We start from the raw sequence: 55,235 nt of genomic DNA on the forward strand, positions 1-55,235 counted from the left end.
GCCAGCTATTTGGGGAGCGCACGCGCCATGGCGCTTGGTGCCCCACCACTGGCCTGGTTTTGCGCCGCCAAGTGGCCGGTTTTGTCTCCGCCGTTGACAGGTCTGAACTTCTCGCCGTTCTATGATTCCTATGACTGGTCGCGCCTCACCGAAGGCATGGTCGTTTCGGTCAAACTGATCGCGGCCATCGTCACGGTGTCGCTGGTGATCGGCGTGATCGGCGCCGGCGCGCAGACCTCGCGCCTGCGGCCCGTGCGCTGGTTCGTGGCCGCCTATATCGAGATTTTCAGGAACACGCCGCCGATCGTGCAGCTCTTGTTCTTCTATTTCGGCCTTGGCGCGATCACGCCGCAGGTCGATATGGGGGGCTGGTATGAACCCATGATCGGGTCGTTCGGCTGGGCGGTGATCGCCATCGGCATCTTCGGCGGAAGCTACAATGTCGAGATCTTCCGCTCCGGCGTGGAAGCGGTGCCGACCGCAACCACCGAGGCCGCGGAATCGCTCGGCTTCTCCAATTTCAAGATATTCGTCTATATCACCCTGCCGCTCGCCTTCCGCTTCTGTCTTCCGGCGTTGACGAACAACATCGTCAGCCTGGCCAAGACATCGTCGCTGGCCTATGTGATTGCGGTCCCTGAAATCACCTACTCCCTCAGCGGCATCTGGTCGGACAATGTGAACGTGCCCGAGATGATGCTTTTGCTGTTCACCTATTACATTGTGCTTGTCGCGATCATCGCCAAGGCGATGTCGCTGCTCGAGCGCAAGCTTGCATTGCCGGGGTACGGGCAATGAGCGCATATAACGTGACACGGATGACATGGCGCGCCCCGGTGCTGGCGCTCGGTCTCTGCGTGGCCGGAACGGTCGCCGCAATGGCTCAGCAGGGCGGCGATGCCCGCCCCGGCGCACTTGCGACGCTGGTGACATGGATGCCTTTCATCCTCGAGGGGTTCGTGCTCAACCTTGTCATGAGCATCCTTGCGATGGCGATCGCGACCGTCACCGGCGTGATCCTGGGGTTCATGCAGATCAGCCCGATCCAGGTCATTCGCCTGCCCGCCAAGCTGGTGACCCACCTCTTCCGCAATTCGCCCTGGCTGGTGATCCTCTTCGCGATCATGTTCCTGATCCCGTTTCAGGTCCCCATGCCGGGCGGGGGCACGGTGATGATCCCGGACTGGGTCAAGGCGACGATCGGTTTCGCGCTGCCCGTGATGGCGAATATTTCCGAGATTCTGCGCGGCGCGGTGGCGTCGATCCCGTCGGGCCAGTGGGAAAGCGCCGAAAGCCTCGCATTCACCCGATTCCAGACCCTTCGCTACATTATTTTGCCGCAATGCATCCGCCGGATGATGCCGCCCTGGATGAACTGGTACGCGCTGTTGACGCTGATGACCCCGATGGCCGCGATCCTTGGCGTGAACGAGGCACTGGGCAATACGCAGGCGGCGATGGAAGCCGCCGGCGCGCGCCCCGAACTGCTGGTGCCGTTCTACCTGTTCCTGATGACGATTTTCTTCGTCTTCATCTATCCGATTTCAATTTACACCCGCCGGCTCGAACGCCGTTTCGCCGCCGGGTCCTGACGCAGGAGCGATTTACCAATGACAGTTTCGCAAGGCTGGACACCCGATCAGCCCATCGTCGCGCTCAAGAATGTTCACAAAAGCTTCGGGAATTTCGAAGTCCTCAAGGGGATCGACCTTACGGTGATGAAGGGCGAGGTGGTCTGCATCATCGGGGCCTCCGGCTCTGGCAAATCGACCCTGATCCGCACGATCAACGGGCTAACCCCCGTGAACGAAGGCTCCGTTCAGGTCGAGGGGCAGGAGGTCCACGACGGCAATCTCGACAAGCTGGCGCTGCGCCGCAAGGTCGGGATCGTCTTTCAGCAATACAACCTGTTTCCGCACCGTACCGTCCTGCAGAACATCATGATGGCGCCCCTCCTTGTGCTGCGCGAGAACAAGGCCGAGGTCGAGGCCCGTGCCCGCGCGCTTCTGGCCAAGGTCCAGCTCCACGAAAAGGAGAACGCCTATCCGGCCGAGCTGTCGGGCGGGCAGCAGCAGCGCGTCGCCATCGCGCGCAGTCTCTGCATGCGTCCCGATGTCATGCTGTTCGACGAGGTGACGGCCGCGCTGGATCCCGAAACCGTGGGCGAGGTGCTGTTGACCATCAAGCAACTCGCTGCGGACGGGATGACCTGCATTCTGGTCACGCATGAGATGGGCTTCGCCCGCGAGATCTCCGACCGGGTCTATTTCACCGATGCGGGCAGGATCTGCGAAACCGGCCCGCCGAATGTCCTGTTCGACAATCCGCAGGACCCGCGAACCAAGGAGTTCCTGTCGAAAGTTCTCTGAGGTCTGATGTCCGACAGGTTCCAAACCACCGGGCGGGGATGAGACCCTTTGCCCGACACGAGAGGTGCGCCATGACGCAAGAACCGACCCCACGCGCAAGCGATCCGCTGCTGGCGCCGCTGACCATCAAGAAACTCGTGCTGCGCAACCGGCTCCTGAGCACATCGCATGCATGCGGGCTGGAAAAGGACGGGTTTCCGCAAGACGCCTACCAAGCCTATCACGAGGAAAAGGCGAAAGGCGGGCTGGCGCTGACCATGTTCGGGGGCTCGTCCAATGTGGATATCGACAGCCCCAGCATCTTTCAGCAGCTCAATGTGGGCACCGACAAGATCATCCCGCATTTTCAGCGCTTCTCGGAACGGATTCACGCCCGTGGCGCCGCGCTGATGTGCCAGATCACACATCTCGGGCGCCGTGGCGATCCCTATGCGCAGGACTGGCTGCCGCCGATCGGTCCGTCTCCCATCCGCGAGACATTGCATCGCGGGATTCCGCGCGAAATGGACGAAGACGACATCGCGCGCGTCGTGCGGGCCTACGGACAGGCCGCGCGCCGTTGCGAGGCCGGCGGCCTTGACGGGATCGAGACCCTGGCATCGGGGCATCTGATCGGGCAGTTCCTTTCGCCCAAGACCAACGAACGGACAGACCGCTTCGGCGGCTCCCTGGAAAACCGTGTCCGTTTCGCCCTGATGGTGCATGAGGAGATCCGCCGCAATGTCAGCGACGATTTCATTGTCGGCATGCGCTATGTCGTGGACGAGGGGATAGACGGGGAACTCACTCCCGACGACTGTATCGAAGCGGCGCGGATCCTTCAGCGGGAGGGATCCGTCGATTTCTTCAATGCGCTTTATGGCTCGATGGATACATCCCGCTCGCTGTCCGAAGAGGTGTTTCCGGGCATGGGCGTTGCGGCCGCGCCCTGGGTGACTGCGGTCGGGCGCTTCAAGCGCGAAGTCGACCTGCCGGTCTTTCACGCCGCCAAGCTCTCGGACATGGCATCCGCCCGTTTCGCGGTGGCCGAAGGGCATGTGGACATGGCCGGACTCACCCGCCCGCAGATCGCCGACCCGCACATGGTCTCCAAGCTGATCGCGGGCGAGGAACACCGGATCCGCCCCTGCGTCGGCGCGGGGCATTGCCAGTCGCAGCATCGTCCCAAATGCCTGCATAACGCGGCAACCGGGCGGGAGCTCAGCATCGGGCACAGTATCGAAAAAGCCGCCACGCGCCGCCATGCGGTCGTCGTCGGGGCTGGGCCGGGCGGCCTCGAGGCCGCGCGCATCCTGGCCGAACGCGGCCATGACGTGTCTCTCTTCGAGGCAGCGCCCCAACCGGGCGGCCAGCTCCTGCTGGCGGCAAGTGGCTGGCGCAAGGATCTTGTCGGGATCATCGACTGGCGCCTTGGTGAACTCGAACGGCTGAGCGTGCCTGTTCTGTGCAATCGCTTCATGGAACCCGAGGACATTACCGCGCTTGATCCCGACCTCGTGATCCTGGCGACGGGTGGCATCCCGCAGACGGATTTCGGCGATGGCGCGGATCTCGTGCTTTCAGCGTGGGACGTGGTCGGGCGACAGGTCAAACCGCAGGGCGATGTCCTGGTCTGGGACGGGACGGGCCGTCACCCGGCGATGCTGGCGGCGTTCTGCGCGATGGATCAGGGCGCGGATGTTCAGCTTGCCACGATCGACGCGAGCGTGGCCGAGGATCTGGTCTATCCCGAAGCAACGCGCTGGCAAAAGGAAATGGCGAAATCCGGGCTCCGATCCGACGGCCATCTGCGTCTCGTCAAGGTCAGTCGCGAGGGCAATCGCCTTGCGGCCACCCTGTTGAACGAACTGACGCATGAACACCGGACACGCGTCGTCGATCAGGTCGTGGTGGAGATGGGGACGCTCCCGATGGACGACCTTTTCGATGGGTTGAGGGGCGGCGCGTCGAATGGCGGCAAGACCGACATCCACGCGCTCAAGGACTTGCGCCCGCAGCCGCGCCCGCATCCCGGCTTCGAGTTGCACCGCATCGGCGACGCGCTTTCGTCACGAAACGTTCATGCGGCCATCTATGACGCCCTGCGGCTCTGCGCCGTGTCATGATTGAAAACAAGGCCTGCCGCGCCCCCGGCTTCATTTGGCTAAAAACACCTCGGGGGAGTCGCAGCTCGCTGCGACGGGGGCAGCGCCCCCATCTTGCGGCGGGCCGTTTTGTCTTGAAACACAGGGTTGAGTTCTGAAGCGATCCGACCCCCGATTAAAGCGGCGCCCCCGCGAGCAGCAATCGTGAGACGGTTTCGACAACGTATCGATTTCAACCTTGCCGCGCCTCGGAAGAGGGCAGACCGGGGTGTCTCCAGCGCGTGGTTCCGACACTTTTCTGCCACTGTCCAGGCGCATGCATTCCGCATTTACCTGCTTCTCTGCGGGATGGCTTGTGGCTGTTTGATCGCACAACCGCGATCTCGGATCGAACATGGCAGTCACTCAAAATGATGACAACGGATTCTCAAGGAGATATCATGCCTCGTCCATTTAAAATTCTGGCGCTGACTGCGGGTTTGGCCTCAATGATGGTGCTTCCGGTTGCGACAGTTGCAGCTGTCTTTATTGCCGACGTCGCCATCGCAAAGGGTGCTGGCGGCGGCGGCGCTGGTGGTGGCGGCGGCGCTGGTGGTGGCGGCGGCGCTGGTGGCGGCGGCGGCGGCGCTGGTGGCGGCGGCGGCGGCGCTGGTGGTGGCGGCGGTGCTGGTGGTGCTGGTGGTGCTGGTGGCGGAGCCGGTGGCGGTAGCGCTGGTGGCCACGGAGATGCTGGTCAGGGAAGTGGGCCCGGGTCGTCGACAGGAAATCCGGGCAACGATCGTGACGTTGGTCGCGCGGGCGAGACCCCAGATGGTGATGAAGATGGATGGGGCGGCGGCAGCGTTGGAAAATCGGACGCCGAGACGCAGAGTGCCGATGGCGATGAAGGGTCGGAGAGTGATACTTCTGAGTCGACCGGTGCCAGCGATACGGGATCGGGCGTCACCGAGGACGAGACACGCGGCTGACACGCTTTCAGGCGAGCGGTCATCACACAGCAGTCGAACGCGGCGCTTGGAGAGCCGAAAGCCGCATTTTCCGGCGAGTATTATGAACCCTGTGTATCTGGCCCGGCCTACGCGGTTTCAGATACTCCAGCGTCGAAACGCTCGCCGGATATCATGGCGAATTGGTTGCGGGCTGCAAACCATTCCCGGACATCGCGGCCGTTTTAGTCGAACCTTCGAATGGCCAGACAGATCAGCTTGGTCACGGCCTCATCCGTCGGGAAGGAGCCTCGCGTCTTGATCGATTTCCGGATCACGCTGGATTGCCCATACAGATATTAAGCCGAGCCGGGATGCGACAGGCGCGCGTTCACATGTGTTGTCTTGTATCAATGGGCGTTTCGCTGTCTGTGCAGGCGGCGGATGAATCGGCGTGGCGCGATCCAAGGTCGTTGGACGGTTTGATCAAGCACCTGGAGGTGTGGCTTCACGTGAAGACAGACCTGACCTGCCGCGTGGCGAACCCGGCAGGCGTGGTTGGCTGAACTGGGGTTGGAACTGAGCGTGAACTGGTCCGCGATCGTTCTGGGAACCGGATGCATGCGGCGTGACATCCATCCGGACTGAGCAGGGCATCTGACGCGTCGGCAGGACCGGCAACCGCGCGCTTCAGGGCGCGGGTGACGTGGCCGCGCGCTCGTGCGCATGGCGGTTGCGCAGTATGAGGGCCGTGATCACTGGCAAGGCGGCTGCGGCGATAAACATCGCGTCGGGACTAAATGTATCCGATATGATACCGGCCGCCGCCGGCCCCAGGATGCTGCCGGCCGCAGTCGCAAGCAGTGCGGCCGTGAAGCTGAACGACGGCAACTGGGGGAAAAGCCTTTCCGACCAGAAGGCCAGAACGGCACTTGTCATCATCACGTGAATGCCTTGCAGCCCCGCCGATACGATCAGTGCAGGCCAACTTGCGGGTATGACGGCAACCAGAACAAGCGATACCGCGCTTGTCAGCATGAGCAGACGCAAGATACAAGGCAGGCCAATCGCTTGTTTCACGTGTCCGGCAAGAAGCCCGGTCAGACCAAAGACCCCGTAGCACAGGAAGACAAAAGCGGGCGTCGCGGCGGTGGGGGTGCCCGGCACGCCGCCATGTGCCCAGAACGCGTCGGGCGCGAACGAGATATAGATTGCCGAGGTCGCGCCGTAGACGAAGGCGATGGCGAAAAGCGGAATCGCCATGACATGACGCAGCGCGCGCCACGGCATCGTCGTTTCGCGTGCGGGTGGCCTGTCGATCTGACGCAGGACCGACCAGTTCAGGATGAGCACCGCGAAGCCGGCCAATGCGAAGAAGGTCCAGCAATAGCGCCAAGACAGGTCCGCGAAGACAAGGGCCAGGGCGGCGAAACCCGCTGCGATCACGCCGACACCGGTGCCTGTGCTGATCAACGAGAGCGCGGTCGGGCGGTCCCAGTCACGAATCTTGCGATGCACCGGATCGTTGAACGGCGTCCATGCGAAACCCGCGCTTGAAGCCGCAAGAATGACGCCGAGCGCCAGCATGGCGGCATTCTGCGCAAGCGCGATGATGCTCATGCCGACCATGGCCGCGAAGAGCCCGGTCAGGACAGGCATCTTGGGGCCCATACGGTTGAGCAAGCTTTGTGCCACCAGCAAGCCGATGAAAAATCCGCAGAAACCGAGACTGGCGATGAAGCCGACTGTGGAGCTTGAGAGAGCGAAGGTCGATTTGAACTCGGGAACGAAAAGGCCGAACCCCATGCGGCCGGGGCCGTAGCTGATCGCGGTTGCGGTAAAACCGGCGGCTGAAAGGCTTTGGAAATAGGTTATGGGCGCCTCCTTTCCCTTGGCAAATTCCTTGCAAAGAAATGAGTTCCAGCACCGGATAACTTATTTCGGTAACGGACGCGATCCGTTCCGTTCGGGTGCCTCTGACATGGCGGCGCGCGTCAGAGGCAGCGCCCCATCAGGCGATAGACGATCTGGGCCGCGGTGAAATCCCAGGCCGCATTGCCGTCGGGTGCGAGTTCCACCAGGTCAAAACCCACGCAGCGCCGCCCTTTGAGCGCATGTTCCACAAGGTGAAGCGCCTGGTAGTAATCCAGCCCGCCGGGCACAGGCGTGCCAGTGGCGGGCATCTGCGACGGGTCGAGCCCGTCCACGTCGAAAGAGACATAGACCAGCTCGGGGAAATCCGTGGGCAGATCCACCTGATGAATGCGGTTGGTGACGAGCTCCTCTGCATCGCGCCAGAACACCTTGTTCGCCGCGCGGCTGTCGGCCTCTTGCTGGCAGATCGCGCGCACGCCGAACTGGGCGAGGGGAATCCCTTCTTGCGCCAGGAGGTGCATGACCGAGGCATGCGAGTGTTTCTCGCCCTCATAGGCGACGCGCAAATCGGCATGAGCGTCGATCTGCACGACCCCCACAGGCTGCCCGAGCGCATGGGCGACACCCATTACCGCGCCGTAGCTGAGCGAATGTTCACCCCCCAGCGTCACCGGAATGCGGCCAGCCCGCGCCGCCGCTTCTGTGCGAGCGGCCAGACGCGCCATGACCTCGGAGAGGGGGCCGTCGCAATCGACGGGCGCTTCGGTCAGGATGCCCGCGCGGCAGGGTTCCTGCCCGAGGCAAAGCCGCTCGAGCTCGTTTGAGGCTGCGATGATCGCTGCCGGTCCGCGTGCGGTGCCCGCCCCGTAAGACACCGTGCGTTCGAGCGGCATCGGGATTACCCGGAAGCGGGCGGATTCGCTTTTCTCGTCGGCACTGAGTTCACTGGCGAGAAAGCTGCTCATGATAGGCGTTCCTTGAAGTCGAGATAGCCGAACTCGCGCAGGATCCGCAGATCGTCGGTGCGGCTGTTCCAGATGGCGATGGCGGGCAGGGGCACGCCGTTGAAGGTGTTGGTCTTGACCATCGAGTAATGCGCCTGATCGAGAAAGGCGAAACGTTGTCCGATATCAAGCGGGGCGGCCCAAGTATAATCGCCGATGATGTCCCCCGCCAGGCAGGACGGCCCGCCCAGCCGGTAGGTATGGCCGGTCTTGGCCTCGTCGAGCAGTGCAGGACGATAGGGGGCCTCGATCACGTCGGGCATGTGGCAGGTTGCCGATATATCGGTGATCGCTATGGGCATCGTGTTCTCGAACGTGTCGAGGATTTCACCCACCAGGATACCGGCATCGAGCGCCACCGCCTCGCCTGGTTCCAGGTACAGCTCGACGCCGTGGCGTGCGCGGATATCCTTGATGAAGTCGATCAGTCCGGCGCGATCATAATCGTCGCGGGTGATATGGTGCCCGCCGCCCAGGTTGATCCATTGAAGGCGCGCCATATGGGGCGCCAGCAGCGGCTCCACGGCCTCCCAGGTGCGCCGGAGCGGGGCGAAACCCTGTTCGCAAAGCGTGTGCATATGCAGCCCCGCGACCCCGTCGAGCGCGGATGCGTTCAGTTGCGAGACCGGCACGCCAAGGCGCGAGCAGGGCTGGCAAGGGTCGTATTTCTCCACTTCGCCTTCGGAATGCTGCGGGTTGATGCGCAGCCCGACGGACACGCCCGCCGCCTGCGCGCGCGCGCCAAAACGGTCCTTCTGCCCGAGACTGTTGAAAATCAGGTGGTCGCTCAGGCCGAGAATCTCGTCGATCTCGGACTCCTTGTAACCGGTCGAGAAGGTCGTGACCTCGCCGCCATATTCCTCGCGCCCGAGGCGCGCTTCGTGCAATCCGCTGGCGCAGGTGCCCGCGAGATACGAGCGCACCAGCGGCGCCAGCGAGAACATGGAAAATGCCTTGAGCGCGCAGAGCATCCGCGCGCCCGAGGCCGTTCCGACATATGCCAGCACCTCAAGATTGGCCTCAAGCGCGACCTCGTCCACCACAAAACAGGGCGAGGGCACGCGTCCAAGGTCGAAGTGCCGAAAGGCGCCGGCATCCCCGGCCTGGGTCTGCATGGGCTGGGTCATGGCGTGGATGTCCCGGTTCGGTTCAGAACGAGACCGGCCCGTCCAACTCATGCACCTGCCAGGGCAGGCCATGCTTGTTCAGCATGTCCATGAAATCATCCGGATCGAGCTGTTCCATGTTCCACACGCCCGGCGCCGTCCAATTGCCCTTGAGCACCTGCGCCGCGCCAATCATCGCCGGGACGCCGGTCGTATAGGACACCGCCTGGCTGCCGACCTCGGCAAAGCATTCTTCGTGGTCGCAGATATTGTAGATGTAATAGGTCTTTTCGCCCGACCCGTCCTTGGCCTCGCCTGTGGCGATATCGCCGATACACGCCTTGCCCTTGGTCTGCTCGCCGAGGTCGCCGGGATCGGGCAGCAGAGTCTTGAGAAACTGGATCGGGATGATCTCGACCCCGTTATGCATGACCGGGTCGATCCGGGTCATGCCGACATTCTGCAAGACCTTGGCATGGGTGATATAGGCATCCCCGAAGGTCATCCAGAACCGCGCGCGCTCGATCTCGGGGAAATGGGTGCTCAGGCTTTCGAGTTCCTCGTGATACATGAGATACATGTTCTTGGGGCCGATGCCGGGGAAATCGAACTCGACCTTGTGGGTCATGGCCGGGGTCACCTGCCAATCGCCACCCTCCCAGTGCTTGGCATCCTGCAACACTTCGCGCAGGTTGATCTCGGGGTTGAAATTTGTGGCGAAGGCCTGATCGTTGCTGCCGCCATTGGCATCGAGAACGTCGATTTCGCGTATGCTGTCGAGCTTGTGCTTTTTCAGCCAGGTGGCGAACACGCTGGTCACACCGGGGTCGAACCCTGACCCGAGGATCGCCGTCAGCCCGGCCTTGCGAAACTTGTCCTGATAGGCCCATTGCCATCTGTATTCGAACTTGGCCTCGTCCTCGGGTTCGTAATTCGCCGTGTCGAGGTAATGGCAGCCCGCCTCGAGACAGGCATCCATCAGTTTGAGATCCTGGTAGGGCAGCGCCAGGTTGACGAGGATCTCGGCCCCGGTCTTGCGGATCAGGGCGACCGTCGCTGCCACGTCCATCGCGTCGAGCGCGGCGGTGTCGATGTCGACACCGACCCGTTCCTTGACCGATCTGGCAATCGCGTCGCACTTGGACTTCGTGCGGCTGGCCAGGGTGATATGCGTGAAGATATCGGCATTCATCGCCATCTTGTGGACGGCGGCATGGCTGACGCCGCCGGCGCCGATTACGAGTGTGTTTCCCATGACCTCTGTCTCCCGGGTTTGTTCGCTTATTCGTAGTAGGTGTAACCGTTGATGCTGTCGCGATAGGCCGCCATCAGCGGGCGCCGTTCCTCGACGCTGATGACACCTCTGGAAATCGCACCATCCACCAGCTTGCGGAAGGCGTCCACACAATCACTGGGGTCGTATTCGACGTAAGAGAGAACTTCGGCGATGGTGTCTCCTTCCTGTTCGTGAAGCAGATCAAATCCCGCATCCTCGCGCAAGTCTATCGTAACCACATTGGTGTCGCCGAACAGGTTGTGCAGGTCGCCCAGCGTTTCCTGGTAGGCACCGACAAAGAACACGCCCATGTGATAGGGCCGGTCCTGGGGCAGATCATGTACCGGCAAGGACGGCGACGTGCCATCGGCGACGATGAAATGATCGACCTTGCCGTCGCTGTCGCAGGTGATGTCCGATAACACCGCGCGGCGGGTGGGGGCCTGATCCAGCATCTGAAGGGGCATCAGCGGATGCAGCTGGTCGATCGCCCAGACATCAGGCAGCGACTGGAACAGCGAGAAATTGCAGTGATAGATATCGGCGAGCTTGTGCAGCTCGTCCTCGATATCCGCGCCACGCTCGTCAGTGGCGGCCACTGCCTTGATGCGGGCCATCAGGTGGCGGTAGATCGTTTCGGTACGGGCCATCTGGCGCAGCCCGACATGGCCGCGCCGAAAGAGGGCGCGCATCTCGTTGCGATAGAAGCTGGCGTCGTTCAGGCATTCGCGCAGCCGGTCCCCCGACAGATAATCGCCGACGGCCGTCAGGTCGCTGACGTAGTGGTGATCGTCGGGTTCGGCGGCGGGTGCGTCTGGGGCGTCGAACAAGGTTGCCTCAAGCACGTTAAAGATCAGCATCGAGGAGGTCGCGACCGAGGCACGCCCGCTTTCGGTGACCAGGGTGGGATGCTCCACGCCAGCTTCGTTCATCGCATAGGCGACCGTTTCGACGATATTGGCGCAGTATTCCTCGACGCTGTAATTCACCGAATTGGCTGTGGCCTTCTGCTCGCCGGTATAGTCGAAGCCAAGCCCGCCACCGAGGTCGAGATGCGTGAGCGGCGCCCCTTCGGCCGTCATCTCGCAGAAATAGCGGCAGGCGTCGCCAACGGCGCGGCGGACATCGTTCACGTCGGGCACCTGGCTGCCCAGATGCGAGTGCTGAAGCGTGAGGCAATGCAGCAGGCCCGCGTCACGAAGCTTGTCGATCACCTCGACCAGTTGGGCGGTGTTCATCCCGAAGGTCGAGCGATCCCCGGAACTGGCGGCCCAGTTTCCGCTGATCTGGTTGGTCAGCTTGACGCGCACACCCAGCATCGGTTCGACCCCGAGCGCGCGGCTGGTTTCGATGACGGTATCCACCTCCATCGTGCTTTCCAGGACGATGACCGTGTTGAAGCCAAGTTTGCGCGACTGGATCGCGAGGCCGACGAATTCCGTATCCTTGACGCCATTGCAGACGATCAGAGCGTCGTCGGGGAGCTTGTGGGCGAGGGCTATGACCAGCTCGGGCTTCGATCCCGCCTCGAGCCCGAAATCGTATTTGCGCCCGAATTCCACAATCCGGTCCACGACCTGAGCCTGCTGATTGACCTTGATGGGAAACACCCCGCGATAGGTGCCTTGATAGCCGGTGCGCACGATCGCGTCGCGGAAGCTCTCGTTGATCTGGCGGATGGCATCTTCGAGATAGGAACTGACGCGAAGGATCATCGGCGTGTGGATGCCACGCTTTTCGAGGTCGCGGATGATCTCGGGAAGGCTGACCGGGGGGGCGTCGGGCGATAGCGGGTTCTTAAGCGCGACATCGCCGTTTTCGAGAACCTCGAAGAACCCGCGCCCCCAGCGCTTCAGCCCGTAGATGTCTTCATGGGTGTCGCTTGTCGTCATGGCGTTCGCTCCCGTGGGAAGGGTGATGGGGTCCGCGCCCCGGAGTGTCAGCCGGGAGCGCGTTTCAAACAGAACAAAGAGCTCTTCGCGCCGTAGTCGCCGGCGCAAGATTCGTCCAGTGCTATTGCGCGGCGAAGGGTCTCGCGTTCAGGTGCGCGCCGACGTGGTGGTTCAGGGCGCCGTGTTTGCAGACCTACGGCGTCGGCGAATTTGGAGGAAGGCAACCGGCGACCACAGGGCCAGCCCGATCGCCATCGTCGTGAGGCCGGGTGCAATGAACAACAACGATGTCAGCGCCACCGCCCAGCGTTCCAGCCGCGTCAGCGGGGCGATCAGAAAGCCCGAGAAGGCAACCCCCAGACCGCCGATACCCAGCATGGCACCTGCCAGCGTGATCGTGAACGACGCCCAGGTAAAGCCCTCGGTTATCAGCAAAAGTGCGGGAGAGTAGACGAAGACGAAGGGCACGAGCGCCTTGGCGATCCCGAGCCGGAAAGCGGTGTTGCCGGTCTTGAAGGGGTTCGATCCCGCGATCCCGGCTGCTGCATAGGCCGCGAGCGCAACAGGCGGAGTGATATCCGCCAGCACTCCGTAATAGAACACGAAGAAATGCGCGACGAGCGGTTCGACGTTCAAGACCGCCAGAGCGGGGGCCGCGACCGCCACGAGAATGATGTAAGTCGCCGTGGTGGGAATGCCCGCGCCCATGATGATGCAGGCGATGGCGATCAGGATCAACGAGACGAACAGCGCCCATTGTTCGATGGCGAAATAGCTGAGCGGCCAGAGGGCGCTCAGAAAGCCGCCCATGTCGGTTGCGGTCTGAACCACGACATAGCCGAGGCGAAAGCCGACGCCGGTCAGGGTGACGACGCCAACGACGACGCCAACGGTCGCAGCGGCGGCGCCGACTGCCAGCGTGTTGCGCGCACCGTCAGCCAGAGCCCGCCAGAGGTCCTTCAGTGTCAGCCGGTTAACGGGGTTGAGGAAGCCCACGACGATGCAGGCAATAATGCCGTATACCGCCGCATAATCCGGTGTCTTGCCGCTCAGGATCAGGTAGACGAGGATGAAAAGCGGGATCACGGACAGCCAGTGTTGGCGCAGCACAAGTCCCGCCTTGGGAAGCTCGGACGCAGCAAGGCCGCGCAGTCCTAGCTTGCGGGCCTCGAGATGGACCATGATGAAAATCCCGAAATAGTGCAGCAGGGCAGGGAACAGGGCTGCCGCCAGGATATCGCGCAGGGGAATTTCCAGATACTCGACCATGATGAAGGCCGCGGCCCCCAGGATCGGCGGCGTGATCTGCCCGCCGGTAGAAGAGGTGGCCTCGACCGCGCCCGAGAAATGCGCCGGATAGCCGACGCGCTTCATCGCCGGAATGGTCAGCGCACCGGTCGTTACTGTGTTGGCGATGGACGAGCCCGAGATCGTCCCCATGAAGGCCGATGAGAAGATCGCGACCTTCGCAGGGCCGCCCGCAAAGCGCCCAGCGATCACCATGGCAAGGTCGATGAACAACTGCCCCAGCCCGATCCGCGTTGCCAGAACGCCGAAGAGGATGAACAGGAACACATATTGCGCCATCACGCCGATGGCGATGCCGTAGATCCCCTGATTGGTCATGTAGAGATGGTTAATCAGCCCTTGCCAGCTGGCGCCGCCATGTTTGAGAGCCCCCGGCGCCCATGGGCCGAAGACCGCGAAGGCCACGAAGATCAGCGCGATGACCGGCAATGTCGGGCCGACCGCGCGCCGCGTCGCCTCGAGGGTCAGCAGCAAAAGCGCCGTGCCCATGAGAACGTCCATGTCAGAAGGGTTGCCGACCCGGATCGAGACCACCTGCGGCGGCAGAAGCGGAAGGTAAAGTGCTGCGCCCACTGCCAGCATGGCAAAGACGATATCGAGCAGTGGAACGCCGTCGGGGCGATACCACGCCGGGGCGGGTTGCAGATCAGTCGCGCGACGCCGCCACGAGAACAGCAGAAATACGAGTCCGAGGACGAAAGAGAGGTGGATCCCGCGATGCAGCAGCTCACGGACAAGCCCAAAGCCCGAGGCATAGAAATGATAGGCCGACATCGCGACCAGCGTGACCGAAACAATAAGGGCGATCCGGCGGCCGGTGGTCCGAAAGGCCAGTTCGGGATCGTATTTGCGTTCAATCTCGTGCAGCTCTTCGGCTGTGAGTTCGCGGTCTTTCGTCGGTTCTTCGGCCATCGTCTGCACCCGGCAAGTTCAATCAGGACAAAAGAAGCCCGACCGCCGAAGTGGCAGCCGGGCCGGATACGGCAGGGCGCGTGATCACTTGATCAGCCCGGCCTCCTCGTAAAAGCGCTTGGCGCCTTCATGCAGCGGCACGCCAATACCTTTGAGTGCGGTTTCCGCCGTGATCGTCTTGCCCTTTGCATGGCCGACATCCAGCAGCTTGCGCGATTTGTCGTTCCAGAGCGCCTTGGTGATCTCGTAGATCAGCTCGGGATCCTCTTCGGCCGAAGTGAACCACTGTGCGCCCACGGCGACCGTTTCGGTGGCGGCGACGCCTTCATAGGTGCCTTCGGGAATCTCGCTTTGCGCAAAGAAGCCGAATTCGCTGGTCAGCTTGTCGGCACCTTCGCCCGAGATCGGCACCAGTTTGATGTCTTCGGCCGAGGCCAATTCCACCAGCGAGCCGGTGGGATAGCCGGCGACCACGAAGAAGGCGTCGATCTTGCCGTTGCGCAGCGCCTCGGAGGCGGCGTTGCCCTTGAGCGCCTCGGCCGTCACGTCATCGACCGACAGGCCATTGGCTTCGAGGATCAGACCGGCATCGACATAGGTGCCCGAGCCCGGCTCGTCGAGCGAGACGCGCTTGCCCGCCAGCTCCGCGACGGAATCGATGCCGCTATCTGCGAGCGCGACAAGGTGAATGTGCTCTTCGAACAGGGCGGCGATGGTGCGCAGGTTCTCGGCGGGCGGTTGGCCGTCCATCGTGCCGGTACCCGTATAAGCCCAATAGGCGACATCCGACTGTGCAAAGCCGGAATTGCGCAGGCCAGAGACAATTGCGTTGACGTTGTCCACGGAACCGCGCGAAGAGACAGCCGAAGCGATCAGCCCGTCGACGCCGCAGCTTCCGCCTTCTTCGCAGGGGCGCGATCCGGGCGGTTTGGAAATGGCGTTCGCGATCACGCCGCCGACCGGGTAATAGGTATAGGCCGTGCCACCCGTGCCGATCGTGAAGAACTTGAGGTCCTGCGCGGTCGCGGATGCCGCCAGTCCGGTAACGAGCACGGCCCCGACGATGAGGTTGCGTGCGCTGCGAATGAATTGCATGAGTGTCTCCCTGTGCATATGTTTGCTCACCTTGCTCCTGGTGGCGATTGACCTGCCTGGCAACGGGCGAGCATGAGCGACGTTATGACAAGCGCAGGGGCGCCGCAACCGCAAGTAAGAGCCGACGCCGCGCGCCATCCGCGGGGGTAGTGCCTGCTCTAGCTTCACCCTGGAGCGAGCACGGTACAAAACGGTCATGTGTGCTCCGGGATGAAGTCGGGATAGATGCCGGAGACGGTGCATGCCCTTGCGCAATCCATCCACTTGAGCATGCCGTATCCCAGAACCCGCGCGGTTCTGAACCCAAGCTCCGGCGCCCCCGGAACATCGCTCTGCAACGTGTCGCCGGCCATCGGAACCCGCGTGCCGGATCGGGCGGCGAGACGAGGCGCGATAGTGCAATGTCGACTATCTCGGGGAAGGGTTTACAGAAGACTCGTGGCGCGTAACCGGTGGTGTCGGCCAGGCGGTGCGCGAGATGACCGGATTCCAGCGATCACCCGGCCTCTCGAGGTGCCACCAGGTCTGGATTGCCGACCAGCACTGATCGGAGATCGTGCAGCAGTGCAGCCTCTAGCAGAGCCTGACGCATGGAATTCCAACCCGCCGAGCCGATCATCAGAAACCCGTCCACTGCAGCATAATCGGTGGGATCGTCGCCAAGGAAGCGCAGGGTCAGCCCTCCAATATCCTCGACGCCATGATCTGGCGAAAGCATCGCGCCCCAGTGATATGTATCGCCTGACAGATGGGCAAGCAGGGCTTCGCGGCTCGAGGCGACCTTGTGCAGCGCGAAGTCGAAACCAAGTCGCGCGTGACCTTCCCTCATAAGCCGCTTGGGATAGCTGGCCGAATTCGTTACGAGGCAAAGCCGTTCACCGGCCGCACGCAGGGCGACCATGTGCGCCACCGCGCCCGACACCGGTGCTCCCCACCATTGAGAGCGCCGTAGGAGTCAAGCAAGATCAGGCCGAACGGCTCGGCCACGGCCCCAAGTCGGGGGTGCATCGCGGCACCGGGAGAACCCGGCGCAGGAAGCCGCGCACGGATCGCATGATATGCGGCGAAGGCCGAAGAAGGTCAGTCATGCGCGGTGATCAGCATTGCGGGATCCGCCGCTTGCGCAGCTATGCCTCGGCAACCTCTTACATGATCAACAGACCGTGGATGCACATCAGGACCATGACGGCCTAGGACCAGTTGAACGTGCCGATCACGCTTTGCAGGATGATGCCGATCCCGCCCGCACCGACGCCGCCAATCATCGCCGAGACGAGCAGATTGCTGTCCAGCCGACAGATCGAGAGGCGGATCTGGCGTGGCTGGATTTGCGGGAAGACGGGGTAGAACAGCATCGAAAGTTACGGCGCGCCCGCCGCGCGCATCGCCTCGGCCTGACCGACCTGACCGAAATCGACCCCTTAGATGCGTTCGGCAAGCATCTTGGCGACGAAGCCGATGGAATAGACAATCAGTGTCAGCCCCGCGGCCAGCGGACCGAAACCCACCGCCTTGACGAAGATGATCGCCACGATCGCCGGGTGAAGGTTGTACGCGAGGATGATAACCGCGTGGCCCGGCAGGAAGATCGGTTGCTGGGCGATACATTGCCGGCGGCCATGATGGCTATGGGGATCGACAGAAATATGTAGCCCGTCGATCAGCACGCCGCCGCGCGCGGAACTCGGGGAAAAGCGCCGCTAAAGATGCGTGCGGCGCGGGCCAGACTCTGGCTGACGCGCTCCCAGTCAATGGGCAGCTCATAGTTCGCCGAGACCACACGGATTGCAATGCCCAGCCGTACCGCCCAACACAACACGGGGTTGGCGATGATTGGGCGAGGTATGCGCGATACGCTTGTTGGTAATATCCTCCATCGCGTTAATACTCGAATCCTCGCGCGTGTGGACCTTCAATGTGTAGCCGAACGCGCTCTCGTCCGATCCCATGATAGCAAAAGGCACAGCGTCTGCCAGGTTCACCGCGAATGGTGTAGGCCCGGTCGGGAAACCGGCGAAATGAAGGCGGTCCGAGCGCCGCGCTCGCATTCCTGAACCTGCGCCTTGCTGGCCATGCCGAGGATCAATGTTGTCGGTGTCACAGCTTGCTCCTCCTGATGCCCCGGTTCTGCCGATCGACAGGACTTAGAGTGTGGAGCTTTCAACATTTCAGGCATTACAGCTGCACCATGAAATGGAGTTGTCATAAAACCGTGCCAGACTGCGCGCCGGAGAGTGTGATGATCAACCCGGACCACAAGCTGAACAAGACTGCCCGCCGCGAGCGCATCCTGCTGGAGTTGCGGCTCACGCCGCACCTGCGGACCAGTGATCTGGCCGAGCGCTTCGGCGTCACCAGCGAGACGATTCGCCGTGACGTGACCGCGCTGGAAGGGGCAGGGCAGGTGAGCCGCGATTTTGGCGGCGTGACCGCCACAACGCCGGGCATGCGCCCGCAGGTGGAGACCCGGAACCGTTCGCATTTGAGCGAACGCGAACGGGTCGGACGGCTTGCTGCCAGTATGGTGCGACCAGACGATCTGGTTATGATCGACGCGGGATCGACCACGCTCCAGTTCGCACGCACATTGGCGTTCTCAGAGACCCCTGTGAACGTGATCACAAACAGCGTGAATGTGGCCATCGTTCTTGGCCAGAGTCGTGCCGCGCATGTTCGGTTGTGTCCGGGCGATTTCATGGCCGCCGAGGCCGCGGTCGTGGGGCCGGAGACCATCGATTTCCTGCGCCGTTTTCACGCCACTTACGCATTTGTCGGGATGTCGGGGATCAGCGAGCGCGGCTTCAGCGAGGCGGTGCCGGGTTTCGCCGGGATCAAGCGGGCGATGCTGGCGCAAAGCGAACATCTGGTTGTCATGGCCGACAGCCACAAGTTCGGACGCACCGACTCCGACCTGATCGCCGTGTTCGGACCGGACATGACAGTGATCAGCGGCGGTGCACCGGCCCAGGACCTGGCCGGGGCAATGGCGGCCGCGGGCTGTCTTTTGCGCATCGCCTCATCCTGCGCTAGCGGTTGAAATCGGAGGTCTCCGAGAGGCTCTGATCAAGAGTGATCCCGCGTTTCTCGGCGCTCTTGCGGACGGTTTCGCGCAGAATCGGACTGCGCTTCAGCAAACGGCGGAACCGGGTCTCATCCAGCACCAGAAGCGTTGATGGAACGATCGCGCGCGCTTCGGTGCGGCGCGGCTTTTGCATGAGAACCCCAATCTGGCCGAACATCTCGCCGCGTCCTAGCCGCCATGTCTGACCGGCTGCCTGCAATTCCACTGCGCCCGAGGCGATGAAGAAGACCCGTCGCGACGGGCTGTCCTTGTGCAGTATATAGTCGCCAGCGTTTACATAGCGCGTCCTGAGAGCGCGCACGAGGCGTTTTCGCACCGGCGCATCAAGATCCTTGAAGAGCGGAAAGCGCTTGACGAGCTCGACACGCTGCAATGCCAGATCCAGCGGCGGACGGTCCTCGGCGGCGGCGCGGCGACGGGCGATGTCATGCATGAGTGCGGTATAAAGTTCGGACCCGATCAGCCCGTCTTCGCGGATCGCCGCGTATTCGCGTTCTTCCAGGCGCAAGGCGGTGCGGCGAATGAAACGGCGTTCAAGATCTTCGGCATAACCCGGATATTGCAGCCTCAACCCCTCGAGCGCGGTCTCGACCATCTCGACCCGGCGCGCCAGCAACTCGTTGAGCAGTTCCGCCACGCGCCGACCGTGAATTCGCCGGATACGGCTGTCGATGAACCCGCCAAGGTCCCGCAGGATCAGGCGCTGCGAGAGCAGAAGCTCGAAGCGGTCGGCCATCAAGCGGGCAAGCGGAAATGAGATGCCAAGCCGGTTATGAAGGAATACCGCCCAGCGAAAGCCGCGCCCGAAGCTGACCACACGGCGCGCCGCCTGCTGATAGCCGCTGCGCCCAGCCGAACGCGCGGATTCAATCAGACGCCCGGCATCCGAGAGCACCTGTTCGGCCAGCCGCGCCGAAAGCGTTCGCTCACGCACCCGCGCCAGAATCGTGTCGCGCTCGGCTCCCGCCAGTGCGATCAGACCGAGGGTGATGCGATCGCGGTCAGCAACATCGGGATTATCCTCGGCGGTTTTCACGGCCCCTTCCAGCCGCTCGCCGAAACGCACCGCTTCGGCGCGCACGATATCGTGGTTCAGTTCATAATTCTCGGTGGTCTTGGCGACATCCTCGCGAACCGTCTGAAGGGCTACGGCGATGACCTGGCGCGACAGCGCCTTGTCGAGCGGCGACAGTTGATCCAGCCGAAGACGCCCGATCAGCCAACGCAGCGTCGTGCCCTGCACAATCAGGGTGAACAATGTGAAACCCGTGGCAAGGATGCCCACGACGCGTTTGATTTCGAGCGGGACACGGAAGCTTTCGGTGACCGCCAGTGCCAGTGCAAGCGTGACCGCGCCGCGCAAGCCGCCCCAGAGGATCGCGGTGCGGTAGCTGCGCTCGACCATGGGCGAAAGGCGCAGCATGGTCAGCATCGGCAGAAGCCCGAACAGTATGACTGCGCGCGCAGCGATGGCGGCCAGAATGACTACACCGATCAGCAGGAAATCGTCAGCCCGGACACCCTCTAGAAGGCGCGGAATGAGCAGCGCGGCCAGAATAAAGATCAAGGCCCCCGCCCAATGCGCCAGAAGGCCCCAGACCTCGCGCATATTGGCCCAGGTCTGCGGCGGCAGACGCCCCGGCGCGGTGAGGTTCAACGTCATGCCCGCCACGACCACCGCGATCACACCCGAGGCGCCGATGCTCTGTTCGGCGCCGATGAAGGCAAGATAGGGCAGCGCGACCGAAATCGAGATCTGCGCCAGTTCGTACTCCGAGAACATCGACATGAGCCACACCGCGATACGCGCCATGAACCAGCCGACTAGCGCACCGCCCGCGATCAGGACCGGGAAGCGCGTGAAGGTGTCCCCGAGTGCCGGATCGGGAACGCCCAGCATCACAAAGCCCATAAACAGGCCGAACAGCGCGATGGCAGCCGCATCGTTGAGCAGGCTTTCGCCTTCGATGATTCGTGCAAGTCGACGCGGTGCCGATATCGAACGGAAGATGCCCACCACGGCGGAGGGATCGGTTGTCGACACGATCGCCCCGATCAGAAGACATGCAGCCAAGGGCAGTGCGCTGACCCAATGCAGTGCGTATCCGACGCTCAGCGTTGCCACGATCACCGCGACCACCGCAAGCACGATGATTGGCACCCAGTCGTCCAGCATCCGCCGCAGGTTCATTCCAAGTGTCACTTGGAAAAGGAGCGTCGGCAGAAAAACATAGATGAACACGTTCGACCGGATCGGCAACTGCATGATCGCTTCGGCGACCGGGTCGAGCGCGTCGGTAAGATCCGTGCGCAGGAAGAAGATCGCGGACACGCCGATCAGGATTCCGATGACCGCAAGGATCACTCCGAAAGGCACGCGCAAGCGTGCGGCCAGCGGCTCGGCCATACCGATGACAACAAAAAGCGCCGCGAGTATTGTGAGGATCAGTACAATGTCCATGGAACCGGAATAAGCGAAAAGACGGGAAAAGAGAACGGCAAGCAGGGGGGAACACGGTTAGTGGCGTAAAGCGTGGTCGGGCCGATCACAACCTGAGCATCTTGGCCGGTATCGGATCATGTTCTGAGCGAAAATGCCGATCCGGAAAGAGGGTGAAAGCGCGCAAGTGGTGCGAGGGGCTATATACCGTGGGCGGGCTTCAACGCGTCGGGTCAGGCGGTCGTGGGCACGGTTTCACCGATCAACTCGCCCGCATCAAGCAGCAGATCCTCGCGGAACTGGTTGGCGACAAGCTGCACGCCCACCGGCAGGCCCATGGCGGCGCCATTGGTCACGGTAAGGCCCGGCAGGCCGAGAAAGGGCAGGCCGATCTGCGGCATCTGAGCGGCGATGATCGCCTCGAAGTCCGCCTGGCTCGCGACATCGCGCAGATCGGCGAAGGGCAATTCACCCGAGACCGGGCACAGCATCACGGGATACTTGGACAGAAAATCACGCCATGCCCTTATCAGGCGGGAACGCGACTGCAACGTGTCCATGAGCATATTGATTTCGGCATCGGGTGTGATCGCCTGAAGATATTCATAGATCAGTTCTGCATCCTGATCTGCCTCGTCGCGCACTGCCTGCCCGGCGCCGCGGCGCATTTCCGACAGCCACATGATCAGCTGAAGTTCCATCGCTTCGCGCAAGGGGGGCGTGTCGCATTCGACAACCTCCCAGCCGGTAAGCGAAAGCCGCGTTGCGGCGGCGCGAAGGGCGTCCTTGACGGGCTCGGCCACGTTCATACCGTCGGGCGCAAGGCAAAGTGCGGCGCGCCGAGGCAGGGTGGGGCCATGCATCGGCGCATGCATGAACCAGGGGTCACGCAGGTCGGGTTGTGCCATCGCCTCCAGCGACAGGCGCAGATCGGCGATCGAGCGGGCCAGTGGCCCGGACACCGCCATCAGCTGCGCGCCGATATGGCGATCAGGTCCAGTGGCATTAAAGGCGGGCACACGGCCCAGCGAGGGGCGTAGCCCGTGGATGCCGCAGGCATAGGCGGGGTAACGTATCGATCCGGCGATATCCGTGCCATGGGCGACTGGCCCCATACCCGCGGCGACAGCGGCGCTGGCGCCGCCCGAGGACCCGCCGGGCGTGATCCCGGGCACGCGGGGATTGGTAGTGTGGCCATGCAGCGTGTTGCGGGTGAACCAGCGTAGCGAAAAGGCGGGCGTGTTGGTGCGCCCGACAATCACCGCACCTGCCTTGCGCAAGTTGGACACCACGGGGCTGTCCTCCTGAGCGATCAGATTGCGCTGGATACGCAAACCGTTGGTGGTGGCAAACCCTTTCTGGTCGGTGTTGACCTTGATCGTCACCGGCACTCCGGCCATCGGGCCGGGGTCGAGCCCAAGTGAAAGCGCCCGGTCGATCGCATCGGCGCAGGCCAGGGCCTCGTCATCGCAGCGCGCGACAATGGCGTTGCAACCGGGATTGGCTTGGTCGATCCGGGAAAGCGTGCTTTCGATGATCTCGCGGGCGGAAATGTCGCGCTTGCGAACCAGGGTGGCCATCTCGGTGGCCGTCAAAGCCCAAAGGTCGCTCATGCGGCGCCCTTTCGCCAATCGGTACCGGGCACGGCAGCCAGCAGGTTGCGGGTATATTCAGCCTGCGGCGACAGGAACACATCCTGCACCGGCCCGATCTCGACCAGCTTGCCGTGCTGCATCACCGCCACGCGGTCGCACAGCTGGGCGGCGACGCGCATGTCGTGGGTGATGAACATCAGTGACAGGTGAAGGCGTTCCTGAAGATCGCGCAGAAGCGCCAGTACCTGCGCCTGGATCGACACATCAAGCGCCGATACCGCCTCGTCGGCGATGATCAGGTCGGGGTCCATCGCAAGTGCGCGTGCGATGCCGATGCGCTGGCGCTGGCCACCTGAGAATTCGTGCGGATAGCGATCCGCCGCGCCCGCGTCGAGCTCGACGATCTCGAGCAACTCACGGGCGCGGGCATGGGCCTTTTCGCGCGGCACGCCCTGCACGATTGGTCCTTCCGAGAGCGCGTGGAGGATCTTCTTGCGCGGATTGAGCGACGCATAGGGATCCTGAAAGATCATCTGGACGCGGCGGCGCGCGCTGCGCAACTGATCGGCGCTGAGCAAGTTCATGTCCTCACCGTCAAGGATCACCTCGCCGCTATCGGCTTCGACAAGCCGGACGATGGCGCGCCCGACGGTGGATTTCCCGGAGCCGGATTCCCCGACGATCCCCAGAACCTCGCCCCGCGCAATGGTGAAAGAGACCCCGTCGATCGCAGTCACGCTGCGCTTGGGTCTGAAGAAACCGCCCGATGTGACGAATGTCTTGCGCAGATTGCGCACCTCCAGGACAGGCGGGGCGGTGACCGGCTCGGGGGTGGGCACATGATCCGTCGGGATCGCCTGAAGCAGGGCCTTGGTATAGTCGTGCTGTGGCGCTTCCAACACCTCGTTGCTGCTTCCCTGTTCCACGATTTCGCCATAGCGCATGACGATCACCCGGTCTGCGATCTCCGCTACAACGCCGAAGTCATGGGTGATGAACATCACGGCCATGCCATGGCGCTGCTGGATCGTCTTGATCAGGTCGAGGATCTGCGCCTGCGTGGTCACGTCCAGGGCGGTTGTCGGCTCATCTGCGATCAGGATCGCGGGATCGAGCGCCAGCGCCATGGCGATCATCGCGCGCTGACGCTGCCCGCCCGAGAGCTGGAAGGGATAGGCGCGGATGATCTTGTCTGGATCGGGCAGGCCCACTTCGCCGATAAGGGCCAGCGACTTTTCGCGCCGCTCGGTCGGCGTGTGGCGGTTATGTGCTTCGAAGACTTCGGCGATCTGGTCGCCGATCCGCATCAGGGGGTTCAGCGCGGTCATCGGCTCCTGGAAGATCATGCCGATCCGGTCGCCGCGCAGCTTGCGGCGTTCGGCATCGGGCAGGGCCATGATGTCGCGCCCCTCGAATTCGGCCTCGCCGCACGTCACCTCGACCTGGTCGGGAAGCAGCCCCATAAGAGCATTGGCTGTCATCGACTTGCCCGAGCCGGATTCACCTACCACGCAGAGGATCTCAGCCGCGTTCAGATCAAAGGTCACGTTTTGCACGGCATAGGCGCGGTCAGCCCCCGGTGGCAACGAAATCGCCAGATCGCGAATGGAAAGAACAGGTTTCATGCTCAGCGCCCCTTTCTGGCCAGACGCGGGTTCAGCGCGTCATTGAGGCCCTCGCCGATCAGGTTCAGCGCCAGCACCGTCAAAAGGATAGCTACACCGGGAATGAAACTCAGCCACCAGGCGCTGCGGATCACGGTGCGCGCGGCGCCGATCATGTATCCCCAGCTCATGATATTGGGATCACCGAGCCCCAGGAACGAAAGCGAGCTTTCCAGCAGGATCGCCGTTGCCACCATCAGAGACGCCATGACGATGATCGGTGACATCGCATTGGGCAGGATATGGCCAAACAGGATACGCGTGTTCGACAGCCCGGTAAGCCGCGCCGCATCGACGAACTCGCGTTTGCGCAGCGACAGCACCTCTGCGCGCACGAGGCGGGCGACGGGCGGCCAGCTGACAATGGCGATGGCGAGGGTAATGGTGGGCAGGGTCGGTTCCATAATCGCCACCAGCACGATGGCCAGCGCGAAATTGGGAATGGTCTGGAAAAACTCGGTGAAGCGCATCGCGCCATCATCCACAAGCCCGCCGTAAAAGCCCGCGAAAGCACCGAGAGGCACCCCGATCAGTAGCGCGACCATCGTAGAGACCAGCCCGACGATCAGCGACACGCGCGCACCATGCACGAGCCCCGCAGCCACATCGCGCCCCAGCGTGTCTGTGCCAAGCGGGAAACCGTCCATCGTGAATGGCGGCAGGAACGGGCGCTGCACCATTTTCCATGGGCTGTCGGGGTAGATCAGCGGCGCGAAGATCGCGAGCAGAACGACCGTCAACAAGATGATCAGGCCGATCAGCCCGCCGCGGTTGCGTGAAAAACGTTTGAGGAAATCAATCATCGGTCTGCCTCCTCATATCCGCGGGTCTATCAGCCGATAGGCGATATCGGTGATGATGTTGAAGACTATGACCATCGCGGCGGACACGAGGAACACACCAAGAAGCGTGTTGTAATCGCGCGCCGTCAGGCTTTCGAACATGAGCCGCCCGATCCCCGGCCAGGCAAAGACAGTTTCGGTCAGCACCGCGCCGCCCACCAGTTGTCCTGCCTGGAGGCCCGCGAGTGTCACCACGGGCAACAGCGCGTTGCGCAGGATGTGGCGGCGCCGGATCGTGCCTTCGGCCAGCCCCTTGGAGCGGGCCGTCTTGACGAAATCCATCTGGCTGACTTCAAGCACCGACGAGCGCGTCATGCGCAGATAGACCGCCATGAAGAACAGACCCAGCGTCAGCGCGGGCAGGAACAGGTGTCGAAGCCGGTCAAGCAGCAGATCGAAGCCGTTCAACCCCGCGCCCACGGTTCCATAGCCGAAAGCCGGGAACCAACCCAGATAAACCGAGAACAATACCACAGCCATCAGTGCCACCCAGAATAGGGGCGTTGCGTAGAACAGCAACGCCATCGAGGTGATCGCGGTGTCGCTCCACTTGCCTTGCCGCGCGGCAGCGGCCAGACCAAAGATGATGCCCAGAAGCAGCGACATGCCAAAGGCGGTCAGCGTCAGCAGCAGCGTCGCGGGCAAACGGTCGAGGATCAGGTCGAGAACCGGCATCTGCTGACGATAGGAATAGCCAAGATCCAGTTGCAGCACACCCGAGACGTAATGCCAGAATTGCACATAGAGCGGCTGATCCAGACCGAACTGTTCGCGAAGCTGCTGGAGGAACTGTTCATCCGCCGCGCCCGCTTCGCCGGCCATCACCATAGCCGGGTCGCCGGGTGCGGCATGGATCAGAAAGAAATTGAGGATGACGATCAACAACAGCGTGATCGCCGCTTTCGCGGCGCGCGCAAGGATCGCAACGGCAATGGTCATGATCTGGCCCCGGCCGGTTTGAAGATGTCAGGAAAAGCCCGGTACACCCGGCGGAGGACATGCCCCGCCGGGTCCCGTGTTTCGCTGTGTCTTATTGTTCGATCCACGCGTCGCGCAGACCGTCATTCACACCGATAGCGGTTGTCACGAGATCCTTGACCTCGCAGCGGTAGATCGTCGGGAACTCGATCTCCAGAAGCCAGGCAACCGGCACGTCGTCCACCAGTTGCTGCTGGATCTCAGTATAGATGTCCTGACGGGCCTCGCTGTTCGGGGCGACGGCGGCTTCGGCAAACATCTCGTCCATATCGGGATTGTCATAGCCCGCGACGTTGTTCCACGGGCTGCCTTTGGCGATATTGGACGAAAGATAGCTGCGCGCCACGCCGAGTGCCGGGTCGCCATACTGGTAGAGATAGGTAAAGGCGATGTCGAAATCCCATTCGGCCTGTTTCTGGTTCCAGCCGGCGACATCGGTCGCGACCACCTCGACATTGATGCCGACCTCTTCAAGGTTCTGCTTCATCGCCTCGGCCCAGCGTTGCCAGGTTTCGCCGTAGGGCAGGGGCAGGATGCGCACGGGCGTGCCATCATAGCCCATCTCGGCCAGCAGCTCCTTGGCCTTTTCGGGGTCGGTGTCATACATGATGGTGTCATCGGTGTAGAAATTCGTCTTTGACGAGACCGGGCTTGTGGCGACCGTGCCAAAGCCGTTCCAGATCACATCCTTCACGAAGTCCCGATCCATCGCATACATGACCGCCTTGCGGAAAAGCTTGTTCGAGGTCGGGCCTTCGCGGTTGTTCATCCACGCCATCGCGTGGGGCGCGAAATACTCCCAACCTTTGCCCGTGGAGCAGACATTATCCATTTCGGTCAGGCGTTTTACGTCCCAGTTCTCGACCGACCCGCCGGGCAGGACATCGACTTCGCCATTCTCGAAGGCGACGGCGCGCGAGGCGGCGTCCGGGATCACCCGGTAATAGACCTCGTCCAGGTAAGGCTTTCCATCGAGGTAGTAATCCTCGTTCTTGACGAGATGGATGTAGTTGCCCTTTTCCCAGGCCTCGAACTTGAACGGGCCAGTCCCGATCGGGGTGTTGTTGGCGGGGTTGTCGGCGTAATCGGTGCCCTCATAGATATGTTTGGGAACCATCGGCATCGTGCCGGCCTCGAACACGCCGATGAAGGGGCCGAAGGGGTTCTTCAGCTTGAAGACGACGGTGTGATCGTCAGGTGCGGTGATCGATTCCACATGTTCGAGACTGACCCGCAGGCGTGCGTGCTTCTCGCGCAGGAACTTGTCGACCGAAAAAACCACGTCCTCGGCGGTGAAGGACTCGCCGTCATGCCATGTAACGCCTTCATGCAGCTTGAAGGTGTAGGTCAAAGCATCGTCCGACACTTCCCACGATTTGGCCAGCGAGGGCTGCGGATTCAGGTCGGTATCGTAGCGCAGCAGGCTTTCATAGATGTCGCCTGCCACCAGCTGGGTCGGCCCGTTCTGCACGAGGCCCAGCATCAGGCTGGGCGGTTCGGGCTGAACGACGATATCGAGGCGGCCGCCCGCATCCTGTGCAAAGGCGGGCATCACCAGCCCTACTGACAGGAGTGACGCGGTAAAAATATTCTTCATCAAGTGGCTCCCTGTTGGCAATCGCGAGGGCCACGGCCAGACTCGCGACTAACCGCGAGCCGGGCAGACCCCGCCATGATCTTGTATCGCGCCTTGCCGGTGATCCGGTTCTGCGGCACGTTGTTCTCACAACCCGCCATCATAGGGGCGGGACGCATGAGTATAGTTCATCGGCAGGCCTGTGCCGAGTCAAGGGAAATTGTCGACAGGCGACAATTCGGTCGCTAGCTTAAGGGAATGACGATGGATTCCGAGCCACTTTTCGAACCTCTGACGCGCGATGCTCTGACCCAGCGGATCGCGCGGATCCTTACGGATGCGATCGTTTCGGGGAAGCTCAAGCCGGGGGACCGCGTGGCAGAATCCGTGATCGCGCGCGACCTGGGTGTCAGTCGCGCGCCGGTGCGCGAGGCGGGGCGCCTTCTTGAAAGCGCCGGATTGCTGGTGTCCATGGCCAATCGTGGGTTCTTCGTGCGAACCATCGACGCCGACGATCTTGACTCGCTTTATGAGCTGCGGCTCTGCATCGAGCGGGAGGCTACGGCGCGCACCGTCCGCGAGGGGCGCGTCGCCGCGATCCGCGACCAGCTCCTGGCCCAGATCAAGGACATGGTGGTGATGTCGGAGGACAATCAGTTGATCCATCAGATCGGCGTCGATCTTCAGTTTCACCGGTTGATCGTTGAAACAAGTGGTAATCTTCGCTTCCTGGCGGTGTTTGACAAGCTGGCGTCGGAAATTCAGGCCTGCACGGCCCTGATCGAAACGGTGTTTGACGAGCCGGGGAAGGTCGCGCGCAATCACCTGCTGATTGTCGAGGCACTGGATTCAGGCGACGAGGACGCAGCGCGCGCGGCTATGGACTATCACATCGGTGTCGCGCGCGACGCGGTGGTTGGCCATTTCCGCAGACTGGAAGGCGCGGGCGACAGCATCGTCTGAGCGGCGGCGCGCGTGCTCAGCCCAACTGGCTGGCTGCGCGCGCGAGGCTTGTGATCCGCGCCCAGTCGCCCTCCCGGAGCGCATCGGTGGGCGCGACCCAACTGCCGCCCACGCAAAGCGTGTTGGGCAAAGAGAGGTAATCACCCGCATTCTCGGGCGTGACGCCCCCGGTCGGGCAGAAGGCAAGGCTGGGCAGGGGGCCGGCCAGAGCCTTGAGCGCGGCAACCCCGCCCGAGGCTTCAGCCGGGAAAAACTTCAGCATGTCGTAACCGCGCTCAAGCAACAGCATCGCTTCGGTGGCCGTGGTCGCGCCCGGCAGCAGCGGCAGATCAAGTGCCGCGCAGGCCTCAAGAAGGTTTGGTGTACTGCCGGGGGACACTGCGAACTGCGCGCCAGCCTGGTGCGCCGCTTGCGCATCCTGGGAGTTCAGAACCGTGCCTGCGCCCACTATTACGCCCTGAACGGCGCGCATCGCCGTGATCGCTTCAAGGGCCGCCGGGGTGCGCAGGGTGACCTCGAGCACAGGTAAGCCGCCCGCGACGAGCGCACTCGCAAGGGGCGCGGCCTGCTCGGGAATATCGATCACCAGCACCGGGATCACCGGAGCCATGGCGCAAAGCCGGCGGGTCCTGGCGCTGCTCTCTTGGGGTGTCATTCTATGCTTTCCGGCGATTGGATGGCCGAAGCGCCAAGCGTGGCCGGGCCGGCGTTCTGACGAAACAGCGCGAACAATTCGCGCCCGATGCCATGGGCGTTGGCGTCAAGATCCGGAATGACGGGCGCACGATCAAGCGCACCTTCGGTCAACACGTCAAGCCGTCCGGCCTTTGCATCAACCCGCAGGATATCGCCATCGCGCAGCCGCGCTAGCGGACCATCAAGCGCGGCTTCGGGGCTGACATGCAGCGCTGCGGGCACTTTGCCGGATGCGCCCGACATGCGCCCATCCGTGACCAGCGCGACCCGATGACCGCGTTCGAGCAGAACCGACAGGACCGGGGTCAACCCATGCAATTCCGGCATTCCATTGGCACGCGGCCCCTGAAAGCGGACCACGACGACGCAATCCCCGTCGAAGTCTCCTGCGCGAAAGGCGGCCTTGACCTCTTGCTGATTGTCAAAGACGCGGGCAGGGGCCTCGATCAAATGCAGAGCATCGGCCACGGCAGATACCTTCATGATTCCGGTCCCGAGATTGCCGGTCAATTTCCTGAGGCCGCCGGTGCGCTGGAACGGATCGCGCACCGGGCGCAGGATCTTGTCATTATGGGATCGCGCCGGTCCGTCGCCCCATGTGGCCCGCCCATCCACAAGGCGGGGTTCCTGCGCATAGCGCGCGAGGCCCGGCCCGGCCACGGTGGTAACATCATCATGCAATAGCCCCTCGGCCAGAAGGTCGCCGATCATGTATTGAAGCCCGCCCGCCGCGTGAAAGTGGTTCACGTCGGCAAGGCCGTTTGGGTATACCTTGGCCATCTGGGGCGTGACCGAAGAGATCGCCGCGAAATCCTCGGGGCGCAGTTCGATTCCGGCGGCGCGCGCCATTGCGGGCAGGTGCAGCACCAGATTGGTCGATCCCGCGGTCGCCATCAGCCCGACGATCCCGTTGACGAAAGCGCGCTCGTCCAGCACTGACGCGGCCGGGGTGTAATCGTTTCCGAGCGCCGTGATCGCAAGCGCACGCTCGGTCGCGGCCTCGGTCAGCGCGTCGCGCAGCGGCGTGCCGGGATTGACGAAGCTGGCCCCCGGCAAATGCAGCCCCATGAATTCCATCAGCATCTGGTTGCTGTTGGCGGTGCCATAGAAGGTGCAGGTGCCCGGTCCGTGATAGCTTTCCATTTCGGCGCGCATCAACGCGTCGCGGTTGATCTCGCCGGCGGCGAATTTTTGACGCAGCATCGCCTTTTCGTCATTGGGCAGACCCGAGGTCATGGGTCCCGCGGGCACGAAGATCGCCGGGATGTGGCCGAAACTGGCGGCGGCGATGACAAGACCGGGAACGATCTTGTCGCAGACGCCGAGATAGGCCGCCGCATCGAAGGTATTGTGGCTGAGCGCCACCCCCGCCGCCATTGCGATCACGTCGCGCGAAAACAGCGACAGCTCCATCCCCGGCTGACCTTGCGTGACCCCGTCGCACATGGCGGGCACGCCGCCTGCGACCTGGGCGGTGCCACCGGCGCGCCGCGCGGCGTCGCGCATGCGATCGGGGAAGGATTCGAACGGGCGATGCGCCGAGAGCATGTCGTTATAAGCGGTGACAATGGCGAGGTTGGGGGCGCGATGTGCGGCCAGGCGATCCTTGTCGCCGCCCATCGCGGCATAGGCATGGGCCTCGTTGCTGCAACTCAGATGCGCGCGGCGCGGCCCGTCCTGTGCGGCGCTGCGCACCCTGTCCAGATATGCGCGCCTGCCTTTGGCTGAACGCGTGCTGATCCGGGCGGTAACATCCGCGATAGTAGGGTGAAGCGGCATCCTGTGGTCCATGTGATATGCGTTAGCGATAACATATCACCGCGCCCGGAGGGTTTCAAACCGAACCGAAGCGATCCGCACGATAGGGCGACAGATCGACATTGGGGGGGGCGCCATTTAGCAGGTCGGCCATGATGCGACCGGTGCGCGGCGCCATCATCAGCCCGTAATGCGAATGACCAAAGGCACCGTATAAACTGGGATGACCCGGGATTTCGCCGATGACCGGCAGGCTGTCTGCAAAGGATGGGCGGATGCCGCTCCACGTTGTCAGGGCGGCCGTGTTCAAACCGGGCAGCATCTGGCGCGCCAGCTTTGCGATCACCTCGGCGCGGCGCGGATCAGGTGGTTTGTCAAGCCCGCCGAATTCGGCCGTGCCGGCGGCGCGTATGCCGTCCTCCATTGAGCTTGCGACAAATTTGCGGTCAGTATCCATAACCGAATTATTGAGGCGCACTCCGGGATCGGCGAACATCAAGTGATATCCGCGCTCTGCCTCAAGCGGGAGTTTCAGGCCCAGAGGTTTTAGCAGCCGCGCCGACCAGGCCCCGGCGGAAAGAACGATGCGCCGGGCATGCAATGTCGTGCCTGCGCATTCGATCTGCCAGCCGCCATCGGTGCCCGGGCGCAGCGCCTTCACCTCATGCTTCAGGATTTCGCCTCCCGTTGAGCGCAGTTTGTCGGCCAGGGCCTGCATCAGCCGCCCGGGCGACGTGGCGCGCGCTTGCCCGTGGATGATGACCGCCGCGCGGAATTCGGGTGAAAGGTCGGGCTCCATCTCGCGCAGGGCGGCATCGCCGATCACCTCGACCCTGGCCCCGGCGGCGCGGCGCAATTCGCTGTCGAGCCCGGTGTCGCGGGCGGTATCGGGGTTGCGATGCGCCAGCACGTAACAGCTGTCCTGCAACAGGGCCTCGTGGCCGGTACCAGCAAGGTGCTGACGATAGATATCGACACTTCCGTCGCTCAGCGCATGCATCCCCAGCGAAATCTGGCGGACCCGCTCGCTCGTGCCGTTGCGCAGGAAACTGAGCGCCCAGGGGAGGAAGCGGGGCAGGTGGCGTGCATGCACCGTGACCGGCCCCAGCGGGTCAAGAAGCCAGCCAGGGGCCTTTTTCCAGACCCCCGGCATGGATTGGGGCACCACCGAAAAGGGCGAGATCACCCCTGCATTGCCCATCGATGCGCCTTGCCCTGGCGTGTCGCGGTCGATCAGGCGAACCGGGATGCCGCGCCCGGCCAGTTCAAGCGCGGTGCAAAGTCCGACTGCCCCGCCGCCCAGGACCGTGACCTGCGAGTCGGTATCATCGGGCGGCATCGCGTGCCGCCCCCTCCGCGCGCTTGCGTATCAACTGCGGCAGAGCGGCCAGCCCCACCACAAGCAGCGCCAGAAGGTCGCTTGACCCGCTTGGCGCAACCAGAAGCAGACCGCCGACGATCATGACAAACCGGCCCCATGGCCCCATGGCGGTGATGAAGTAGCCAGCAACCGACGTGCCTATGAGGAACACCCCTGTCGCACATGTGAGCGACACCTGTAGGAAGGACATGAGCGTGAAATACTCGGGCAGAACGATCAGGATCGTGGGCGCATAGACGAAAACCATCGGCACGAGGAGCTTACCAAGGCCCAGCGTGAAAGCATTCAGCCCCGTGCGGAACGGGTTTGCGCCCGCAATCCCGGCGGCCGCATAGGCCGAGGCGCAAACCGGAGGCGTGATCTCGGATATGACGCCGTAATAGAGGACGAACATATGTGTCGCGAGCGGCGGCACGCCCAACTGTGTGAGCGCCGGCGTGGCGACCGCCACAAGCATGATATAGAGCGCCGTGGTCGGCAGCCCTGCGCCCATCAGGATACAGGCGATGGCGATCAGGACCAGCGAGATGAATTGCTGGAGCGATGACAGGCTGAAGGCTTCGGAGGGAATCCAGCCCACGAAGGGATGCACCCAGGCCGCCATGTCCGCGGCACCGTTGGTCACCATGAAGCCCATGCGGAAGCCCACGCCGGTGGTGTTGATGACACCCACGACGATCCCCACCGCTGCCGATGCGGCACCTACGGCCAACGCATATTGCACGCCGACATGGAAGCTGTTCAGCAGATCCCCGAAGTCTTTGCGCTCATTGCGGTGTATTGATCCAAGTATCGTGAGCGCGGCAAGAATTCCTGCAAGTGTCGGAGAGAACCCGGCGCCGCTTAATGCGGATGCCTTCCAGAAAATGAACGCCAGAAGCGCCAGAGGAATCGCCAGGGTCAATGGCCGGTCGATGCCGCAGAAACCGACCACGATACAGAGCAATAGCCCGACGAATGCCGCCATGTTGGGTGAATAGCCCGAGAATAGGACCACCAGCAGTGCGATCAGCGGGATGATCGTATACCAACCCTTGCGCCAGACTTCGAGGAAGCGAGGCAACTGGTCCTTGGGATAGGCATGCAGGCCCAGGCGCTTGGCGGTGTAGTGCACAATGGACATCACGCCTATGTAATGCATCAGCGCTGGCACGATGGCCGCGATCACGATCGTGGTGTACGGCACCTCGAGATACTCGGCCATGAGAAAGCTGGCGGCCCCCATGATCGGCGGCGTGATCTGGCCCCCTGCCGAGGACGCGGCCTCGACACCGCCGGCGAAATAGCCGGGATAGCCCATCTTCTTCATGTTGGGGATTGTCAGGGATCCGGTCGAGACCGTGTTGGCGATGGAGCTGCCCGAGATCGTGCCGAAGAAGGCCGATGAAACCACCGACACCTTGGCCGGGCCGCCGGTATAGCGCCCGGCCAGCATCATCGCATTGTCGACGAAGAACTGCCCGAGTCCCATGCGCTGTGCCACGACCCCGAACAGCACGAAGTGAAAGACGACCGTGGACACCACCCAGAGCGTGATGCCGAAGATGCCTTCGGAGGGGAAATACATGTTGTTGACGAACTGCTGCCAGTCAACGCCCGGATGCTGAAGGATCTGCACCGGCATTGACGGGCCGAACAGCGCGTAGCCCATAAAGACCATGATGATCAGCGGCAGCACGAAGCCGATGGTGCGTCGCGCGATCTCGAGCGTGGCGAAGATCAGGATCGAACCGAGGATCACATCCATGCTGGTGGGATTGCCCTGCCGCAAACCTTGTTCAGGAATGTTGAGGCCGAAGCGATCGATCCCCCGCCAACTGACCCAGAGAAACAGCGCGGCCAGCATCCCCGAAAGCGCGATCGCCCAGTCATACAGCGGCACATTGCCGGGCCTCAGCCACCCTTTGCCTTCATAAGACAGGCTGCGCGGTGTCCGCAGGATGGGGAAGTAGATGAAGATGAACAGGAACAACCCTGCTAGGTGGATTCCCATATGAACATGATCGACGGGTGTGCCGAACCCGGCGGTCCAGACATGATAGGCGGCGAACAGAATGGACGCCCAATAGATCGCCGGGGTTAGGGTCGGGCCATTATCGCGGGTGTTGAGGGCGCTGTCGTATTTCTTTTCGAGCTCTTCAAGCTGATGGGCGTCCAGATCCGTGGACAGACGATCACTGGCCATGGGCATGTCCTTGGCGAAAGGGAATATGAAAACGAGCGGCGCGCGGACGCGCCAGGCGATGCGGTGGAATGCGATCTATCGAAATGGGCCAGCCGCGCAGGGCTGGCCCGAATCGTGTCAGCGGATCACTCCAGCATGCCGGCTTCCTTGTAGAAGCGTTCGGCACCCGGATGCAGTGGCACACCGATCCCGTCGACCCCGTCAAGGGCGGTTTCCATCGTGATCACCTTTGCTTTGGGGTGACCACTATCCATCAGCTTGCGGGCAGTATCAGACCACATTGCCTTGGTGACCTCGTAGATCAGCTCTTCGTCCTGATTGGCATTTGTCACAAGGATTCCCGACACGGCGAGCGTGTCAACATCGTAATCCACTCCGGGATAGGTGCCCGCAGGGATTTGCGACTTGATGTAGTAGGGAACGGCCTCGTTCCCGGCGGTCAGCTCTTCCTCGGACCAGTCGTAAAGTTCCATGCCCTTGGTGTTGTCGAGCTGGATCATGGCGGCAACTGGCGTGCCCGCCGCATAGAAGTAGGCATCGAGCTGACCATCAGCGAGGCGCTCGGCACTTTGGGTATTGTTGAGTTCGGCCTCCTGAATGTTGTCACGCGTGATGCCCTGCGTTGCCAGAATGAGTTCTACGGCGATCTGCGTACCGGACCCGGCCTGAGCGATCCCGACGCGTTTGCCCTCAAGATCCTTGAGGCTGTCCAACTTCGCGCCCTTGGGCATCACAAGATGTAGATCCTCGGGGAACAGATTGGCGATGACGCGCAGGTCGGGCTTGGGATCCCCCTCAAAAGCAGCGATGCCTTTATAGGCGAAATGAAGGGTAGCCGCGCCCGTGAGGCCGGCTTCCATCTGACCCGCCTGAACGGCATTCACGTTATGCGCCGAAGCGTTGGTGGATTGCGCCACCGCCACAAGGCCAGGCACGCCGCAGTTCCCGCCCTCTTCGCAGGGGCGCGATCCGGGCGGATTCGAGATGGCGTTGGCAATTATCCCGCCAATGGGAAAATAGGTGCCGCCTGACGCACCGGTCCCGATGCGGAAGAATTTCATGTCCTGCGCGGTAGCGGGCAGCGCCATGGCGAGGCCAGCGATGGTTGCTATTGCCAGATGTCTCATATGTTTCATGTGTCGTATGTCTCCCTGTGGGTCATTGGTTCAAGCCGCCGGTTGATCCGGCTCATCATTATGGGGCGTGATGCGCCCGGTGCGACCACGGTGCCAATTCCTGACTATAAACACAAATTCAAAGTTTATTGATTATCATAAAATTCGATTATAATTAACTGCACATGAACATTGGCCAACTCACTGCCTTTCGGGAAGTCATGCTGGCGGGGTCGGTCTCGCAGGCCGCGCGTAATCTGGGGCGCACGCAGCCGGCGATCAGCACTGCGATCGCCGCGCTGGAATCCGAGCTTGGCATGCAGCTCTTCGAGCGGCGCGCGCGCCGCCTTCATCCGGTGCCCGAGGCGCATTACCTGCTGTCCGAGGCGACGGGAATCCTGGGGCGCCTGGACAGTGCCCGCCAGAACCTGAGGAACCTGAAGTCACTGGATAGCGGTGAGTTGCGCATCGTTTCCATGCCGGGGCCATCTGTCTTTCTGGTGCCGCGACTGGTCAGCCGGCTGACGCAGGGGCGCGACGATATCCGCGTGACCATCATCACCCGCAGCTCACCACAGGTGCATCAACTGATCTCCACGCAGTCCTATGATTTTGGCATCGCCGACATGGGTGCGAATTTTGATCGCACATCGCAACTGGTCGCCACCCAGCCTGCCAGCAGCCGCTGCATCTGCGCGCTCCCCGCGGGCGACCCGCTGGCCGCGCAAGATGTTGTGACGCCGAGCGACCTTGACGGCCGGCCGATGGCGATGCTGCATGAAAACCACGCCACTTACCGCGACACCCGCGCCGCGTTCGATGCGGTCGGGGCCGCGTTTGATGTGCGTTACGAGACGCAGTATTTCATTCCGCTCCTCAATTTCGTGGAACTGGGGCAAGCCTGTGCCGTGGTCGATACGATGAGCGCAGAAAGCTACCAGGGCTATCGCGGCGCTGACATGCAGCGCATCGTTTTTCGCCGTTTCGAGCCCGCGATCACGGTGGAGTTCCACGTTCTCACGCCTGCGCACCGCGCCCCTTCGGCGCTTGCCTCCGCTTTCAATGCGCTGTGGCAGGACGAAGTTCGCCGGATCAACGCCGCGTTCTGAGGTCTTTCAGATGTTGATGATGATCAATGACATGTCCTGCATTCTGGCCATGATGGGGATCGTGTCGGTTGTGGCCCCGGACCAAAGGGCCGCTCCGGCGAAGCGAGGACAAGGAATCGAAGGGCACGGGGCCGCCCGATTCTGGCGGTTGTGGCTCTCGCGGGACGGGTGGCATGACAGTTTATGAGGACCGGCGCGATGCGGCGCGCCAATTGCTAAGGGCGCTGCCGCCGCTTGATGAGGGGGAGGACGTCGTCGTTCTGGCGCTGCCGCGCGGCGGTGTGCCGATCGGTGCGGTGATTGCAGAGGCGCTGAACGCGCCGCTGGATCTGATCCTGGTCCGCAAGGTGGGCGCGCCGCGAAATCCTGAACTGGCCGTTGGCGCCGTGACGGGTCCCGGCGCGCAAGGGCTTGTCGTTAATGAACCGGCGGCAAGGGCCTTTGATCTGACGCGCGCTGACATCGAGAGGCTGGCCGCCCCCGAACGCGAGGAACTGGAACGCCGCCGCCAAGCCTATATGGGTGACCATGAGCCCGTGCCTGTGAAAGGGCGCACGGTCCTCGTGGTCGATGACGGCATCGCCACCGGGACGACCCTGCGCGCTGCGCTGGCGGCGCTGCGTAATCTTGCACCCGCGCGGGTGATCGTGGCCGTGCCCGTGGCCAGCTCGGAGGTTCTGGACAGTCTTAGCAGTCTTGCTGACGAGATCATCTGCCCTGAACCGCAGCTGCGGTTCGGTGCGGTCGGCGGGGCCTACCGCGTGTTCGATCAGATTCAGGATGATGAGGTGATCCGTCTGATGCGGGACGCGATCGCGCGCAGGGCCATGCACTGAACGCAGCGCGTGCCGCGCCGCGAAGCGCGCAGGACCGCAGTCATCGCCCATGTTTTGCCGAAATGAGAGGCACGCAGCAGTGTCGCGGCTTCGCGGCGAATTTAGGCTTTGCATTCTTACTGATTCGGAGTCCAATGGACTTGCTCGCCTGGCTTGTATTGTCGCCAACCAGAGTTTTCCCGTTGCGGGCCGCCGGATAGGCCTCCGGCAGATGTCATCCGGTGCCTGATCGAGCGCGTCCGAAAGCGGGGAACAGACATGAACGTCATTTCGATAAGGCATTCGGCCTCATGCCACTGTAGCGAGTGTCCGGTCCTTCAGACCGGTCTGTGCAGCCATGCCGATGCGCAGACCCGGATCGAGATCAGCCGCGCGGCGCGACATGTGCGGGTAAGGCGCGGCCAGTCGATCATGATCCAGGGCGACAGCGCCCGGGATCTGGCACTCGTGACCTCGGGCGTCGTCAAGACGGTGCATATGACAGAGTCGGGGGACACGCAGGTGCTTGGCTTGCAGTTCACCGGGCATTTCCTTGGGCGTGTCTTTGAGCCTGTGATCCGGCTTTCGTATGAAGCGGCAACCGAGGCGACGCTTTGTCTTCTCAACCGTCATGCTTTCGAGGCGTTGTTGTCACGTTCGCCGGGGCTCGAGCATGGGTATCTGCTGGCCACGCTGGAGCAGATGGATTCGATGCGTGCATGGATGTGCCTGCTGCGCGGGCGCATGGCGCGCGAGCGGGTCGCGGCGTATCTCTATTTGCGCTTGGATTCCCGCAATAGTGCCGACGCGATCGTGACCACGTCCGGCGGGCGCAGCTTCCTGGAATTGCGCCTGGGTCGCACGGATCTGGCCAGTCTTCTGGACATGTCGCCAGAGACCCTTTGCCGCTGTCTGCACTCGCTGGCGGATCAGGGTGCGGTGCATGTCGGCGCGCCCAATCATATCGAGATCCGCGATGCGCGTCGGCTTCTGACATGTGCGGGCCCGTCGCTTGACGGGGTGCTCAAAGCGGGCGCGCGCGCGGTCGTCTGACCGGGGCGCGCATCCTTGTGCCGCTGTCGGCAGGATGGTCAGCCGCGCCAGCGCCGTGCGACCGGCAAGCTTATGCGCAACCGGCGCAAGGTCGAAAGCGTTACCCCGTAATAGGCAGCGATCTCGGCGTCGTCCAGGCCATAGCCGCGCATGGCGCTCAGTGCCTCGCCGGGCAGGGGGCCAAGCTTGTGGATAATGGCGCCGTGGCGGATTCTGGGCGATCGGCACATGCAGGGCGGCGGTGTGTCGTGGGATAGATCGGGCATTGAAAATTCCCTTCATTTCGAGCAGCGCGCTGCGCGATCCGGGGCCAGGTTGCTTTAAAATCTCGAAACAGTATTGACCTTGGTCAATGACGTTGATGTGTCATTTGTCCGATGCTTGGGCAAACGGCGGTGTTGCGTGACTGACGGCGGCGGCGCTGGCGAGCTTTGATCGATGCAAGCGCTATTCCCCGAAGTCCATCAGGCTGGGGCAATCCCATTGAACCATGAGCCAATTGAAGGAGACCCTTTATGCCCGATACCACCCCGAGCAAGGCATTGACGCGGCAGTCAGTGCGCCAGATGCGTGCGTCTATTGCGCTTGCCGCGATCCTGATGCCGCGCGTCAAGGATATGAGAGCCGCACAGGAGCAGCTCCTGGATGAGACAGAGAGCGTCTCGAAAGCATGGTTTGCGCGCCGCCATACCGCCGCCAGCACCGGCGCCGAGGCATTGCAGCAGATGGGTGCGGTGGCGCTCAGCGATCCGGCGGCGGCGCTGAAGGTGATGGGTGCGTGGCAGGCCGGGTCCATGGGACGGATCGCGCAGGATTTGGGCGAATGGTCGGGACTTTGCGTGACCTGTGCAAACCGCACCCTGACCGCCGAGGCAGAAGCCGGGCGCGCCCTGATCGAGGACGTTGCAAGCCGGTCAATGATGCCACAGAACACGGCTACGGATCACGCGACACCGGTCTGAATCAGTAATCGCGCTCATAAAATACACCGACGCCAGTATTGCCGTCGGTGCCCACGCTGCCGCGCACCGTGACGTTGTCACTGACATCGAGATTGAGGTCGATCCTTTGGTTGCCGTCACTGTCCGCGGTCACTTTGGAGTAGATGTTCTTGCTGATATAGGCCCCGGCGGTGAATTCGGTCGTTCCTTCGGCATTCGTCGTCACGTCAAGATTGCTCAGCCCGAGTGAATTACGTAGCCCGCTCATGAAACCGCCCTCCAGTTGCCCCGTGAGGGTGGCGACGGCAGCGGCCAGCTGTGCGGCCTGGAAAGGTGATATCTTGTCGATACTGCGTCCGAACAGCAGGCGTGAGACCACCTCTTCCTGAGGCAGTTCCGGGGTCGAGGTGAAGGTGATCTCTGGTGCACTGGCCAGACCTTCGATGATGACATTGACAGTCATGTCATCGGCTTCGGTTTGTGCCAGGAACCGGAGATAGGGGTCGAACGCGCCGCGCAGGTCGATCAGACCTTCGGTCAGTTCCAGCCGGCGCCCCAGTATGTCAAGCCGCCCACGTTGCAGCGCGAAGGTTCCACTGGGGACGACATTGTTGGTGGTACCTCTCAGAACCAGTGTGCCACCGAGTTCGGCATCAAGCCCCCGGCCACGCACGAAGATCCGATTGGGCGCAGTTATCGTGATATCGAGATCAAGGGCAGGGCCTTCGGGGGCATCCTCTTCCCGGACCAGGCCGGCGCGGCGGCGGGTCTCGATGACCTCTGCGGTATCGTTGCGGTGGCGGATCTGCGGAAGCAGGCCGACATTTGCGATGTCCGACGACGGAATGCGAATTTCCGTGGGGCCAAGAGCCAGATTGCCCGCCACTCGCGCACCGGCGGTCAGCGGCCCGGACACTGTCAGCCTGCCCCCGACAGCGGTGCGATAGAGTTCGGGATCGCTGTGAACCAGCGCGGCCAGCACGACAGCGAGATCGGTCTGGAAGGGTGGGGTCAGCTCGATGGGACCGCGCAGCAGGATGTCGCCGCCCTCGCCACCGGTGGCCCGCAGGTCGAACTGCGCCCGAGCGTCGGAAAGAGTGATCCGCCCACCAATATCCGTCAACGCCGCCGAGAGCGTGGGCAAGGACACCCGTGCGCCCGAAAGGTCGATATTGCCGCTTACCGAAGAAAGAGCGGGGGGGCCGTTCACCGAGAGGTCATAACGGGCCGTCCCTGCGACGGAGCGTGGCGCGATGAAACTGTTGGCCAGCCCAAGGGGCGCAGCGCCGCTGGCCTTCAGCGCCAGTCGCTGTCCGTGATTGAGGATATTGCCGGTGATGCGCGCCGCGGTGCCGCCGGGGCCGCTTGCCGAGAGATCAACGCCGATGTCCCGGCCCATGTCATCGCGCAGGGTAATCTGCCCGGTGGCCTCGGCGGGTCCCGAGACACCCGGTGCCAGCAGCCCCAGATCGTCAAGGCGCGCGCTTACATTGATCGGTGCGCCGGCACCCGAGCCCCGCGCCTCCAGCGACACCCGTCCGGATTTGAGCGATAGCAGATCAAGCGCGATCTGACCGGATTCACGCGTCGCCTTGAGGGCGGCATCGAGCCGCCCGGCGATCAGCTTGTCGAGTTCGGCCATGCCGCTGCGCAGTTCGCGCCCCTCAAGCGTGATGTCCAGCTGCCCGGTCGCCCCGCGCAGCGCGCCATCGCCTTGGGCGCGCAATGAGACTTGCCCGGCAAGCGGACGCCCGGCCAAGGCCGAGAAGCGTGAAAGATCCGGTGCGGTCAGCGAGACGCGTCCTTGGACCGGGAGGGCCTCTTTCGCGGGTTCGATCTGGCCAGTGGCGCGCAGTTCGGCCCCGGCAAATTCGGCGATGATGTCGCGAAACGTCAGCGCGCCGCCCGCTGTCCAGCCAAACCCGCCATTGACTTTTGCAGGCCCCGACAGCCGTGGTTCGACCAGCGAGGTTTCCGCAAGCGACACCGCGAGGTCAAGCGTGCCGGATTGGGCATCGAGCCGCCCCGAGATGTCGGCCTTGACCGCTTCGTTATCGAGCTGCAACCGGTCCAGCACCGTTCCTTCCTCGTCGCGTCGCGCGATGACACGCAGGGTTGTCGGCGGTGACAGGACCGGATCAAGGCGGGGCTCACCGATGGCCAGACCGTCGGTACCCGCCTCCAGCGTCAGATCGAACGCGCCGCCCAGAAGCGTGCCCTCACCCGACAGGCTGGCGCGTGCCGCGCCGGCCAGATCGCGCCCGGTTATGGGCCCGAAACGCGCAAGGTCGCCGGCCGTGACCGTGGCCTTGCCGCTGACCGGGAACCCATCCGCAAGCCCGTCCAGCTCGCCTTGCGCGTCCAGCGTCGCATCCCCGCTGGTCGCTTGCAGGCGCTCGATCTTGAGCGGCTCATCCTCTTGCCAGCGCAGGCGCGCGCGGCCCTGCGGTGCCTGGCCGACGGCCTGAGCCATTGCAGCGTCGTCATGGCTGAAGTCCTCGAGCGCGAATTCCAGCACGGCATCGAGCGCGCGGGGGCCGTCGAGAACGATCTGGCCGCTGCCTTGAAGGCGCGCACGCGAAATCCGCATCCCATCGTGGCGAAGATCGTCAATGGTGGCATCTGCCTGCCAGCCCTGACCCTCATCAGCATCATAGCGCGCCGATATCCTTGCGCCCGCCAGCCGCGTTGGCGGGCCGGTCATGGGCAAGCGCATCAAAGCGCCCGCAGCGTCGAGCTCGCCATCGAGCGACAGGCGCAACGGCCAGCCTTGCGAGTCCAGTTCCAGCGACCCGTCAAGGCGCAGCTGTTCGGTGCTGAGCTTCAGCCGGTCGATCACCGTGGCGCCGTCTCTGCCGCGCCGGCCATCAAGCGCGATGCGCGAGCGTGCACCGAAGAAACCGCGCAGGTCACTGGTGAAGAACGGTCGCAGATCGCCGCCCAAACGCGCCTCGAAACGGTGCGTGCCGCTCTCTGGTGTCGCCGGGTCGCCGCCGCTGGTATCATGCTGAGCAGGGGTTTCGGCGATCGCCCGCACGATGCCGGTCAGCCGTGGAATGTCGTTGCGCATCAGCGCCATGCGCGCCTCGTAGTCGTCGATCGGGTCCTTGCCGCGCAGAGTCAGCCCGAGGGCAGGGCGGTCGGGCATGTTCAACAGGCCCGAGACGATACCGCCCGGACCTTCGCGCAGTTCGAGGTCCATCGCGAGGATGCGGGTCTCGTTTGAATAGGCAGCGTCAAGGGTCAGCTGCGCCTCATCGTCAAGGCGCTCGACCGCAAGCTTGGCCGCGCCGTTGCCGCCTTCCAGCGACAGGCTGCCCTCAAGTGACAGGGCGACGGCCTCGCCAAGCACCGGCGGACCCAAATCGACCCGCGCGGCGCTGACGTCACCGATATTAACCGAGACCGGCAATTCGGGCAGGGCGAACGATGTGGCCTGCGCATTCTCGGGGGCGGTCCCCCCGGAGCCGTCCTGCGCATTGGGCAGACGCTCCAGAATGATCTCCTGCGCGGTCAACCGGTTCACCTCGAGGCGCCCGCGCAGAAGTGCGCTGCGGGTCCATTCCAACGTGACATCGCGCAGCGTGAGCCAGATGCCGTCGGAATCCGCGATGGTCAGTTCCTCAAGGCTGGCCTCGGAAGACAGCGCGCCTTGAAAGCCGCTTATGCGCACGCCGTGCCCGGCCCCTGACAGATTGTCCTCGATAAAGGCCTGGAGGAGGCCACGTTCGCGCGCCGTGTCAGTCTCCGCGTCCTGCGCCGACAGGCCACCCGCCCAGACCGCCAGCAGGGATATGATCAGAATGATACGCATCAAAAGGCCTGTCCGATCCCGATGTAAACCTCTACGTTGCCGCTTGAGCCGCCGCTGACGGGCGTCGCCACGTCGAGGCGGATCGGTCCGATCCCGGTATTGTAGCGCAGGCCAAGCCCCGCACCGCTATGCCAGTCACCATTATCAGTGCCCCAGCTGTCAGCGCCCACGAACCCAACGTCGTAAAACGCCACCAGCGACAGCGCGTCGCGCAGCGGCGCGCGCAGCTCGCCCGAGAAAGCCATGAAGGAGCGCCCGCCGATCTCGAGGCCGCCGCCAAGATCGACCGCCAGCGATTGATAGGGCTGTCCACGCACCGTGCCCGCCCCACCGGAATAGAACAGCATCCCCGGCGGCACCTCGGCAGCAGAGGCGCCCGAGACCGACCCGATCTGTGCGCGCCCCGCAAGCACGAAGCGGTCATCCTTGCCAAAGCCCAGATAGGCGCGCGCATCCCCATAAAGCCGCGCTCCGGCCGATCCCCCGTCGAGCCCCGCAAAAGGGGTTGCTTCGACATCGAGGTAATACCCTTCACGCGCATCAAGCTGACTGTCGCGGGTATCCCAGGTCAGGTTCAGTGGCAGCAGGACATGTTCAAGCGTGCGCGACCCGAGATCGTCATCAACTTCGGAATATCGATACGCGATCCCGGCCTCGCCTGTCAGGCTGTCAGAAAAGATATGCGTCAGGCCGCCTCCGACGCCGGCACTGCGTTCACGGTAGCTTGGCTCGTTCTCTTCGGCGATATGGGCATCGAGATAGAGCCCGGTATCGGGTGTGAATGTCGCCGGGCGGTCGAAACGTGCCGAAAGATTGTAATCCTCGCCTCCGGTGTCGCCACCAATCCCGCTGATCGAGGCATCGAAGCGGAGTCGCTCAGCGCCACCCAAAAGGTTGCGATGCAGCCAAAAGGCTGACAGGCCCAGCCCCTCGAGCGAGGATATCTCGGCCCCGAACCCGATGCGGCGGGGCTTTTCGTCGACGACGCGTGCTTCGATGTTCAGGGTCCCGTCGGGTGAGGGGGTCTCCGCCTCGGTTACCGAAACAGAGCGGAAAGCGCCTGTGCGCCGCAGCCGCTTGGCCGCCTCGTCCACCTCGTCGGGCGAAAAGGTCTTGCCGCTCGGAAGCCCTGCGATCTCGCGCAGGCGGTCGGGGCGCACGCGTTCGGTCTTTCGCACCACCAGGTCGCCGAAACGCAGGCGCGGTCCCGGTTTGAGACGGATATCGGCGGTCAGGACATTGTTCTTGTGATTGGCGACGATCTTTTGACCTGCGATTTCGGCCTTGGCGTGCCCAAGATCGCGCCACCCGTCGATCCCGGCCTGCGCGGCATCCGATATGAGGCCGCTTTCGGCATAGGCGCCAAACTTGAAACCGTCGGGCAGCTCCGTGCCCGGTGCACGCGGGGTGACATCAGCACGCGCGAAGATGAATCGCGGCCCCGCCAGGACCCGGACCGAGACCCGGTCGATCCGGCGGATCCGCGAGAGCGGGGGAATCTCGGCGGCTTCGCGCCCATCGACAATGATCCGGATCACCCCGCCATAATAGCCCGCGCCATAAAGCACGCTTTCGAGCCGACCGTAATCCGCCCGCGCCGCCGACAGAAGATCCTGTGGCGTCACGGGTTCGTCACGCTTGGCCGTGCCCAGCGTGAGTGATGCCGACTCAAGCTTTTCGACGAGCGCACCCGGCGCCCCCGGTGCGTTCAGATTCAGTTCGGTGGCAGATGCCCCGCCAGCAGCGGTGATGATCGCGAGAATGGCGACGGCGCGTTTCATCAGGTAAATTGATTCGAACAAATCTGGGCTCCATTGACGCCAGTGATGTAACCTGAACCTGATCCGGGATGCGACCGTTTCAATTTGCTGTGGCGCAAAAGCGCCGCATCATCAAATTGCGTGATCAGCGTCGGACAATTCCTTCTCAAGCGCGTTTTCGACGGCGCCGCGAGGTCGGGTGAACCGGGCGAGAAGGTCATACAGAACCGGTGTCACGATGAGCATCAGGGTGGTGGCCATCAACAGACCCGCGATGATCACGGTGCCGATGGCATTGCGGCTTTCGGCACCCGCGCCAGTGGCCAGCACAAGGGGCAGGGCGCCGAGAACCGTCGAGATCACGGTCATCACGATGGGGCGCAGACGCAGCACTGAGGCGCGGATCACCGCCTCGCGCACCTCGAGTCCCTCGTCACGCAGCTGATTGGCGAATTCGACGATCAGGATGCCGTTCTTCGCCACCAGCCCGATCAAGAGTATGATCCCGATCTGACTGTAGACATTGATCGATAGCCCGCCGACCGCCATCGCATAGATCGCCCCCGCGACACCCGCCGGAACGGTCAGCAGGATGGTGATCGGATGCACGAAACTCTCGAACTGGGCCGAAAGCACGAGGAAGACGATCAGGAGCGAAAGCGCAAAGACAAGGCCCGCGCCCGCCGAGGTATCCTTGAAGGTGCGCGACTGGCCCTCGTAACCAAGCGCGGCTTCGGCGGGAAGGATTTCAGCCGCGGCGGCTTCGAGGCGGGCCAGTACGGTTCCCAGGTCTTCGCCCGGCGCCAGCGCGCCCGAAAGCTGGATCGACGGCAGGCGGTCGAAGCGTCTCAGCGACGGTGCGGCGGCGTTCTCGCTGACGGTCACAAGCGCCCCGAGCGGTACCAGTGTCTCGCCGTCGCCCGAGCGCACGAAGATGTTGTCGATATCCGAGGGTGTGCGCCGGTCCTCCTCGACTGCCTGCGCAAGCACCGGATATTCCCGTCCGCGGCTGACGAAGGTCGTCATCTGACGAGAAGCCAGCATGGTTTGCATCGTGTTGGCGATGGTGTCGATCGACACGCCGAGGTCATCCGCGCGGGCGCGGTCGATCGTGACGTCGAGCTGTGGCAGGTTCTGTTCGAAATTGATCTCGGGATTGACCAGCCCTTCGATATCTTCGGCGCGTTCCAGCAGCTCGAGCGACCAGGCCTTAACGCTATCGAAATCCGGCCCACCTATCACCACGCGGATCGGCGTTGAACTCCCGCGCAGGCCCAACCCGGCAGGCGTTACCGGAAAACCGCGTGCGACGGTAATCTGGCCCATCTGCGGCGCGATGCGGCCCACCACCTCGGAGACGTTCATGTCGCGCTCGTCCCAGGGCGCAAGGCGAAAAACGACAAAGCTGCGCCATGCACGGTTGCCCCAGCCGGTAAAGGTGAAGACTGTTTCGATGACGCCTTCCTCGCGCAGGGGCACGAGAATCTCTTCGACCTGTCGCGCGGCACGGTCCGTATAGGCCACGGTGCTGCCCTGCGGCGCGGTCAGCGGGATAAAGCCCACGCCACGGTCCTCGCGCGGTGCCAGCTCGCGCGCCAGGCCGTCATAGAACAGGAACGCGCCGCCCGACACCGTCAGTGCCAGCGTCAGGACAACCAGCGGCGCGCGGATCGCGCGCGTCAGAAGCGCCGAGTAGCCTTTTTGCAGCCAGCCCCGCGGTGCGTATCCGCTGCGAGGTTCGGTGGTCTTGCCCGCTTTCAGAACCTTGGAAGCAAGCGCGGGACAGGCGGTCAGTGCCACAAAGGTCGAGATCGCGACGGTGCCGGCCATGACCCAGCCAAACTCAACGAACAGCTTGCCGACCTGGCCGGGCATGAAGGACAGCGGCACGAAGACGGCGATCAACGTGATAGACGTGGCCAGAACCGCGAATGTCACCTGGCGCGCGCCCTTGAGGCTGGCCACAAGCGGGCTTTCGCCATTCTCGATCCGTCTCTGGATGTTCTCGAGCACCACGATGGCGTCGTCCACAACCAACCCGATGGCCAGCAGCAGCGCCAGCAGGGTCAGCGTGTTGATTGAAAAGCCCCAGATACCGATCAGAATGAAGCAGCCCAGCAAAGACACCGGAATGGTTATGGCGGGAATGAGCGTGGCACGGACGCTGCGCAGGAACAGCAGGATCACCAGCACAACCAGCACCAGCGAGATCGACAACGCGATCAACACTTCGCGGATCGACGCGCCGACAAACAGCGCGTCATCCGAACCGATGATGATCTCCATACCTTCGGGCAGGGTCGGGGTCAGGCGGGCGACTTCGGCGCGCACGGCATTGGAAATCTGCAGCGTGTTGGACTGGCTCTGACGCTGGATCGCCATCCCGACGGCGTCCTTGCCATCGCTGCGTGCGAAGGTCGTATCGCTTTCGACGCCGGGCTCGACACGCGCGACATCACCCAGCCGGACAGGATAGCCCGCCACCCGGTCAAGCACCACGTCGCGGAAATCGTCGACACTGGCAAGGCGGCTGTTGAGGCGTACCGACAACTGCCGGTTTTCGGATTCGACCTCGCCTGCGGGCAGTTCGACATTGTTGCGCCGCAGGGCCTGTTCCACATCCGACACGGTCAGCTTTCGTGCCGCCAGCGCGCGCCGGTCCAGCCAGATCCGCACGGCGAAAGAGCGGTCGCCGTAAACCCGCACATTGGCGATCCCGTCCTGCGTGGCAAGGCGGTCGAGGATGAAGCGGTCGATATAATCGGTGATTTCTGCGGTGGTCATACGGTCCGAGGTAACGGCGAGGCGCATGACGGGATCGGCGTCGGCATCGGCCTTTTCGACCTCGGGTTGGTCGGCGTCCTCGGGAAGGTTGTCAAGAATCCTGCCGACGGAGTCGCGCACATCATTGGCGGCGACATCGATATCGCGGTCGGGCTCGAACTCGATCGTGACGCGGGATCGCCCCTGTCGGCTCTCGGAACTGATCGAGCGGATACCCGCGATCGAGGCGACGGCGCCTTCGACGGTTTCCGTGATGTCGGTATCGATCACTTCGGGGGCTGCGCCGCGATAGGTGGTGGTGATCGAAACCACCGCGTTGTCCACATCGGGCAGCTCACGGATCGGCACGTCGCGAAGGGCGCTGACCCCGAAGACGATCAACAGCAGGCTTGCCACGGCCGCCAGAACCGGACGGCGGACGGACAGGTCCGACAAGGTCATGTGTTGTCGCCCTCGGTGGCGTTTTCGGCAGCGACGTCGTCGCTGTCGCCAGTCTGACCGATGACCGCGACAGGGCCTCCGTCGCGCAGGCGCTGAAGGCCGCGCAGAACGATGGTGGTGCCTTCAGCGACCCCGTCGAGGATCGCAACCATTCCGTCGCGCCGCTGACCGGTACGCACGACCACGCGACGCGCAATACCGTCTTCGACAACGAAAACATAGGTCTCCGCCGCCTGGAACACCAGCGCCTCTTCCGGGATGACGACCCGGTCGGCCTGCGAGAGCGTCAATTCCAGCGACATGAACATACCCGCGGGCAGTGTGCCCTCGGGATTGGGGATGATCGCGCGGGTGCGAAACGAGCGGCTGACCGGATCAATGCGGTTATCCACCGCTTCGATCTTGCCCATGAACACCTCGCCTGGAAAGGCGACGGTGGTCGCGGTCAGGGGTTGGCCTTGCGCGACCTGTGCGAACAGGCCCTCAGGGAGACCGAACTCGAGCTCGACCTCGCTCAGATCGTCCAGCCGGGTGATCGGGGTGCCCTGAACGACGCGGGCGCCGGGATCCACGTTTGTCAGCCCCACGACACCCTCGAAGGGTGCGCGGATGGTACGCTCCTGCAGGCGGCGCGCGGCGCGATCCAGCTGCGCCTCGGCCTCGGCGAGGCGGGCCTCGGACTCTTCGACCGTGGCCTCGGCCACGGCGTTGGAGAGGCGCAGCTGCTTGGCACGTTCCAGCGCCTGACGGCGTTCCTTTAGGCGCGCTTCGGCCTCGGCAAGGTCGGCGCGGGCGATGTCGTCGTCCAGCCGCACCAGAACCGCGCCTTTCTCAACTGTCGTTCCCGACGAGATGGCCAACTCGACGATACGGCCATCGGCCTCGGGGACGATGTCGACCGACTGTCGCGCACGTGTGGTGCCGACGGCCTCGACAGTGCGGGCGAGCGTGCGGATCTCGGCGCGGGTGATCTCCACGGAAGTCGGGCGGTCGCCGCGGGCCGACGCGGCGGTCGAGGTCTCGCTCGGGGCGAGGTATCTTTGATAGCCCTCATAGCCACCATAACCGATGGCTGCGAGGATGCCGATCAACAGCAATTGTTTCCAAATCGGCACGCTGTAACACCCTTTCGCAAAAGCCTGCATGAAAGTCCCTCGAAGACAACTTACAGCTGGCACCCGAATTGGCAACGCTCTCGACATCAAGTATTCGGCATAACATGATCATTCGCGCACGACGGGCGCGATGCGGTCAGGCCGCGCGATCGCTGGCCGCGAGCCAGTCAAGCGTCTCGCTCCAGGCGGTTTCGAGTTCGGGCAGCGCCTTTTCCAATGCGTCAGTATCGCCCTTGCGCGCGGCGGCCTCGGCGCGGGCAGCGGCGCGGCGCAGGTCAAGTGCCCCGACCGTCGCCGCAGCCCCCCCAAAACGATGCAGCCGCATCGCGATATTCATCAGGTGCTCGTTCCGGGCTGCCGACAGTGCCGCAAGCAGGGCTTGTCCCTCTTGCTTGAAACCCTCGATCAGCCGGATGAACTGTCCCTCCGAAAGAATCGCCCGCAGCTCGTCGGTTACCGAAGGATCAAGGGCTTCAACCGTGCGCCGGCTTTCGGACGCAGCCTTGCTGCAGAGCATCCGGCGCAGGTCGTTCAGGCGCAGCGGCTTGGTATAGACGTTGTCGATACCCGCGTCATGCAGCGCGATGCGGGCGTTCCGGTCCACATGCGCCGTCAGCGCCACGATACGCGTATCGGATGACGGGCCATGTCCTTCGCGGATGCGCCTTGTGGCTTCGAGCCCGTCCATGCCGGGCATGGAGACATCCATGATGATCAGATCGAACCGCCGGGCCTCGGCGGCGGCGACACCGGCGGCGCCGTCTTGGGTCTGGGTGACGCTGTGGCCATCCTGTTCCAGCATCGTTCCAAGAACGAAACGACTGGCGGCATTGTCCTCGACCAGCAGAACATCCAGGTTGGGAATGCGTTTCAGGCTATCGTCGCTGCCTGTGGCGCTTTCGCTGCTCCGGCCCTTTGCGGCGGGCAGCGGAAGGCGCACCCAGAAAAGGCTTCCTTCACCGTGGATGCTCTCGGCGCCGATCCTGCCGCCCATGAGCGTGGCCAGGTTGCGCGCGATCCCGAGGCCAAGCCCGGTGCCCTCGACACGCGTCGCATCCGGGGCAAGACGCACGAAATCGTCGAAAATGCGGGAAAGGTCCTGTTCATGGATTCCGATGCCCGTATCTGCAATCTGGACCTCGATCAGATCGGGGGTCTTGCCGGTGCTGGCGACGCGGGTGCATTCTACCGTGATCTCGCCTGCGCGGGTGAACTTGATCGCGTTTGACAGCAGGTTCAGCAACACCTGCTGCACCCGGTCGCGATCACCGAGGACCTCGCCGACGGGCGGGCCGTTGCCAAGGACACTGATGCTGGTGTCGTTGGCTTCGGCCTCGGCTTGCTGAGCGGTCACGATCCCGTCGATCAGGCTCTCGAGGTCGAAGACGGTCTCGCGCAACGTCAGATGGCGACCGTCGGACCGCGCGATATCAAGCGCGTCATTGATCTGGTTGAGCAACAACTGCCCCGAGCTTTTCATGATGGCCGTGTAGCGCTCCTGATCGCGGGACAGCCGGGTTCCGTCCAGCAGGTCAAGCGCCCCGAGGATACCGTGCAGCGGGGTGCGCATCTCGTGGCTGCTGCGGCCCAGAAACCGGGCCTTTGCACGCTCGCTGGAAAGCGCCTTGTCGCGGGCGGCCTGGATTTCGGCTTCGACGGCGACACGATCGGAAATGTCGCGGATGAAGCAGACGCAGACCACGTCATTGGCCCGCATCGCCCTGTTGGCCGAAACCTCGACGGGCACCAGTTCGCCATCAGCGCGCCGCGCCAGAAGCTGCTGCGCGCCCTTGCCGGGATCGGTGGGAAGGGACTGCAACCGTTTGCCGTCGACAGCGGTCAGCGAGCCATCCTTCCCGCGCGCCATGAGGATATCGCCAAGTCTGACAGGCGTTTCGGTGGGCCGGTCGAGACCAAAGGCGCGCCGCGCTGTCTTGTTGGTTTCGGCGAGGCTGTCGTCGGGCCTGACCACCAGAATGGCATCCCCCGATGTGTTCAGGATCGTCGAAAGCCGGCTGAGCGTCATCCTGTTCTGCAGCGCGCGGCGCCGGTTGAGCGCGTTGAGCCGCCAGAGCACCCACATCAATGCCAGCATGGCGGCCACCATCAGCAGGCTGATCACCGTCACCTGCCGCAATGTCGTCGTCAGGGTGTTGCGTTCGGCGTCGGCGCGCGCGGCGTCGAGGGCGATCCCGGTGCTCGACAGGCGCCGGATCGCGTGAGTGAGGCTGGCCGTGGCCTGACTCAGTGCCTGGCGCCCGGCGATCAGCTGCTCGTCGCTCGCGTCGATCAGCGCCACCATGTCTTGCAGCGTTTCGTTTATCGCATCAATCTGCGTCGAGGCGACGCTGTTGCCGTCGAAAGCCTCTCGATAGGCGTCACTGCTCTTGAAGGTGGCCGCGCGGCTGTAAAGCACGTCGAAACGCAGACGCACCTCGCGGAGATGTGCGGGAACGGGCTCGTCAAGTTGATCGAGTGCGCGGGCCAGCTTGACCTGATCGACCTCGAGTTGCGCCAGTGACCATTCGATATTGTCGTTGGCGGCACTGCCATAGCGATCGAGCTGCAGAAAGACCTGAACGGCCAGAAACGCGGTCGCCGCCATACAGGCCAGCGACAGGATCGCGAACAGGACAAGCGGCGCGTTGCGGTGGAACAAGCGTTTCTGAAGTTGTGCAAGCACAGTCACGTTGAGATCCGTCCTTCGAAAGGCAGTCAGGCTAGCGCGTCGCGACGATCCGGTCCAGTTGCCAAATACTCCGGGAATAGTGCGTTTCCGTCCTGTAGGCAGGGTCGTTATCCCAGTCATAGACCAGCCAGAGCGGCCCTTTCTGGCGCAGGGTCATGATCTCGTCATTGCGCCGATAGGCCAGCAGCGCGCCGCCGGGGCGGATCTCGTCGACCGGGATGCGCACGACATAGTCGTTGATCGCGAACAGCTCGAGCATGCCGGAATGGATCGCATGGCGGTCAAGCAGGGTGGCAAGCCAGACGCCGGTGAAACGCTGCGTTCCGAAGGTCCAGTTGGTGCTTGTCTCGATGGTTGCACGGGGCATCGCCTGAAGCTCTGAATAGGTCAGTTCGATGCGCTCTCGGGTGCAGCCGCGATTGGTAGTTTTATCAATGATTTCAATGGAAAGAATGGGATCAGCCCCGTGCTCCTCCGCGGCGCGCAGAGGCCCGGCCGATGCCAGCATGATCAGGCCAAGCAGCGCCGCGAGCCAGGGCGGGGCGTGAGGATATCGTTTATGTGCCAACACTGTCTTGCAAGCTCCGTCGGGACCCGCTTAAACCCCGTCATGCGCGGACGCACGGCATTTTCCTATGCAACGCCTAGACTATCACTAAGCCTGTCATGCTTGGTATGTAAAGTGAGTGATGAGTGCGGCTCTGGCGGAGCAGAGGGTGGTTTGCCTTTGAACTCAGGCATCGTTACGCCAGAGACAGGTTTGGGGACGTGACATGAAGAAGCTATTGATCGCAGATGACCATGAACTGGTCCGGGAGACCATCGCGGACTATCTGCGATTGCAGGGCGGGTTCGAGGTGGCATCGGCCGATACGCTGGATGGCGCGCTTGAGGCCGAACGCAAGAGCGGCCCCTATGATATTGTTTTACTTGATTATTCCATGCCGGGCATGGAGTCCCTTTCGGGGCTGGCGCGCATGCGGGCCGCGACCGATTGCCCGGTGGCGATCCTGTCGGGCACGGCGACGCCCGAGGTGGCGCGCCGGGCGCTCAGGGCCGGGGCGGCTGGCTATCTGCCCAAGACATTGGGACCGAATGCGCTGATCGAAGCGGTGCGCGAGATGCTGGACGGGAATATATATCGCCCGGAAGAATTCCTTGCGGATCAAGACGGTAGCGCCGAAATCGTGCATCTGACGCCACGCGAACTGGATGTGGTGCGGGGGCTGACCGAGGGCAAGTCCAACAAGGAAATCGCCCGTGACCTCGAGATTCAGGAAGTCACCGTGAAGCTGCACGTAAAGACCCTGTCGCGCAAACTGGGGGCAAGAAACCGGACCCATGCCGCGATGCTGGCGCGGGATCTGGGGCTGATCTGATCCTCGCCCGAGAATCACCCTTCAACCAACTGATTAACAACGAAAAACGGTGATCGGCATTGCGGCTATATCACGTCGGTATCGCGTCGGTGTCGCGCACCGCATCGGATGGGGGTTAACAGGGCGTTCGTCATGAAGTGGGGGGTGGTTTGTACGGAAGCGGAATGCGCGCCGTGGGTGGCGGTTGGCTGTGGGTGGGGCGTGTGTTCTTGCCCATCCAATGACCGGTGCCAGCCCGAAGCGGACCCAATGCTTCACACGCTGATCTGCGATAGCTGGCCTTCGCTGCGCGGGTCATGAACTGGTAAGATGCGGGACAAAGCCGACCTTGAACAGACTGTGGCCAATGCACGCTTCATCCAGATGTAAGTCTGATCTTACCTTTCCGCACGTGTGACGGCAGCGGCAAAACAACCAGGTTTCGCGTTGTGTAGATGAGCGTAAGACACGTGCTCGCATTCAAAAGCCATAGTGATGGCTTCCGCAAGGTTTTCGCCGTGCAGTACGTCAGCATCAATCATCATGTGGTTTCGGTCAAAAAGCCGTAGCGAAATCAGGCGAGAGCGCAGAACCTCCGGCACTTCTCCGACAGCTAGCTCGGCTTGAGGCGCGCCTTCTCGAACGAAGATCGCGTGGGAAGCTTTGTATGGCGAATTCGCAGGTTGATGTTCATAGTTCAGCAGAATGACGGTTTCACCCACTTCTGCATCGGCCATGCTCACACGACATGGAGTGCCGGGCTTCGATTGAACAACTTGGCGGCAAACACTTATTTTCGCCAGCTCTGAGTCAGAAAGCGTGAACAGGTGTGCAAAGTCTTCTGCTGGCAAAGAATGAATTTGGAAGCCCATGTTTCAAGTTCCTTTGGTGTCCGGCACTCAGATAGCAACAGTCATCGGGATCGGGCGACCCGAAACTTGCTGATTATCAAACCTGTCATTCGCGCAATTCGCAGCATCGGGCACAATGGGCTCCCGCCCGACTCTCGCCGCATCCAACACGAAGGGCCGCTGTAGGGAAACGTGCTAAACTTTGCAAAATCCGCTCCCTGCGCATAGCTGACGTTCATGCAAACCGGAGTATTTCGCTCTACAGACTATCACCCAACATAAGCGAGCTATGCGGGAAACTGGGTGACGGGGTTTGAGAAGGCGGCGTATCGTGGCGGGTGATCAAGCCTGCCAGAACTTCCAAGAGGAACGATACGCCTATG

43 protein-coding genes and 2 pseudogenes are annotated in these 55,235 nt (G+C 62.9%); 12 read left to right on the forward strand and 33 right to left on the reverse strand.

The annotated features are described in order from the left end of the window. Nucleotides 1–27 precede the first annotated feature (27 nt). The 4 genes from N5A93_RS16830 to N5A93_RS16845 all read left to right on the forward strand — a co-directional run bounded on the left by N5A93_RS16830 (nt 28) and on the right by N5A93_RS16845 (nt 4,474). Nucleotides 28–798, forward strand: a complete 771-nt coding sequence (locus N5A93_RS16830; protein WP_268956299.1) for an amino acid ABC transporter permease — start codon at nt 28–30, stop codon at nt 796–798. Then, on the forward strand, nt 795–1,592 hold the full coding sequence (locus N5A93_RS16835) for an amino acid ABC transporter permease (RefSeq protein ID WP_268956264.1): 798 nt from the start codon (nt 795–797) through the stop codon (nt 1,590–1,592). Before N5A93_RS16830 ends, N5A93_RS16835 begins: the two co-directional genes overlap by 4 nt. 18 nt (nt 1,593–1,610) lie before the next feature. After that, a complete protein-coding gene (locus N5A93_RS16840) occupies nt 1,611–2,369 on the forward strand; it encodes an amino acid ABC transporter ATP-binding protein (protein WP_328407119.1) in 759 nt (252 codons plus the stop codon). A gap of 71 nt (nt 2,370–2,440) precedes the next feature. Beyond that, nucleotides 2,441–4,474, forward strand: a complete 2,034-nt coding sequence (locus N5A93_RS16845) for an NADH:flavin oxidoreductase (RefSeq protein WP_268956265.1) — start codon at nt 2,441–2,443, stop codon at nt 4,472–4,474. 464 nt (nt 4,475–4,938) lie between these two features. Here the strand turns inward: N5A93_RS16845 and N5A93_RS16850 are convergent, their stop codons facing one another. Further along, on the reverse strand, nt 4,939–5,175 hold the full coding sequence (locus N5A93_RS16850) for a hypothetical protein (RefSeq protein WP_268956266.1): 237 nt from the start codon (nt 5,173–5,175) through the stop codon (nt 4,939–4,941). A gap of 353 nt (nt 5,176–5,528) precedes the next feature. After that, nucleotides 5,529–5,717: pseudogene (locus tag N5A93_RS19585) on the reverse strand (IS256 family transposase); the annotation flags it as partial. A 205-nt stretch (nt 5,718–5,922) separates the two neighbouring features. Here N5A93_RS19585 and N5A93_RS19515 point away from each other — a divergent pair. Then, a pseudogene (locus N5A93_RS19515) lies at nt 5,923–6,027 on the forward strand (DUF6647 family protein); the annotation flags it as partial. A 42-nt stretch (nt 6,028–6,069) separates the two neighbouring features. Here N5A93_RS19515 and N5A93_RS16855 read toward each other — a convergent pair. The 12 genes from N5A93_RS16855 to N5A93_RS16905 form a co-directional block, all read right to left on the reverse strand. Further along, nucleotides 6,070–7,311: an MFS transporter gene (locus tag N5A93_RS16855; RefSeq protein WP_328407175.1), complete on the reverse strand. Its 1,242-nt coding sequence runs from the start codon at nt 7,309–7,311 to the stop codon at nt 6,070–6,072. 62 nt (nt 7,312–7,373) lie between these two features. Continuing rightward, nucleotides 7,374–8,219 (reverse strand): agmatinase, encoded by an 846-nt coding sequence (gene speB / locus N5A93_RS16860; protein WP_268956267.1) that lies wholly within the window; start codon nt 8,217–8,219, stop codon nt 7,374–7,376. Next, the gene (gene nspC / locus N5A93_RS16865) at nt 8,216–9,385 is read right to left on the reverse strand and encodes a carboxynorspermidine decarboxylase (protein WP_268956268.1); all 1,170 of its coding nucleotides are present in this window, start codon (nt 9,383–9,385) and stop codon (nt 8,216–8,218) included. Before nspC ends, speB begins: the two co-directional genes overlap by 4 nt. Nucleotides 9,386–9,407: 22 nt before the next feature. Then, the gene (locus N5A93_RS16870) at nt 9,408–10,619 is read right to left on the reverse strand and encodes a saccharopine dehydrogenase family protein (RefSeq protein WP_268956269.1); all 1,212 of its coding nucleotides are present in this window, start codon (nt 10,617–10,619) and stop codon (nt 9,408–9,410) included. A 26-nt stretch (nt 10,620–10,645) separates the two neighbouring features. Beyond that, on the reverse strand, nt 10,646–12,532 hold the full coding sequence (gene speA, locus N5A93_RS16875; protein WP_268956270.1) for a biosynthetic arginine decarboxylase: 1,887 nt from the start codon (nt 12,530–12,532) through the stop codon (nt 10,646–10,648). A gap of 171 nt (nt 12,533–12,703) precedes the next feature. Beyond that, nucleotides 12,704–14,752, reverse strand: a complete 2,049-nt coding sequence (locus N5A93_RS16880; RefSeq protein ID WP_268956271.1) for a TRAP transporter permease — start codon at nt 14,750–14,752, stop codon at nt 12,704–12,706. 84 nt (nt 14,753–14,836) lie between these two features. Further along, nucleotides 14,837–15,847: a TAXI family TRAP transporter solute-binding subunit gene (locus N5A93_RS16885; RefSeq protein ID WP_268956272.1), complete on the reverse strand. Its 1,011-nt coding sequence runs from the start codon at nt 15,845–15,847 to the stop codon at nt 14,837–14,839. 194 nt (nt 15,848–16,041) lie between these two features. Next, complete coding sequence (locus N5A93_RS16890; RefSeq protein ID WP_268956273.1) at nt 16,042–16,200, reverse strand: hypothetical protein; 159 nt, start codon at nt 16,198–16,200, stop codon at nt 16,042–16,044. 143 nt (nt 16,201–16,343) lie between these two features. Beyond that, entirely contained in the window at nt 16,344–16,748 is a 405-nt protein-coding gene (locus N5A93_RS16895; RefSeq protein WP_268956274.1) for an HAD family hydrolase, read from the reverse strand. A 289-nt stretch (nt 16,749–17,037) separates the two neighbouring features. Next, nucleotides 17,038–17,202: a hypothetical protein gene (locus N5A93_RS19520; protein WP_328407131.1), complete on the reverse strand. Its 165-nt coding sequence runs from the start codon at nt 17,200–17,202 to the stop codon at nt 17,038–17,040. A 66-nt stretch (nt 17,203–17,268) separates the two neighbouring features. Further along, nucleotides 17,269–17,514 carry an ABC transporter permease family protein gene (locus tag N5A93_RS19525; RefSeq protein ID WP_328407134.1) on the reverse strand — a complete coding sequence of 82 codons (246 nt, stop codon included), beginning with the start codon at nt 17,512–17,514 and terminating at the stop codon, nt 17,269–17,271. A gap of 93 nt (nt 17,515–17,607) precedes the next feature. Continuing rightward, on the reverse strand, nt 17,608–17,895 hold the full coding sequence (locus N5A93_RS16905) for a PhnD/SsuA/transferrin family substrate-binding protein (protein ID WP_328407137.1): 288 nt from the start codon (nt 17,893–17,895) through the stop codon (nt 17,608–17,610). Between the two features lie 191 nt (nt 17,896–18,086). Here N5A93_RS16905 and N5A93_RS16910 point away from each other — a divergent pair, with 191 nt between their 5' ends. After that, on the forward strand, nt 18,087–18,884 hold the full coding sequence (locus tag N5A93_RS16910; RefSeq protein WP_268956275.1) for a DeoR/GlpR family DNA-binding transcription regulator: 798 nt from the start codon (nt 18,087–18,089) through the stop codon (nt 18,882–18,884). Here the strand turns inward: N5A93_RS16910 and N5A93_RS16915 are convergent. From N5A93_RS16915 to N5A93_RS16940, 6 genes are all read right to left on the reverse strand, one after another. Further along, on the reverse strand, nt 18,874–21,390 hold the full coding sequence (locus tag N5A93_RS16915; RefSeq protein WP_268956276.1) for a cation:proton antiporter: 2,517 nt from the start codon (nt 21,388–21,390) through the stop codon (nt 18,874–18,876). The two genes, N5A93_RS16910 and N5A93_RS16915, sit on opposite strands and share 11 nt — an antisense overlap. 212 nt (nt 21,391–21,602) lie before the next feature. Further along, complete coding sequence (locus N5A93_RS16920; protein WP_268956277.1) at nt 21,603–22,982, reverse strand: amidase family protein; 1,380 nt, start codon at nt 22,980–22,982, stop codon at nt 21,603–21,605. Continuing rightward, entirely contained in the window at nt 22,979–24,589 is a 1,611-nt protein-coding gene (locus tag N5A93_RS16925; protein ID WP_268956278.1) for an ABC transporter ATP-binding protein, read from the reverse strand. The genes N5A93_RS16920 and N5A93_RS16925 overlap by 4 nt, the downstream gene beginning before the upstream one ends. Nucleotides 24,590–24,591: 2 nt before the next feature. Continuing rightward, on the reverse strand, nt 24,592–25,431 hold the full coding sequence (locus N5A93_RS16930) for an ABC transporter permease (protein WP_268956279.1): 840 nt from the start codon (nt 25,429–25,431) through the stop codon (nt 24,592–24,594). A gap of 12 nt (nt 25,432–25,443) precedes the next feature. Next, nucleotides 25,444–26,409: an ABC transporter permease gene (locus N5A93_RS16935; RefSeq protein WP_268956280.1), complete on the reverse strand. Its 966-nt coding sequence runs from the start codon at nt 26,407–26,409 to the stop codon at nt 25,444–25,446. Nucleotides 26,410–26,500: 91 nt separating this feature from the next. After that, entirely contained in the window at nt 26,501–28,045 is a 1,545-nt protein-coding gene (locus tag N5A93_RS16940) for an ABC transporter substrate-binding protein (RefSeq protein WP_268956281.1), read from the reverse strand. A 237-nt stretch (nt 28,046–28,282) separates the two neighbouring features. Here N5A93_RS16940 and N5A93_RS16945 point away from each other — a divergent pair, with 237 nt between their 5' ends. Beyond that, nucleotides 28,283–28,987, forward strand: coding sequence for a GntR family transcriptional regulator (locus tag N5A93_RS16945; RefSeq protein ID WP_268956282.1), 705 nt, complete (start codon nt 28,283–28,285; stop codon nt 28,985–28,987). A gap of 16 nt (nt 28,988–29,003) precedes the next feature. Here N5A93_RS16945 and eda read toward each other — a convergent pair whose 3' ends face one another. The 5 genes from eda to N5A93_RS16970 form a co-directional block, all read right to left on the reverse strand. Further along, nucleotides 29,004–29,642 carry a bifunctional 4-hydroxy-2-oxoglutarate aldolase/2-dehydro-3-deoxy-phosphogluconate aldolase gene (gene eda / locus N5A93_RS16950; RefSeq protein ID WP_268956283.1) on the reverse strand — a complete coding sequence of 213 codons (639 nt, stop codon included), beginning with the start codon at nt 29,640–29,642 and terminating at the stop codon, nt 29,004–29,006. Then, nucleotides 29,639–31,462 carry a phosphogluconate dehydratase gene (gene edd, locus N5A93_RS16955; protein WP_268956284.1) on the reverse strand — a complete coding sequence of 608 codons (1,824 nt, stop codon included), beginning with the start codon at nt 31,460–31,462 and terminating at the stop codon, nt 29,639–29,641. Before edd ends, eda begins: the two co-directional genes overlap by 4 nt. Before the next feature lie 55 nt (nt 31,463–31,517). Continuing rightward, complete coding sequence (locus tag N5A93_RS16960; protein ID WP_268956285.1) at nt 31,518–32,780, reverse strand: NAD(P)/FAD-dependent oxidoreductase; 1,263 nt, start codon at nt 32,778–32,780, stop codon at nt 31,518–31,520. Continuing rightward, a complete protein-coding gene (locus N5A93_RS16965) occupies nt 32,767–35,007 on the reverse strand; it encodes a TRAP transporter permease (RefSeq protein WP_268956286.1) in 2,241 nt (746 codons plus the stop codon). Before N5A93_RS16965 ends, N5A93_RS16960 begins: the two co-directional genes overlap by 14 nt. Before the next feature lie 125 nt (nt 35,008–35,132). Beyond that, nucleotides 35,133–36,143: a TAXI family TRAP transporter solute-binding subunit gene (locus tag N5A93_RS16970; protein ID WP_372920760.1), complete on the reverse strand. Its 1,011-nt coding sequence runs from the start codon at nt 36,141–36,143 to the stop codon at nt 35,133–35,135. Nucleotides 36,144–36,307: 164 nt separating this feature from the next. On the opposite strand from N5A93_RS16970, the gene N5A93_RS16975 reads away from it, so the two are divergent. The 3 genes from N5A93_RS16975 (at nt 36,308) to N5A93_RS16985 (ending at nt 39,099) form a co-directional block, all read left to right on the forward strand. Continuing rightward, nucleotides 36,308–37,231: a LysR family transcriptional regulator gene (locus N5A93_RS16975; RefSeq protein ID WP_268956287.1), complete on the forward strand. Its 924-nt coding sequence runs from the start codon at nt 36,308–36,310 to the stop codon at nt 37,229–37,231. Between the two features lie 173 nt (nt 37,232–37,404). After that, nucleotides 37,405–38,067: a phosphoribosyltransferase gene (locus tag N5A93_RS16980; protein WP_268956288.1), complete on the forward strand. Its 663-nt coding sequence runs from the start codon at nt 37,405–37,407 to the stop codon at nt 38,065–38,067. A gap of 258 nt (nt 38,068–38,325) precedes the next feature. Then, the gene (locus N5A93_RS16985; protein WP_268956289.1) at nt 38,326–39,099 is read left to right on the forward strand and encodes a Crp/Fnr family transcriptional regulator; all 774 of its coding nucleotides are present in this window, start codon (nt 38,326–38,328) and stop codon (nt 39,097–39,099) included. Nucleotides 39,100–39,137: 38 nt separating this feature from the next. On the opposite strand, the gene N5A93_RS16990 is transcribed toward N5A93_RS16985, so the two are convergent. Continuing rightward, on the reverse strand, nt 39,138–39,365 hold the full coding sequence (locus tag N5A93_RS16990; protein WP_268956290.1) for a hypothetical protein: 228 nt from the start codon (nt 39,363–39,365) through the stop codon (nt 39,138–39,140). Nucleotides 39,366–39,614: 249 nt separating this feature from the next. On the opposite strand from N5A93_RS16990, the gene N5A93_RS16995 reads away from it, so the two are divergent. Then, nucleotides 39,615–40,061 carry a hypothetical protein gene (locus N5A93_RS16995; RefSeq protein WP_268956291.1) on the forward strand — a complete coding sequence of 149 codons (447 nt, stop codon included), beginning with the start codon at nt 39,615–39,617 and terminating at the stop codon, nt 40,059–40,061. Nucleotide 40,062: 1 nt separating this feature from the next. Here N5A93_RS16995 and N5A93_RS17000 read toward each other — a convergent pair whose 3' ends face one another. The 6 genes from N5A93_RS17000 to N5A93_RS17025 all read right to left on the reverse strand — a co-directional run bounded on the left by N5A93_RS17000 (nt 40,063) and on the right by N5A93_RS17025 (nt 53,211). Then, nucleotides 40,063–43,854, reverse strand: a complete 3,792-nt coding sequence (locus N5A93_RS17000; RefSeq protein ID WP_268956292.1) for a translocation/assembly module TamB domain-containing protein — start codon at nt 43,852–43,854, stop codon at nt 40,063–40,065. Further along, a complete protein-coding gene (locus N5A93_RS17005; RefSeq protein ID WP_328407164.1) occupies nt 43,854–45,656 on the reverse strand; it encodes an autotransporter assembly complex protein TamA in 1,803 nt (600 codons plus the stop codon). The genes N5A93_RS17000 and N5A93_RS17005 overlap by 1 nt, the downstream gene beginning before the upstream one ends. A 90-nt stretch (nt 45,657–45,746) precedes the next feature. Further along, complete coding sequence (locus tag N5A93_RS17010) at nt 45,747–48,839, reverse strand: efflux RND transporter permease subunit (protein ID WP_268956293.1); 3,093 nt, start codon at nt 48,837–48,839, stop codon at nt 45,747–45,749. Then, on the reverse strand, nt 48,836–49,954 hold the full coding sequence (locus N5A93_RS17015) for an efflux RND transporter periplasmic adaptor subunit (RefSeq protein WP_268956294.1): 1,119 nt from the start codon (nt 49,952–49,954) through the stop codon (nt 48,836–48,838). Before N5A93_RS17015 ends, N5A93_RS17010 begins: the two co-directional genes overlap by 4 nt. A 136-nt stretch (nt 49,955–50,090) precedes the next feature. Then, nucleotides 50,091–52,643 (reverse strand): ATP-binding protein, encoded by a 2,553-nt coding sequence (locus N5A93_RS17020; RefSeq protein WP_268956295.1) that lies wholly within the window; start codon nt 52,641–52,643, stop codon nt 50,091–50,093. A gap of 31 nt (nt 52,644–52,674) precedes the next feature. Then, on the reverse strand, nt 52,675–53,211 hold the full coding sequence (locus tag N5A93_RS17025; RefSeq protein ID WP_268956296.1) for a putative pterin-binding protein: 537 nt from the start codon (nt 53,209–53,211) through the stop codon (nt 52,675–52,677). 205 nt (nt 53,212–53,416) lie between these two features. Here N5A93_RS17025 and N5A93_RS17030 point away from each other — a divergent pair, with 205 nt between their 5' ends. Beyond that, nucleotides 53,417–54,022 (forward strand): response regulator transcription factor, encoded by a 606-nt coding sequence (locus N5A93_RS17030; RefSeq protein WP_268956297.1) that lies wholly within the window; start codon nt 53,417–53,419, stop codon nt 54,020–54,022. A 377-nt stretch (nt 54,023–54,399) separates the two neighbouring features. Here the strand turns inward: N5A93_RS17030 and N5A93_RS17035 are convergent, their stop codons facing one another. Then, nucleotides 54,400–54,873, reverse strand: a complete 474-nt coding sequence (locus N5A93_RS17035; protein WP_268956298.1) for a DUF1203 domain-containing protein — start codon at nt 54,871–54,873, stop codon at nt 54,400–54,402. Between the last annotated feature and the right edge of the window lie 362 nt (nt 54,874–55,235).

The organism is Roseovarius salincola (assembly GCF_026891095.1).
Classification (GTDB): domain Bacteria; phylum Pseudomonadota; class Alphaproteobacteria; order Rhodobacterales; family Rhodobacteraceae; genus Roseovarius; species Roseovarius salincola.

Coding starts and splice junctions, on each gene's coding strand:
- N5A93_RS16830 (WP_268956299.1), top strand. CDS start 28: ATGGCGCTTGGTGCCCCACCACTGGCCTGGTTTTGCGCCGCCAAGTGG.
- N5A93_RS16835 (WP_268956264.1), top strand. CDS start 795: ATGAGCGCATATAACGTGACACGGATGACATGGCGCGCCCCGGTGCTG.
- N5A93_RS16840 (WP_328407119.1), top strand. CDS start 1,611: ATGACAGTTTCGCAAGGCTGGACACCCGATCAGCCCATCGTCGCGCTC.
- N5A93_RS16845 (WP_268956265.1), top strand. CDS start 2,441: ATGACGCAAGAACCGACCCCACGCGCAAGCGATCCGCTGCTGGCGCCG.
- speB (WP_268956267.1), bottom strand. CDS start 8,219: ATGAGCAGCTTTCTCGCCAGTGAACTCAGTGCCGACGAGAAAAGCGAA.
- nspC (WP_268956268.1), bottom strand. CDS start 9,385: ATGACCCAGCCCATGCAGACCCAGGCCGGGGATGCCGGCGCCTTTCGG.
- N5A93_RS16870 (WP_268956269.1), bottom strand. CDS start 10,619: ATGGGAAACACACTCGTAATCGGCGCCGGCGGCGTCAGCCATGCCGCC.
- speA (WP_268956270.1), bottom strand. CDS start 12,532: ATGACGACAAGCGACACCCATGAAGACATCTACGGGCTGAAGCGCTGG.
- N5A93_RS16880 (WP_268956271.1), bottom strand. CDS start 14,752: ATGGCCGAAGAACCGACGAAAGACCGCGAACTCACAGCCGAAGAGCTG.
- N5A93_RS16885 (WP_268956272.1), bottom strand. CDS start 15,847: ATGCAATTCATTCGCAGCGCACGCAACCTCATCGTCGGGGCCGTGCTC.
- N5A93_RS16890 (WP_268956273.1), bottom strand. CDS start 16,200: ATGGCCGGCGACACGTTGCAGAGCGATGTTCCGGGGGCGCCGGAGCTT.
- N5A93_RS16895 (WP_268956274.1), bottom strand. CDS start 16,748: ATGGTCGCCCTGCGTGCGGCCGGTGAACGGCTTTGCCTCGTAACGAAT.
- N5A93_RS19520 (WP_328407131.1), bottom strand. CDS start 17,202: ATGCTGTTCTACCCCGTCTTCCCGCAAATCCAGCCACGCCAGATCCGC.
- N5A93_RS16905 (WP_328407137.1), bottom strand. CDS start 17,895: ATGCGAGCGCGGCGCTCGGACCGCCTTCATTTCGCCGGTTTCCCGACC.
- N5A93_RS16910 (WP_268956275.1), top strand. CDS start 18,087: ATGATCAACCCGGACCACAAGCTGAACAAGACTGCCCGCCGCGAGCGC.
- N5A93_RS16915 (WP_268956276.1), bottom strand. CDS start 21,390: ATGGACATTGTACTGATCCTCACAATACTCGCGGCGCTTTTTGTTGTC.
- N5A93_RS16920 (WP_268956277.1), bottom strand. CDS start 22,982: ATGAGCGACCTTTGGGCTTTGACGGCCACCGAGATGGCCACCCTGGTT.
- N5A93_RS16925 (WP_268956278.1), bottom strand. CDS start 24,589: ATGAAACCTGTTCTTTCCATTCGCGATCTGGCGATTTCGTTGCCACCG.
- N5A93_RS16930 (WP_268956279.1), bottom strand. CDS start 25,431: ATGATTGATTTCCTCAAACGTTTTTCACGCAACCGCGGCGGGCTGATC.
- N5A93_RS16935 (WP_268956280.1), bottom strand. CDS start 26,409: ATGACCATTGCCGTTGCGATCCTTGCGCGCGCCGCGAAAGCGGCGATC.
- N5A93_RS16940 (WP_268956281.1), bottom strand. CDS start 28,045: ATGAAGAATATTTTTACCGCGTCACTCCTGTCAGTAGGGCTGGTGATG.
- N5A93_RS16945 (WP_268956282.1), top strand. CDS start 28,283: ATGACGATGGATTCCGAGCCACTTTTCGAACCTCTGACGCGCGATGCT.
- eda (WP_268956283.1), bottom strand. CDS start 29,642: ATGACACCCCAAGAGAGCAGCGCCAGGACCCGCCGGCTTTGCGCCATG.
- edd (WP_268956284.1), bottom strand. CDS start 31,462: ATGCCGCTTCACCCTACTATCGCGGATGTTACCGCCCGGATCAGCACG.
- N5A93_RS16960 (WP_268956285.1), bottom strand. CDS start 32,780: ATGCCGCCCGATGATACCGACTCGCAGGTCACGGTCCTGGGCGGCGGG.
- N5A93_RS16965 (WP_268956286.1), bottom strand. CDS start 35,007: ATGGCCAGTGATCGTCTGTCCACGGATCTGGACGCCCATCAGCTTGAA.
- N5A93_RS16970 (WP_372920760.1), bottom strand. CDS start 36,143: ATGAAACATATGAGACATCTGGCAATAGCAACCATCGCTGGCCTCGCC.
- N5A93_RS16975 (WP_268956287.1), top strand. CDS start 36,308: ATGAACATTGGCCAACTCACTGCCTTTCGGGAAGTCATGCTGGCGGGG.
- N5A93_RS16980 (WP_268956288.1), top strand. CDS start 37,405: ATGACAGTTTATGAGGACCGGCGCGATGCGGCGCGCCAATTGCTAAGG.
- N5A93_RS16985 (WP_268956289.1), top strand. CDS start 38,326: ATGAACGTCATTTCGATAAGGCATTCGGCCTCATGCCACTGTAGCGAG.
- N5A93_RS16990 (WP_268956290.1), bottom strand. CDS start 39,365: ATGCCCGATCTATCCCACGACACACCGCCGCCCTGCATGTGCCGATCG.
- N5A93_RS16995 (WP_268956291.1), top strand. CDS start 39,615: ATGCCCGATACCACCCCGAGCAAGGCATTGACGCGGCAGTCAGTGCGC.
- N5A93_RS17000 (WP_268956292.1), bottom strand. CDS start 43,854: ATGCGTATCATTCTGATCATATCCCTGCTGGCGGTCTGGGCGGGTGGC.
- N5A93_RS17010 (WP_268956293.1), bottom strand. CDS start 48,839: ATGACCTTGTCGGACCTGTCCGTCCGCCGTCCGGTTCTGGCGGCCGTG.
- N5A93_RS17030 (WP_268956297.1), top strand. CDS start 53,417: ATGAAGAAGCTATTGATCGCAGATGACCATGAACTGGTCCGGGAGACC.
- N5A93_RS17035 (WP_268956298.1), bottom strand. CDS start 54,873: ATGGGCTTCCAAATTCATTCTTTGCCAGCAGAAGACTTTGCACACCTG.